We start from the raw sequence: 56,430 nt of genomic DNA on the forward strand, positions 1-56,430 counted from the left end.
GAGCCGGAAAGGACCTACGGTCATGACGACGACAGTCTCCCCGGAACTTTTGCCTACCGGTCAGTCTCTCGACGTGGCCCGTGTCGAAGGGGAGCGCGCGTATGCCCTCGACCGGGCGCACGTGTTCCACTCGTGGTCTGCGCAGGAGCAGATCACCCCGATGACGATCCTCGCGTCCGAGGGTTCGTATGTGTGGGACGGTGCCGGGAACCGCATGCTCGACTTCTCGTCCCAGCTCGTCAACACGAACATCGGGCACCAGCACCCCAAAGTCGTTGCCGCCATCCAGGACCAGGCCGCGAAGCTGTGCACCATCGCACCGCAGTACGTGAACGACGCCCGCTCCGAGGCCGCGCGACTTATCGCCGAGCGGACCCCGGGTGACCTGAACAAGGTGTTCTTCACCAACGGCGGCGCCGACGCCAACGAGCATGCGGTGCGCATGGCTCGGCTGCACACCGGCCGCTACAAGGTGCTGTCGCGGTACCGCTCGTACCACGGCGGCACGGACACCGCGATCAACCTCACCGGGGATCCGCGCCGGTGGCCCAACGACTACGGCAACAGCGGAGTCGTCCACTTCCACGGACCGTTCCTGTACCGGTCGCAGTTCCACTCGGAGAACGAGCAGCAGGAAACCGAGCGCGCGCTCGAGCACCTCGACCAGCTGATCCGCCTCGAGGGGCCGGACTCGATTGCAGCGATCGTGCTTGAATCGGTTCCCGGGACCGCGGGGATCATGGTGCCCCCGCCCGGTTACATGGCCGGTGTGCGCGAAATCTGCGACCGCTACGGCATCGTGTTCATCGCCGACGAGGTGATGTCCGGTTTCGGCCGGACCGGAAAGTGGTTCGCGATCGACCATTTCGGTGTCGTTCCCGACCTGATCACGTTCGCGAAGGGGGTCAACTCCGGGTACGTCCCGCTCGGTGGTGTCGCGATCAGCGAGAAGATCGCGGCGACGTTCGCCAACCGGCCGTACCCCGGCGGGCTTACCTATTCGGGACATCCGCTTGCCACTGCAGCCGCCGTCGCGACGATCAACGCGATGGAGGACGAGGGGATCGTCGAGAACGCGGCCCGGATCGGCAGCGAGATCCTCGGTCCCGGACTGCGTGGCCTGGCCGACCGGCACCCGTCGATCGGTGAAGTCCGCGGAGTCGGCGTGTTCTGGGCGATCGAACTCGTCGCCGACCGTGCCACGAAGGAACCGCTCGCTCCGTACGGCACCTCCAGTCCGGCGATGAACGAGGTGATCGCGGCGTGCAAGGCAGGAGGATTGCTGCCGTTTGCCAACTTCAATCGCATTCACGCCGTGCCTCCGTGCACCGTCACCGAGGCCGAGGCCCGCGAAGGACTCGCGATCCTCGACACGGTTCTCGACATCGCGGATGCGCACCGCAACTCCTGACACACCCCGTCTGCCGGCACACGCGTGTCTCGACACTCGATCCGTCCCGCGGTCAATGGCGCCCGCGGGGCGGATCTTTCTCGTTTTCCACGACAACACACGGCGCCCGGATCTCAACGGAGAGAATCTATGAGCTCGACCACGTCCACGCTCGCACTGTCCCTGCCGGAAGGCTATGTCGAAGAACAGGATCGGCCGCCGGCTCCATCGTCGGGGGAGCCCGGAGATGCGCCCGTGAGTACTTATTAACGTCGGGCGGTTAATAAGTACTCACGGGCGCGAAGCGCACGACGACGCCGGGGCGGAGCAGGGCGGGGGGAGTGCGTTCGGCATCCCAGATCGGTTCGTCGGTGGTGCCGATGAGTTGCCACCCGCCGGGCGAGCTGCGGGGATAGATTCCCGTGAACTCCCCGCCCAGAGCCACGGTCCCGGCGGAGACCGAGGTCCGAGGCGTCGACCGGCGCGGCACGTGCAGTTCGGGTGCGCCGCCGGTGAGGTAGCCGAAACCAGGTGCGAAGCCGCAGAACGCCACCGTCCACGGAGTTCCGGTGTGTGCGGCGACGACGCCGTCGACACCGAGACCGGTCAGCTCGGCCACGTCCTCCAAGTCGGGACCGTCGTAGCGCACGTCTATCCGGATCTCATCGGGCGCATCCTCGGCGACCGTCGCCTCCGATTCCGTGGTCCGCACCCACTTGGCGACGCGGTCACGGCTGGTCGCGCCGTGGTCGAACCGCACCAGGATGGTGCGCGCCGCCGGAATCACCTCCACGACCCCGGGTGGCCGAGAGCCGTCCAGCGCACGAAAATGCGCGAGCACGGTGCCGAGATCCTCGAACTCGGCGAGGACCGCGCTTTCTCCGACGTCGAGGATGCGCATCACACGAACGGCTCCACCGTGATGCCCTCGGTGTCGAGCAACGACCGGATGGCGGTGGCCATCTCGACGGCTGCGGGCGTATCGCCGTGGACGCAGACGGATTCGGCGGTGACCGCGAGGACCGTGCCGTCGACCGCTTCGAGGGTGTGATCGACGACGAGCCTGAGGACCCGTTCGGCCACCACCGCGGGATCGTGCAGGACGGCCCCGTCCGTCGTGCGCGGCACCAGTGTCCCCTCGGGTGTGTACGCGCGGTCGGCGAACGCCTCGGTGACCGTCCGCAGTCCGGCCTTCTCGGCCTCCTCGAGGAACGCCGAACCGGGCAGGCCGAGGACGGGCAGCGACTCGTCGTACGCGCTGACCGCCGCGACCACCGCGCGGGCCTGCTCGCGGTGGTGGACGATCGCGTTGTACAGCGCGCCGTGCGGTTTCACGTACGCCACCGCCGAGCCGGAAACCTGGGCGAGACCGTCGAGGGCGCCGATCTGATAGACGACGTCGGCCGTCAGGTCGCGTGGGGCGATGTCGATGAACCGGCGTCCGAACCCGGCGAGGTCGTGGTAGCCCACCTGGGCGCCGATCCGGACCGTCAGCTCGGACGCCGCCGAACAGGTGGCCGACAGGGTGGCGGGATCGCCCGCATGAAAACCGCAGGCCACGTTGGCGCTGGTCACGAGCTTCAGCATCGCCAGGTCGTCGCCGAGGGTCCAGGCGCCGTAGCTCTCGCCGAGGTCGCTGTTCAGATCGATTGCCGGCACATATTCGATACTAGGGTTCCGAGTGCCGTCTTGTAGATTCTCTCGCGGGGGCGGGCGGAACCGGTGAGGGTCCTGCTGCGTCAGAACAATTGACCGTGCGTGGTGACTGCGCCATCGGAGGGGGAAACGTGACCGACCCGGCATACATCAAGGATCCCGAGAACTTTCACTCGGACCAGTGGGATCACGCGAGGATTGCCAGCGCCGTCGCCGGCATGAATGTCGAGCACGTCAGCGGCATCGCACGAGCCTGGACCGAACTGGGGACGACGACCCACGATGCGATCGTCGAGTTCAGCGACGCGATCAAGAAGGCGATCAACGAGAGTTGGCACGGTGCTGCCGCATCGGCGGCCTACGGAGAGACCGAGCGGTACTCGACCTCCGCGCCGCAGGCGCAGGAACAACTTCACGGAGTGGCGGACGCGCTGACGCCGCTGGCGGAGACGGTGGCGTCGCTTCGGTCGCAGGTTCCCGAAACCATCGGCACCGGACTGTGGGACAAGTTGACGCCCTGGGACACGGACACCGAGGACGAGTACTACCGGCGCGACGGCGAAGCGCGCGAGAAGATGGCCACGATCTACAACCCCGGACTCGCGACCTCGGACGGCAACGTCCCGTCGTTCACGAAGCCGGAGAGCATCGTCGACGTTCCTTCGGGTCCGGGCGGGCCCGGTGTCGACTACGCGAGCGGCACCCCGAGTTCGAGCGATCGCTTCGGCGGACTGAACACCGGGCAGCCGAATACCGGCGTCGTTCCCGTCAGCGACCCGTCCGCCGAGCCTGGTGTGGACGGCGCACCCGCTGCGGACGGCACGCAGGAGAATGCAGCAACCGCGCCGTCGGCTGCCACTACACCGGCGACGACGGCCCCGGCCTCGGTGACGGGGGATCAGGCACAGAGCCGGTCGGGCGTGCCTTCCAGCGCCGATACATCCTCGGGTGCCGGCTCGCGATCCGCAGGTGTGGGTGGGGGTTCCGGTGGCGGCGGACTGGGAGTCGGCGGACTCGGCGGTGGTGTCGGCGCCGGGAATCAGCAGGGGGCCGTGGCCCGGCCCGGCACCGCACCCGGGGTCGCGGGGGGCAACGCCGGAGGTCGCGCGGGTGCCGGAATGCGGGGTACCGGCCCGATGGGTGGGGGAATGATGGGCGGCGGAGGAGCCGGCAGGGGTGGCGGCGAGGACAAGGAACACAAGACGCCCGACTACCTGATCACCCTCGACAACGGTAACGAGTTGATCGGCAAACTGCCCCTCGTCTCACCGCCGGTGATCGGCGCATGAACATGCGCAATTGGCGGCTGCGTCCCGAACTGTTCGACGCACTGTGGGCCGGCACCGGGCAGGATCGCACCCCGTACCCGCTCCGGATCGTGAGCGCGCACCCCGGGCTCAATGCATATGTCGCCGAGCAGAACCGGATACGCGAAGCCTTCGCTGGAGCCGAGCACGACGATGTGAGGTCGGCGTTGGACGTGCTCGCCGAACCCGAGGTGTATGTCGAGGTCTCAGGTGCAACCGCCGACGAGACCCCGATCCGCATCATCGGTGCGCAACACCGGCAATGGGTGGTGATCGCTTCGCAACTCCCCGGCCGGGCACCGCAGATCGGTGGCGACGTGGTGATCGGCGCCGGTGCGGCCGGGCGACTGGGCGCCCAACTGATCGGGCTGATTCCACAGAACGCCGCCGGCCGGCGCCGGTTCCAGCGGCGGGACGCGGAGGACGCCCACTTCTCCCAGGGAATCCTGCAGGAGGTCAACCGGGTGGCCCCCGCCCCGCGACTCGAATCTGCCGTGCAGAAGGGATACGCGGGCCGCGGGAAGATCCGGGTCTTCCGCGGCCCCCGCTACGGCAGCGGCAGGGACGTCGGCGTCATGCAATGGATCGACATCGCCGGCGACGGACGCTACGTGATCGGACCGCACGATCCCGCCTCCGCGCACCCGGCAGGCCCCGAACAGCTCGTATCGTCGCTCGACACCCTGATCAGGGTCGGTACCACTCCCCGAGCAGGGTCGGTTGGTGCCCGCGGTTGGTAGATTGCCACGCGCCGGGCGATTGCACAGGTGGGGACACAGCAGGACACACGGAGGGGACACCGACATGGCGGGGCCAGAAGCACCGGAAGCCGGATGGAAGGCTTTCACCGAGAACGTCGTCGGGGGAGGCAGGCTCGAACTCGACCCCGCAGGCATAGAGCAGTGCATCAAGCTGTGCGATGACCACGCGCGGCGCATGGGGGAACTCGCAAACCGGGCGCGCCACGAACTGCGCGCAACGGACTTGGGTATCGGTGAGAAAGACATCGAGTCCGCGCGGGAGTTGGCGCGCAAATTCGACGAGAAAGCAATCGGGGGAGGTGGCATCGGCATAGCGAACACTGCGGTCGGATTGCTCACCGCGCATCAGTCGTACGTGAAGGATATGAAATCGATGTTCGAAGCAGTTCTCGCCAGCTATACCGCGCAGGATGATGCCATCGCTGCAAGCCTCGGAACCGCAGGATCTGAGCTGTGAATACTCGCGTCCGGCGCTTCGCATTGCCGTTCGTAATTGCCATGGGCGTATTGGTCGCTGGTGGCTGTGCGGAGCCGGTCGGCGGACAGGCGGACGAGACGCCAGTTCCTGAGATCACATTCCATCCGTGCGACGGATTCTCCTCGGAAGCCCTCGCGGCTGTCCGCCTGGATGCCCGGCCACCCGACCGCATGCCGGATCGCGACAATCCCCAGAACTTCGGCTGCGGATTTCAGTCGCAAGATTCGTATTCAGGGATCGTCGTTTCGGCAATCGGTGAAGCGCCCGACAGCGTGAGGAGCGACGACCGCTTCGACGTCCTGAGTGAGACCGAGATCGGCGGGCGGCGTGCTCTGGTGTCGGATTTCCGCGGCGGTAGTGCGTGCACGGTGTCGGTGGCGATCGAGCCGGGGATTCTCGAGTTCATGATCGGGTACAGCGAGTTGGAGGATTTCACAACAGTCGACGCGGCGTGCGATCAGGCGACGAGGGTGGCGACGACGTTGGCGCCTTATTTCCCCGACCACTTGTAGGGCGGCTCAGTGCGTGTGTGCGTGGGTGGGGGTGATGCGTCCGGCGTTCTTGCGCCGTGAGGATCCGCTGAGCCGGCACACGAGGTAGATGACGAACGAGATCGTGGTGACGAAGCTCGATACGGGCACTCCGGGTGCGAGGGACAGCAGGATGCCGCCGACGGCGGCAAGTTCGGCGAATACGATCGACAGGATCGTGGCCTTCAGTGGGCTGGCGGTGACGTAGGCGGCGGCCGCGGCGGGGGTGATGAGCAGCGCCATCACCAGCAGGGCCCCGACGATCTGGACGCCGAGGGCGGCTGTGATGCCGACGAGGACGGCGAACACGATCGACAGTGCACGCACCGGGACGCCGCGGGCCTCGGCGACGTCGGGGTCGGTGCTCGCGAAGAGGAGGGGGCGGTAGATCAGGCCGAGGACCCCGATGACCAGCACGGCGCAGAGCAGCAGCAGCTGGAGGCCGCTGTCTCCGGGTGCCACGATCTGGCCGATCAGCAGGGAGAAGCTGGTGCCGGTGCGCCCTTGGTACGACCAGATGAACAGCACCGACAGACCGAGCCCGAATGCCATGATCACGCCGATCACGGAGTCGCGGTCGCGGGCCTTCGCGCCGAGCAGCCCGAACAGGACCGCTGCGACCACCGACCCGGCGATGGCGCCGGCCCCGACGCTGACGCCGATGAGCAGGGCCGCCGACGCGCCGGTCAGCGACAGCTCGCTCGTGCCGTGCACGGCGAACGACATCTGCCTGCTCACGATCAGCGGTCCGATCGCTCCTGCCAGCAGGCCGAGGATGGCGCCGGCGATCAACGCTTGCTGGACGAAGTCGTACTGCAGGAGGTCGACGGTGGCCGAGACGTCGAACATGCGTGACATCGCGTCGGTGAATTTGTTGCTCATGCGTGCCCCTCGTCCGTGTGGTGCACACCTTCACCGGGGCGGAGGCCGCCCGCGCTGCCGAGCGCGTCGATGGCGTCGCCGGTGCCGATCACGACGAGGCGGCCGCGTACGTGCAGCACCTCGACGTCGGTGCGGTACAGCTCGGACAGCACCTCCGACGTCATGACCTCTTCGGGTTTGCCGATGCGGAACTGTCCGTCGACGAGGTAGAGCACGCGGTCGACGAGGGGGAGGATCGGGTTGATCTCGTGGGTGACGAACAGCACCGCGGTGTCGTGGGTGCGGCGCCGCCGGTCGATGAGTCCCGACACGAGATTCTGGTTGGCCAGGTCGAGGCTGAGCAGCGGTTCGTCGCACAGCAGGATCTGGGGGTTGCCGACGAGGGCCTGCGCGATACGCAGTCGTTGCTGCTCACCGCCGGACATGGAACCGATCGGGGCGTCCGCGTAGTTCTGGGCGCCGACTTCGGCGACGGCCGCGTCGACGATGGCCCGGCGCCGGCCTCGCCGGAGGATGCCGGTTCCCCACTGGTGGCCGTCGACGCCGAGCCCGACGAGGTCGCGGCCCCGCAGCGGCAGCCCGTCGTCGAGTGACTTCTGCTGGGGGATGTACCCGACGTGCGAATTGCCCTTCCGCGCCGGGGATCCGGCGATGCGCGCGGTGCCGGAGCTGAGGGCGAGCTGGCCGAGCAGCACCTTCAGCAGCGACGTCTTGCCCGACCCGTTGGGTCCGAGGACGGCGACGAATTCGCCGGGTTCCACGGTGAGGTCGAGGTTCTGCCAGAGTGTGCGTTCGCCGAAGGACAGTCGCGCCCCCGTCAATTCCAGTGCGGGGACGTGACCGTTGCCGGCGTTCTTCGAAGTGGGTTCTGTCACAAGCCGATCAGTTCTATTGCAGAGCCGCAGCAAGCGACTCGGCGGTGTTGGTCTGCCACTGAATGTAGTCCAGGCCTTCGGGCAGGGTTTCGGTCACCTCGACGACGGGGATGCCCGCCGACTCGGCCGTGGCCCGCACGTCCTGGGTGACCCGGTCCTGCGTCTGCACGTTGTAGACGAGGGCCTGCACCTGCTTGTCGGTGAGCAGCTGTCGCGTCGCGGCGATGGCGGCGGGTGCGGGGTCGTTGCCGTTCTCGATGGCGCTCGTGAAGTCGGGCGGGGTGACGTCCTTCAGGCCCGCGGACTGCAGCAGGTAGTAGGCGATCGGTTCGGTCTGGGCGACAGGTGCGTCTTTGTGCGCTGCCGCGATGCCGTCGGTGATCGCGGAGATCTGCTCGAGCTGGCCGTGGAAGGTGGCGGCGTTGGCCTGGTAGGCGTCGGCGTTGTCGGGGTCGAGTTGGCCGAGCTTGTCCGCGATGGACTGCGCGGTGGCGTCGACGGTGTCGACGTCGAACCACACGTGTTCGTTCACGTCGCCGTGGTCGTGGCCCTCGGGCGAGTCACCGCCGTCCGAGTGCTCGTCCTCGCCCGCGTGCGCGCCGCCCTCGAGGAGGTCGAACGCGTTGACCGTGAGCTGGTCGCTGTTGCCGGTGCCGATGATGTCGTCGACGAAGTGGTCGTACCCGCCGCCGTTGTACACGATAAGGGAGGCGTCGGTGAGCTCGGCGGCGTCGGTGGGGCTCGCCTCGAACGAGTGCGGGTCGGACGACGGTTCGGTGATGATCGAGGTGACGTCCACCTTGTCGCCGGCGACGGCCTGCGCGACGCTGCCCCACACGTTCGTCGACGCGACGACCGTCAGTGTGCCGTCGCCGGTCGTGTCGGAGCCGCATGCGGTGAGGGTGAGGGCCGCGGCGAACGACAGCCCGACGGCCGCCGTGGCGGCACGAAAACCTGAGGAAGCGCGCACAGAAAACTCCTGACCGAAGACGAACGCTAAACGCTATTGGAAACCGTTACCGTTGCACTTTAGCGGATAGGTCCTGGTAGTGCACTTTCGGTGCAGCCCCGACGCGCCCGAACGCGGGCCAGGTACTAACGTCCCCCTATGCCCAGGTCTCGACAGCCTCGTCGCCAAGCCACGCTGGCGTCGCTCGCGGCCGAGCTCAATATTTCGCGAACGACCGTGTCCAACGCTTACAACCGGCCGGATCAACTCTCCGCGGAACTGCGCGACCGGGTGCTGCAGGCGGCGAAGCGCCGCGGCTACCCCGGCCCCGACCCGGTGGCCCGATCCCTGCGCACCCGCAAGGCCGGTGCCGTCGGACTGCTGCTCACCGAGGCCCTCAGCTACTCCTTTCGCGACCCCGCCGCGATGAGCTTTCTGTCCGGACTGGCCGAGTCGTGCGAGGCCGCCGGGCAGGGTCTGCTTCTGATTCCGGCGGGCCCGGGTCGGGAGGAGGCGGACGCCGCCGCGGTCGTGCAGCAGGCGGGCGTCGACGGGTTCGTCGTGTACTCGGTGGCGGACGACGACCCGTACCTCGCGGCGGTGTGCGAGCGTCACCTGCCGATGGTCGTGTGCGATCAGCCCCGGGAGATCCCGGGTGCGTCGCTCGTCGGCATCGACGACCGCGGCGCGATGCGGGGCCTCGCCGACTATCTGATCGGGCTCGGCCACCGCGACATCGGCGTGCTGAGCATGAGGCTGGGGCGTGACCGCTCGGACGGGGTCGCCGATGCCGAGCGTTTGCGGTCACCGAACTTCCACGTCCAGCGCGAACGCATCGAGGGAGTGCGCGACGCCATGTCCGACGCCGGCCTGGAGCCTCGGACGCTGACCGTCGTCGAGCGGTTCGAGCACACCGGCAAGTCGGGGCACGCCGCTGCCGCGCAGGCACTCGGCGTGAATCCGCGGATCACCGCACTCGTGTGCACCACCGACGTCCTCGCGCTCGGCGCGCTGGACTGGGCGCGCTGGCAGGGCATCGACGTGCCCGGCAGGCTGTCGATCACCGGATTCGACGGAGTCGACGACGCACTGCGCGAGGGGCTGACCACCGTCCGGCAACCCCAGGAGGAGAAGGGTCGCCGGGCAGGCGCCCTGCTCATGTCCCCGTCGCACTCCGGCGTCGCGACCGTCGAGATGCTCGAGACCGAACTGCTGCGGGGTTCGACGGCCGGGCCCGTCAAGCGCTGACCCGGCCCTCCCATACGCGCTAGGCCAGGAGCTGAGCGCAGCGCAGCAGTCCCAGGTGGCTGTACGCCTGGGGGTGGTTGCCCAGCGACCGCTCGGCCACGGGGTCGTACTCCTCGCTGAGCAGTCCGGTCGGCCCGGCGGCGTCGACCAGTTGCGCGAACAACGCCTCCGCCTGCGACCGCTGACCGATCAGCAGGTACGCCTCGACCAGCCACGCAGCGCAGAGGTGGAACCCACCCTCGGTGCCGGGCAGTCCGTCGTCGTGGTGGTACCGGTACACGGTCGAACCGCTGCGCAATTCCGCCTCGGTGGCCGTGACGGTGGCGGCGAACTTCTCGTCGGACGGGTCGATCAGCCCCGACAGCCCGATGTACAGGGTGGCGGCGTCGAGGTCGGTGCCGTCGTAGGCGGCGGTGAACGAGCGGACCTCGTCCTTCCAGCCCTTCTCGCGCACCTCCTCGGCGATCTTGTCGCGCAACGGCGTCCAGCCGGGCTCGACGTCGCGGCCGAAGTGCTCGGCCAACGCCACCGCGCGGTCGACGGTGACCCAGCCCATCACCTTGGAGTACACGTGGTGACGCGGGTTGTCGCGGATCTCCCAGATGCCGTGATCGGGTTCGAACCAGCGACGTTCGACGGCCTCGACCATCGCGCAGACCAGTTCCCAGTCGCGGTCGTTGAGCGCCACCTCGACGCCCTGCTTCTCGCGGGCGTGGGACAGGTCGTGGATGAGCTCGACGATGGGTCCGAACACGTCGAGTTGCACCTGCTGGTTGGCCGCGTTACCGATGCGCACCGGCCGCGAGCCAGCATAGCCGGGCAGCGAGTCGATGACGGCCTCGGGCGGCAGACCGCCACCGTGCAGCGTGTAGAGGGGGTGCAGGCGTTCGGGGCCGGGCAGCGTCTCGAGGACGTCGTGCACCCAGTCGAGGTAGCCCTCGGCCTCGCTGAGGGAACCGAGACTGACGAGCGCGGACGCGGTGAGCGCCGCGTCACGCAGCCAGCAGTAGCGGTAGTCCCAGTTGCGGACGCCGCCGATTTCCTCGGGCAGCGAGGTGGTGGCGGCTGCCATGATCGCTCCGGAGTCGACGTGCACCAGGCCGCGGAGGGTGAGCGCGGAGCGCTTCATCAGGTCGGGTTTGAGCGTGGGCAGGGTGAGGCTCTTCGCCCAGTCCGACCAGTACGATTCGGCCAGTGCGCGGCGCTCCTCCTCGGGCGTCTCCGACGGTCCGAGTTCTTCGGTGCCGCACCGCAATTCCAGGACGACATCGCCGCCGGACGGGTCGACGACAGCATGCGCGGTCTGCTGGTTGCCGTCGGACGTGACGTTCCACTGCACGCCGGGGGAGCGCAGCACGATCGGCTCGTTGGTGCCGTGCACCCGCAGTCCCTCGGAGACCGCCTCGAGGATGACCTGGCCCTGCCCGAACTCGGGCCGCGGTGCGAACGTCACGACGGCGGCGGCCTGCCCGCTGATCACCCGGGTCAGGTCGGTGCGGCCCTGGCGGACGTCGTGCGGCAGGTAGTCGGTGACGGACAGGCTGGCCCACCGTGTCTGCACGGTCATGGTGCTGTCGATGTACCGCTGGCTCAGCGGCAGCGCACTCCGGTGCGGGCCGACGCTGAAGTGGCCGGCTTCCGGTCCGCCGAGCAGATGCGCGAACACGGACGCCGAGTCGGGTTCGGGATGACACAGCCAGGTGAGGGTCGCGTCGGGGGTGACGAGGGCGACGGTCCGCGGGCTGGCGAGCATGGTGAGGCGCTCGATCGGCGGGGCGTGTGCCCCGGACAGCCAGGTGCGGCGCTCGTCGAGCAGGAACGCGAGGGCCGTGGCCACGTCTTCGGTGGTCGACACCCGGAATTCGGCGAGGCTTTCGCCGGGGCCCACCTTCACGCCGAGGTCGGGGCCCTGGAGGCGGGCGAACGCCTTCTCGTCGGTGACGTCGTCGCCGACGAAGACGGCTGCCGTCGCACCGTCCTGGTGGCGGATCAGGTCGAGTGCGTGGCCCTTGTCGGTGGCGACGACGGCCAGTTCGATGACGGACTTGCCCTCGGTTACCTGCACGCCCACCCGCTGTCCGGCGTCGGCGCGCACCGCGGCCAGGGCCAGGGCGCCTTCCTCCGCATCGGCGTTGCGGACGTGGAGGGCGACGCTCGCCGGCTTCGCTTCCACCGACGTGCCGGCGTGCAGCGTGGCGATCCGGGTGAGTTCCTCGGTGATCTCACCGAGAAGTTTCTTGGCGTCGGCGTCGATCGCATGGATGAACCCGATGTCGAATTCCGAGCCGTGGCTGCCGACCAGTTGAACCTCGGCGGGCAGCCGTGACAGCGCGGCGAGGTCCTTGAGTGCTCGGCCCGAGATCACGGCCGCCGTCGTTCCGGCGAGGCTGGCCAGGGCGCGGAGAGCGCGCACCGATTCGGCGTGGGGGAACGCCTTCTCGGGGTCGGAGACGATGGGGGCCATCGTGCCGTCGTAATCGGAAGCGACGAGCAGGCGAGGGGTCCGCGCAACCCGCGAGAGGGCACGACGAAGTTCGATGGGCAGATCATGGGCGCTCACATGTTCAAATCTAGGGGATGTGACGGCTGTGAGCGCGTTGTCGGTCGGGGCTGTGCCCCGATCGCGTCCTATTCGGGTCTGCGGCTTCCGTCACCGAGCAGCAGTTCGACGGTGAGTTCGAGGCGATTCGCGACATCGGTCGCGGACGAGCGGCGGGTGAGCCAGGCCACCAGGTTCGACAGCCACACGTCGGAGATGACGCGGGCGACGGCCAACTGGTCTTCGGTGGGCTCGGTGTCCGTCATCGCGCGGGCGAACAGACGGTCCATCAGCTTGCCCACCTGATCGACCTCGGCGGCGGCGGACGCGTCGGCGAACATGAAGGCGCGCGTCATGGCCTCGGTCAGCAGTGGATCGCGCTGCATGGCCCGGGTGATCTGGCTGAGGATCAGCTGCATCCGCTCGAGCGGGTTCCGGCCCGGCGGGTTCTTTCCCCGCGAGTCGATCCGCTCGAACTCGCGGGCGAGCGCCGACACCAGCAGGTGCACCTTGGACGGGAAGTAGCGGTACAGCGTCCCCACGGCGACGTCGGCGCGTTCGGCGACGGCCCGCATCTGCACGGCTTCGTATCCGCCCTTGGAGGCCAGGGCCAGGGTCGCGTCGAGGATCCGCTTGCGCCGTTCCTTCTGCGCGTTGGAACTGAGATCGTCCTCGCCCAGCGTCGCCGCAGCGACCGTCGTGGACCGTGATCGAGAGCTGGTCGTCATTACCTGTTTTCCTTCGCGCCTTGACTCATGGCCAGGTGTCATATTAGAACACGTTCTAGACGAATGTGTCATTCAGGAGAGGCGGATACCCGTTGTGACAATCGCCACCACCAAGGAACAGAGGGCTGCAGCGGGTTCGATCCAGGCTTGGGCGCGGTCCACGGACCCGCTGGTCACAGTACGGCAAGGACCAGCAGATTCGTGGCGGACGTCGTGGCAGTCCTTCGCCTCGCTCGGAATTTTCTCGGTCGCCGTGCCCGACGCGGTCGGTGGGTCGGGAGCGGAGATCGTCGATCTCGCCGCGATGCTCGAACAGGCCGCGACCGAACTCGTCCCGGGTCCTGTTCTCTCGACCGCTCTCGCCGCGCTCGTCGTCGGCCGCAGCTCCGGCGCCGCCGCGAAACGGTGGTCCGAGGACCTGGCCGACGGCGCGATGCCGTGCGCGGTGGCCCTCGGCAGCAACTCCCCGGTGAACGCGACCCTCGGGGCCGACGGCGGGCTGACGCTCACCGGCGATGCGGGCTTCGCGATCGGCGGGGACACGGGGGTGTCCGTGCTGCTGCCTGCCGACGCGGGTGACGGCGTCGTGTGGTGTCTGGTCGACGGCGAATCCGACGGCCTGCACATCACGGTCGCCGACACGATCGACAAGAGCCGCCCGCTCGCGCGGGTGCGGTGCGATCGTGTGGCGGTCGCGGCCGACCGGGTGCTCGCGGGGGTGCCGGACGGGCTCGTGCCCGACCTCGCCGCGACCCTCGCCGCGGCGGAGGCGTCCGGGATCGCGGCCTGGTGTCTGCGAACGGCGGTGGAGTACGCCAAGATTCGCGAGCAGTTCGGCAAACCGATCGGATCGTTCCAGGCGATCAAGCATCTGTGCGCGGAGATGCTGTGCCGCGTCGAACAGTCCGGTGCGGCGGCGTGGGATGCGGCCGTGGCGGCGGAGGACGCGTGGGAGGCGGACGGCGGCGAGCTGCCGATCGCGGCCGCGGTCGCGGCGTCGATCACGCTCGACGCTGCCGTCGAGACCGCCAAGGACTGCATCCAGGTGCTCGGCGGGATCGGCTTCACCTGGGAACACGACGCGCACTTCTACTTGCGCCGCGCGACGTCGCTGCGGCAGCTGCTCGGCGGCTCCGCTCGCTGGCGGGCGCGGGTCACGGAACTGACGAGGGCAGGCGTTCGCAGACACCTGTCGATCGACCTGACGGGGCTCGACGACGAGCGGGCGCAGATTCGCGCCGAGATCGCCGAGCTGGTGGCGCGCCCGGAGTCGGAGCGGCGTGCGGCTCTCGCGGAATCGGGCTACCTGGCACCGCACTGGCCCGCGCCCTACGGGCGGGGTGCGCGGGCCGCGGAGCAGATCCTGATCGAGGAGGAACTGGCGGCCGCCGGGGTCGGCAGACCCGACCTCGTGATCGGCTGGTGGGCCGTTCCGACGATCCTCGAGCACGGCAGCGCCGAGCAGATCGAGCGTTTCGCGACCCCGACGCTGCGCGGCGAGATCATCTGGTGCCAGCTGTTCAGCGAACCCGGCGCCGGCTCCGACCTCGCGGCGCTCCGGACGTCCGCGGAGAAGGTGGACGGCGGGTGGCGGCTGAACGGTCAGAAGGTGTGGACGTCGAGGGCGCAGGAAGCGGACTGGGCGATCTGCCTGGCCCGCACCGACCGGGACGCGCCCAAGCACAAGGGCATCAGCTACTTCCTCGTCGACATGACGAGCCCCGGCATCACCATCTCGCCGCTGCGCGAGATCACCGGCGACGCCCTGTTCAACGAGGTGTATCTCGAGGACGTGTTCGTGCCGGACGAGCTGGTGGTCGGGAATCTCGGCGACGGCTGGAAACTGGCCCGCACCACGCTGGCGAACGAGCGGGTGGCGATGGGTGGAGGCTCCTCGCTCGGTGCGGCGATGGAGGAACTGCTCGCGCTCGCGGGGGACGGCGACCCGGTGACCGACGACCAGCTCGGGCATCTCATCGGCAACGCGCTCGTCGGCTCGCAGCTCGAACTGCGCACCACCCTCCGGCAGCTGGACGGTCAGGATCCCGGACCCGAATCGAGTGTCCGCAAGCTGGTCGGTGTCCGCCAGCGGCAGGCGGTCGCGGAATTCGCGATGGAACTCGGTGGCGCGGACGGCTGGGTGGAGGGTCCGCTGGCGCGAGAGTTCCTCAACACGCGGTGCCTGTCCATCGCGGGCGGAACGACGCAGATCCTCCTGACGGTCGCGGCCGAACGGATTCTCGGGCTGCCGCGGGGCTGAGCCGCGTCGCGATGGTCTTTCGCGAGGTCCGGGATGGTGATACAACTAGAACACGTTCTAAATTGAAAGTGGGATTGTCAGCGTGGACTTCACTCGAGACGAAACCCAGGAGGCCGTGGCCCAGGTCGCGGCCGGACTGCTGGCCCGCGACCTCGACGGCGACGCCCTCTGGGCCGCTTTCGCCGACGCCGACCTGCTGACCCTCGCACTGCCGGAACGTCTCGGCGGCGAAGGGCTCTCGGTCACCGACGTCGGTGCGCTGCTCACCGAGGTCGGGCGGAAGGCGGCGCAGGTCCCGGCCCTCGCAACGCTCGGATTCGGTGTGCTGCCCATCGTCGCGCTGGGCGACGACGCGCAACAGGACGCACTGCTCACCGGTCTCGTCGACGGCCGCACGTTCACCGCGGCGCTCGCCGAACCCGGGGCGCAGTTCCCGGCACGCCCCTCGGTGACCGCGGTCGCGGACGGTGACGGCTACTCCGTCACCGGGCATGTGCTCGCGGTTCCGTTCGCCGAGCGGGCGCACCGGATCCTCGTGCCCACGGACACCGGGGTGGTGCTGGTGGACCCGGGCGCGGCCGGCGTCACGCTCACACCGACACCCTCGGCGTCGGGGAGCCCCGAATTCGCGATCGCATTCGACGGCGCGCGGGGCGAACTGCTCGCGGCCGGCGACGACGGCGTGCAGACGCTGTACCGCATCGCCCTGGCGTCGATCGGGGCGGTCGCGGACGGCCTGCTGTCGGGCGCAACGGTTCTGGCAGGAGAGCACCTCGCGACGCGCCACCAGTTCGGTAAGCCGCTCGCCACGTTCCAGGCCGTGTCGCAGCAGATCGCCGACGTCTACGTCACGTCCCGCACCCTCCACGTGTCGGCGCTCGCGGCGTCGTGGCGCGTGTCCGAAGGCCTGGACGCTCAGGACGATCTGGACGTGATGGCGTACTGGATCGCCGCCGAAGTGCCTGCCGCCATGCAGGTTCTGCACCACTTGCACGGCGGGATCGGCGTCGACGTCACGTACCCGCTGCATCGCTACTACTCGACCGCCAAAGACCTGGCCCGCCTCGTGGGCGGCGCCTCGTACCGACTCGACCTCGTGGGGGCCCGGTGTTCATCGATCTGACCGACGAGCAGCGTGAGCTGCAAGCGGAACTGAGGCGCTACTTCTCCGGGCTGATCTCGCCGGCCGAGGCCGAGGTGATGCGCACGGAGCGCCACGGCAGCACCTACCGCGAGGTCATCCGCCGGATGGGCAAGGACGGCTGGCTCGGTGTGGGCTGGCCGGTGGAGTTCGGGGGCCGCGGTTTCGGCGAGATCGAGCAGCAGATCTTCGTCAACGAGGCGACCCGTGCCGACGTGCCGCTGCCCGCGGTCACGTTGCAGACGGTGGGTCCGACGCTGCAGAAGTACGGGACCGAGGAGCAGAAGCGCAAATTCCTGCCTGCGATCCTGGCCGGCGAGGTGCACTTCGCGATCGGCTACACCGAACCGGACGCGGGCACCGACCTCGCGGCGCTGCGGACCACGGCCGCGCGCGTGGGTGACGAGTACATCGTCAACGGGCAGAAGATCTTCACCACCGGCGGTCACGACGCCGACTACCTGTGGCTCGCCGTCCGCACGGGCTCGGCGGATTCGCGTCACCGCGGCATCTCCATCCTGATCATGGACACCAAGGACCCGGGCTACAGCTGGACGCCGATCATCACGTGCGACGGTGCGCATCACGTCAACGCCACCTACTACTCCGACGTCCGGGTTCCCGCGGACATGCTGGTCGGTGAGGAGAATCAGGGCTGGCGACTGATCACCACCCAGCTCAACCACGAACGCGTCATGCTCGGACCGGCAGGCCGGGTGGGAGGTCTCTACGACCGCATCCGCAACTGGGCGGTCGCGCACGAACTGCTCGACGAGCCGGACGTACGTCGCGCGCTCGGCGAAATCCACGCGACGTTCCGCCTCAACGAACTACTCAACTGGCAGGTGGCGTCGAGTGAGGCGGACGCCGTCGACATCGCCGACGCGTCCGCGACGAAAGTGTTCGCCACCGAACGTATTCAGCGCATCGGCCGGCTCGTCGAAGAGATCGTCGGACGCTACGGCGACCCGTCCGAGCCGGAGACCGCCGACCTCATGAGGTGGCTCGACATGCAGGTGAAGCGCAACCTCGTCATCACGTTCGGTGGCGGTGTCAACGAGGTGATGCGCGAGCTGATCGCGACAGCCGGTCTGAAACTTCCCCGAGTCCCGCGATAGGAGCGCCGCGCGAAATGAGTTCCGAACAGATTCTCGCTGCCGCAGAAGAGGTCCGGTCGGCGGGCCCGAGCGCTCCCCGCCCCGGGCGGGACCCGATCAACCTGCCGATGATCCGCAACTGGGTGGAGGCGATCGGCGACAGGAATCCGATCTACGTCGACGAGGCGGCGGCGCGGGCAGCGGGACACGACGCCATCGTGGCCCCGCCCGCGATGGCGCAGGTGTGGACGATGCAGGGGCTGAACGCGGTTCGGCAACCCGACGACCCGCTCGGGCGCATGACGACGATCCTCGACGAGGCCGGGTTCACGTCCGTCGTCGCCACCAACTGCGATCAGATCTACCACCGCTACCTGAAGGTCGGCGAGGAGGTCACCATCACCACGACCCTCGAGGAACTCGTGGGTCCGAAGAAGACGGGCCTCGGTGAGGGGTGGTTCTTCACCACCCGCAGCCTGTGGCGGGTCGCGAACGGCGACGGCACCGGCGAGGTCGTGGCCGAGATGCTGTTCCGCATCCTGAAGTTCGCCCCGAAACCCGCTGAACCGATGGCACCTTCGGCGAACGGTCGGGGCGCGTCCTTCGACGACCTGGACCCCGCCAAGTTGATGCGGCCCAGCGCCTCGCAGGACACCCAGTTCTTCTGGGACGGGGTTGCCGCGCACGAGTTGCGGATCCAGCAGCGGGAGGACGGATCGCTGCAGCACCCGCCGGTGCCCGCGCTGTGGAAGGACAAGGCGGAGACGACGGACTACGTCGTCGCGTCGGGCCGCGGGACGGTGTTCAGTTACGTGGTCCACCACGCGCCAAAGGTCCCGGGACGCTCGCTGCCGTTCGTGGTGGCGCTGGTCGAACTGGAGGAAGGCGTCCGCATGCTCGGTGAGCTGCGCGGTGTCGACCCCGCCGAGGTGACGGTCGGGATGCCGGTGGAGGCGATCTACCTCGACTTCCCGGGCGACGACGAGACGGGCGGCACGCCGTGGACCCTGTACGCGTGGCAGCGCGGAGCGAAGGAGCAGTCATGACGTCCACACTCGATGTCGCGGTGGGAACGACGCTTCCGGAATTGACCGTGACTGGCGACCCGACGTTCGTCGTTTCGGCCGCGCTCGCGACGCGCGATTTCCAGGACGTCCACCACGACCGCGACCTGGCGCAGCAACGCGGGTCGAAGGACATCTTCGTCAACATCCTCACCGACACGGGTCTGGTGCAGCGGTTCGTCACCGACTGGGCGGGACCGAACGCGGTGATCAAGTCGATCGCGTTGCGCCTCGGGGTTCCGTGGTACGCCTACGACACCCTCACCCTGAGCGGCACGGTGGCGGCGGTGGACGACGGCGTCGTCACGCTGGACGTCGTCGGGAAGAACGGTCTCGGCGACCACATCACGTCGAAGGTGACCCTCGTCCTGGACGGACGCACGAACGGAGCGGGTGCATGAGCGGGTTGTCGGGCAAGGCTGTCATCGCCGGGATCGGCGCCACCGACTTCTCGAAGAACTCGGGCCGGAGCGAATTGCGGCTGGCGGCAGAGGCGGTCACCGCGGCGCTGGACGACGCCGGACTGACCCCCGCGGACGTGGACGGCCTGACGTCCTTCACGATGGACACCAACACCGAAGCGGCCGTGGCCCGTTCGGTCGGCATTCCGGACCTGAAGTTCTTCAGCCGCATCCACTACGGCGGGGGCGCGGCGTGCGCCACCGTGCAGCAGGCGGCGATGGCCGTGGCCACCGGTGTCGCCGACGTGGTGGTGGCGTACCGGGCGTTCAACGAGCGGTCGGGGATGCGGTTCGGGCAGGTGAACTCCGGTCTGGTGCAGCAGGTGAACTCGTCGGGCACCGACAACGCGTTCTCCTACCCGCACGGCCTGTCGACGCCGGCGGCGTTCGTCGCGATGGTCGCCCAGCGGTATATGCACGAATACGGCGCTACGAGCGAGGATTTCGGACGGGTCGCGGTCACCGACCGCAAGCACGCCGCCACCAATCCGAACGCCTTCTTCTACGGCAAGCCGATCACCCTCGAGGACCACCAGAACTCCCGGTTCATCGCCGAGCCTCTGCACCTGCTCGACTGCTGCCAGGAGTCCGACGGCGGCATCGCGATCGTCGTCACGTCACCGGAGCGGGCGAAGGATCTGAAGCAGAAACCGGCCGTGATCGCCGCGGCAGCTCAGGGGAGCGGCAGCGACCAGTACATCATGACCAGCTACTACCGCCCGGAGCTCGCGGGTCTGCCCGAGATGGAGTTGGTCGGGAGGCAGCTGTGGGATCAGGCCGGACTCGGACCGCAGGACATGGATCTGGCCGTCCTCTACGACCACTTCACACCATACGTATTGATGCAGCTCGAAGAACTCGGCTTCTGCGGCCGCGGTGAGGCCAAGGACTTCATCGCCGACGGTGCCATCGACCTCGACGGCAGTCTGCCGCTCAACACCCACGGAGGCCAGCTCGGCGAGGCCTACATCCACGGGATGAACGGCATCGCCGAGGGTGTGCGTCAGATCCGCGGCACGTCCGTGAACCAGGTCTCCGGCGTGCAGAACGTCCTCGTCACCGCCGGGACCGGTGTGCCTACGTCAGGGTTGGTGCTGACGGCCTGAGTCCGGCCCGAGTCTGTCTGCGCGCAATGTGTTTCGCGACATACCCGGCATCCCTGCCCACCCCGCCGGTGAGCATCGAGGCGAACGCCTGCAGGAACGGCAGCCCCACGAAATACAGTCCCGGATGGTCCGGCGACACTCCGCGGGACTGTTCGGGCCACCCGTCCGATCCGGTGACGGGGATCTGGATCCACGACGTGTCCTTGCGGAACCCGGTGCACCAGATGACGTTGCGGACGTCGAGTGCGGTGCCGTCGTCGAGGACCGGTCTGCCGTCGTGGACGCCGGTGACCTTCGCGGGGAAGTGCTCCACACGGGCGGCGGCCAGGTCGGCTCGCTTGACCCGCAGGAGTGGTCCGCCCCCCGAGCGGACGTGGGTGCGCATCTTCCGGCCGACGGGTGTGCGTTCCGTCAGAACGTGATTGGCCATGAACCACATGATCGGGATCGCGATGTGGGCGAGGCGTCCCTCGAGGTCGAACGGCACCTCCCCGCGGACCGGCCCGCAGATCGTGGTGCGATGCGAACGGGAGACTTCCAGCGCGATGTCCGCGCCGGAGTGGCTGCACCCGACCACCAGCACCGGCCCGTCCTGCAGTTGGGACGGATTGCGGTAGTCGCTCGAATGCAGTTGCCGGATCCGGGGATCGAGACGCTCCGCCAGATCCGGAAGGACCGGGGACTGCCACGTTCCGGAGGCGACGACGACATTGTCGGCCTCGAATCGGTCCGTCCCCGCCGTGACGACGTAACGGTCGCCGACACGGGACAGGCCGTCGACGGTGGTGCCGGTCCGGATCGGCAGCGCGAATCGCTCCGCGTAGGCCTCGAAGTAGTCGGCCACCTCGTCCTTACCAGGCCAGGACCAACCCCGGGCGGGAATTCCCCAGCCGGGCAGACCGTCGTACCGGGCGGGACTGTAGAGCCGGAGCGAGTCGAACCGCTCCCGCCACACGTCCCCGACGCGGTCGTGAGCGTCGAGGATCACGAACCGCTGCCCGCATCTTGTGAGGTGGTAACCGGTGGCGAGGCCGGCCTGTCCGGCACCGATCACGATCGTGTCGAAGCGTTCTGTGGACATCGTGTGCCTTCTTCCCTCGGGTGATCGGTGGTCATGCTCAACGCTATGACCGGGCCGATCTCGGCGCGTCGGGAGAATGGCGCAGATACGTACGACCGTATGGGTACTTTCATGCAGACGGCTCGACGAGGTGATGCTCGTACGCATAGGCGGTGGCCGCGGACCTCGACGAGATGCCCAGCTTGACGAAGATGTTGCTCAGGTGCCGTGCGACCGTCTTCTCACTGAGGAACAGTTCCGTCGCCACCGCGCGGTTGCTCTTGCCCGCGGCCACGAGGCGGAGCACACACACTTCACGCGGGGTCAGCGGCGTGGCGGCCGCCGGGTCGGGGCGGAACTCTGCCCGGAGGCGTTCGAGGTCCGGGAGGGCACCCAGTTGCCGGTAGGTGGCGGACGCGAGGTCGTGCTCCATCTGCGCGGTGTCGTCGTCACCCAGGTCGCGGCACACCAGCGCGACCGACTCCCGGACCCGCGCGCACTCGTAGGGCGCGCCGATGTCCTGCCAGCGCCGCCACGCGTCGCGCAGAACGGTCAGTGCGTCGCTGCCCCGTCCTTCGGCGTGCAGCATCGATCCCGACGCCTGCGCGGACAGTGCGCACAGGTAGGGGATCGCGAACCGTGTTGCGATCGAGTCGAGTTCGTCGGCGGCGGTGCGAGCCGCCGAGACGTCGCCGGCGGCGAGCAGGATGTCCACGCAGGCGGGCAGCAGCCTGGCGCGTTCCACGGCGCCGGTGGACTCGTCCACCGCACAGCGGATCGAGGCGACCGCGCTGCCGAACCGCCCCTGCGCCATCCGCAGCAGCGCGAGCCCGGGCTGCGGTCGCCTGCCCCAGCGGTTCGCCTCCAGGAACAACTTCTCGGCCTGGGCGACCTCGCCGCGCAAGCGGTGGAGGTCGGCCATCACGTAGGCGGCGGACCCGGCCGCGGCGTGCGAGGCGAGCCGCTCGTGTGCCCGCCGCGCCGAGTCCATCGCCGTGGGCCAATCGCCCTGCAGTTGCAGGATCTCGGCGCGGTGGACGAGGCACTGACCGCGGTACGGGACGAGGTCGGGTTGCGAAGAGCACCACTCCTCCAGCGCCACAGTCCATTCCCTGGACCGGCGGAGATCGCAGATGTTCTGGCACTGCTCGATCACGGCGCAGTACACGATCCCCGCCACCACCGGGGACACCTCGTCGGACGTCACCCCGACCATCGCCTCGTCGAACGCGGACACCGCGTCGGCAACGTCCCCCAGCAGGACGAGCGAATGGCCGGTGCCCAGCACCCCGAGCGTCGTCAGATCCGGGTCGGCGAACCGGGTGCCCGCCTCCGTGATCGCACGGAAGATGTCGTGGGCGGCCTTGCCGTCGCCGGCGTCGATCCGTTGCAGTCCCTGCGGCACCAGCAGGTAGCCCCGCTCGGCGCAATCGACGCCCGCGGTGTCCAGCAGTCGCTGGGCCTTGCCCAGCCAGCCGCCGCCGCGCGCCTGCTCGCCCCGCATGATCAGGACGAACGAGAGCCAGAACGCGCACCGCGCGGAGCGCACCGGTCGACCCACGCGGGCCCACTCGTGCACCGCCCGTTCCCACCATTCGGTGCTGGCGTCGTCCTCACCGAGCAGGTAGGCGGCGGTGGCGACCAGTTCGAGGTCGTCACCGGACAGTGGGGTCTGCCGGTCGGCGCCCGACAGTCGTGCGTAGGTGTCGCGCCAGTCTCGTCGCTCGAAGGCCGCACGGCCCGTCCGGAGTTCCGACGTCGCGTCGGACATCACTGTCTCCTGCCGAAGATCTGCGCGCTGACCTGCTCGGATTTTCAGACTACCGCCGCACCGGGCCCGCCGGGAACGTCGAATATTCCTCGCAACCTGTCGGTGCCTCGAGTCACACTGGGGTTCACACGCCAACGGATGGGAACTTCTGATGGTCGATGCGATAACGGCAGAGGGTCTGGTCAAGAAGTACGGCAAGGTCACAGCGCTGGACGGGGTCGACCTCGCGGTCCCGTCGGGAACGGTGATGGCACTGCTCGGCCCGAACGGCGCAGGCAAGACGACGGCGGTGCGGGTCTTCACCACCCTTCTCGTCCCGGACGCCGGCCGGGCGGAGGTGGCCGGTCTCGACGTCGTCCACGATGCGCGGGTGCTCCGATCCCGGATCGGCGCGTCCGGGCAGTATGCGGCGGTCGACGAGTACCTCACCGGTTTCGAGAACCTCGAGATGGTCGGGCGGCTCTACCACCTCGGGGGCAAACGCAGCAAGGCGCGCGCCCGTGAACTGCTCGAACAGTTCGATCTGGTCGAGGCGGGAGATCGTCCCGTGAAGGGCTACTCGGGTGGCATGCGCCGGCGTCTCGACCTCGCGGGAGCGCTCGTGGCCGAGCCGGAAGTGTTGTTCCTGGACGAACCGACCACCGGGCTCGACCCCCGCGCCCGGCTGGCCCTCTGGGACGTCATCGACAATCTCGTCGCCAGGGGCACCACGCTTCTCCTGACCACCCAGTACATGGAAGAGGCCGAGCGCCTCGCCGACCAGATCGCGGTGATCGACCACGGTTCGGTCATCGCCCGCGGAACCGCCGACGAATTGAAGGACCGTGTGGGTGGTGAGCGCATCGAGCTGAGCGTCCGGGAGGGCATCGAGCTCTCCGTCGTGCGCGACGAACTGGCCCCGCTCGCCGCAGGCGACATTCTCGTCGAAGAAAACGTCCGCCGGGTGACGGTGCCGGTGACCGGCGGTGCGGACGCCCTCGTCGAGGCGCTGGGCCGCCTCTCCACTCGAGGAGTGAAGGTGTTCGACGTCGGCCTGCGCAGACCGACCCTGGACGACGTCTTCCTCACCCTGACCGGACACGAAGCCGAAGAGGAGCACATCTCATGAGCGCCCCACAGACGGCGTCCGTGCACACCGCACTCGCGGACGGGCTCACGATCGCCAAGCGCAACATGATCAAGATCAAGCGCGTCCCCGACCTCATCGTGTTCACCACGTTGTCACCGATCATGTTCGTGCTGCTGTTCGCGTACGTGTTCGGTAGTGCCATCCAGGTTCCCGGGATGTCCTACCGCGAATTCCTGATCGCCGGGATCTTCACGCAGACAGTCATCTTCGGGGCCACGTGGACGGGTCTCGGGATGGTCGAGGATCTGCAGAAGGGGATCATCGACCGGTTCCGGTCGCTGCCGATGGCCCCGTCCGCCGTGCTCCTCGGCCGCACCTCCACCGATGTCCTGATCAACATCGTCAGCCTCGTCGTGATGTCGCTGACCGGCCTGATCATCGGGTGGCGCATCCACTCGAGCCTCGGCGAAGCGCTGCTCGGCTACCTGCTCCTGCTGTTGTTCGCCTACGCGCTGTCCTGGGTGATGGCGGTGGTCGGCCTGTGGATCCGGACACCGGAGGTGTTCAACAACGCCAGCTTCATCGTCATTTTCCCGCTCTCGTTCATCGCGAACACGTTCGTCGAGACCACCAACCTGCCCGGACCGCTGAAGGTGATCGCGGAATGGAATCCGGTGTCCGCGGTGACGCAGGCCGTGCGGGAACTGTTCGGAAACACCAACCCGGCCATGACCGTTCCCGACGCGTGGCCGTTGCAGCACCCGATCATCGCCTCCCTGGCATGGTCGGCGGTGCTGCTGGTGATCTTCGTGCCGTTCGCGATCCGGCGGTACAAGAAGGCGGTCAGCCGCTGAAGGTGCCGGACCAACGGGACGCCCGTTGCGTCAGATCGAACGAGCGTCCGGTTCGTCCCGGGGGCTAGCGGAGTTCGCGCGGCGAATCGACGTCGCGGCCCGACCCCAGGTCGGAGCAGTCGACGGCCTCGGCGCCGTGTGCCCCGAGGTATTTCCGTGCACCGGAGTCCCCGGTGAGGCTGCGCCGCAACGGAAGCCAGTGGTCGCGGCCGATCAGCACGGGGTGACCCGGGCGTCCGGAGTAGTGGGCCTGACGGAGCGCCGAGCGGGCGTCGCCGGGCGGCACCGACGCCACCCGACGGACGGCGTCGACACCGAGGTCGGGGAGATCGACCAGGGTGATGACGACGGCATCGACGTCGTCGAACGTCGCCGCGACCTCCAGCCCCCGGCGCAGGGAGGCCGACAGCCCCGACTTCCAGTCTTCCGCGATCCCGACGGTGACGGGGACGCCGGCCGGCAGTAGGTCCTCTGCCTCGTCGGCGCTGGCCCCGAGCACCACGACGGTCGGCCCGCATCCGGCCTCCGACAGCACTCGCACGCCGCGCGCGAGCCACGGTTCTCCGTCCGCGCCGACGACGAGTGCCTTGGGCATGCCCATGCGCGAACCGGCCCCGGCGGCGAGCAGCACGCCCCCGATCGTCATCGTGGTCTCACCTGTCGTCGCAGCATGCGTTCAACTTACTTTTCCTTGGCGAAGTTCGCGTTGACGCGCTGGTAGAGGTAGTCCTCGGCGGTGATGTCGGGGTACTTGCCCGCGGGTCCGGAGATGACGACGTCGCGGTTGGCCTGGGCGAAGAACGCGAGGCTGTAGCGGGCGCCGTGGTCGCCGTCCGGTCCGGGGCTCTTGACGCGGTGGAAGTTGGACGGCAACCGGTCGTCGCTCCACCGCATCAGCATGTCGCCGATGTTGCAGGTGATCGCGTCCTCGGACGGCTCGATGGGCGTCCACTCCTGGGTGTCCATCTCCTTGCCCGGCAGCACCTGCAGACCGCCCTGGCCTTCTTGCTGGAACAGCAGGGTGAGGCAGTCGAAATCGGTGTGGGCGCCGGCGCGCCACAGGCCGAGGTCGCTCCGAAGGTGCTCCGGGATGGCGAAGTAGTGCAGCATCCGCAGGGTGCTCTGGTAGCTGTCCACCGACGGGTCATGGGCCTCGGCGAAGAAGTCGCGCTCGAACCCGAGCTTGTCGGCGAAGCACGACAGCAGTCGCATCGCCACGTCCCAACACTGCGCCTCGAACCCGAGCATCGTGTCGCGGAAACCGGCCAACTCCTCCTCGGTGGGCCACAGGTCGCCCATGTGCGGACGGGTGATCTGGTACGACTCCTTCTCATCCGGGACGCCGATGGACGGGCGCACCTGGGTTTTGCTCTCCCACCCGGAGTTGAAGCCCCTCTTCAGCGGGTACTGCGCCTTCACGGCCGAATCGAGGGCGAAGAACTGCTCGGACATCGCGAACGCCCTGCGCACGTCGGCGACGTCGATGCCGTGGTTGTAGACCTGGAAGAAGCCGACGTCGACCGCCGCGTTCCACAGCTGTTCGGTGATGTCCGAGCGTCGAGCATCGAAGTCCGAGAGGTCGATTCGTCGGATCTCGCGGTCGGTGGTCTCCGTCCCGAGCCCACCCATGCGGGATTCCTTGGCGAGTTCGTTCAGCGCGTGGCTGCCGGTCATCGTATCCCTCCATCCTCGATTACATGCAATCTTGCGTGTTTGACCCACTATTGCTCGCAAACGTGACGGGTGACGACTTCGATGTGACGTATGCGTTAAATGCATGAGCGGCACATAAGTAGAATCGACGGCCGGGCCTCTCGAAGAAATTACATGCAATCGATACCTCGCACCCCCGTCGGGGCGTGCACCGTAGACTGGCCGGTGGCCTCGATACGCCAACAGTCGGAACGGACGGACACATGGTGGATCCGAACAGAGTCGGCGAACCTGCCCGGCAGGAGTTCGCGCAGCAGTGGGGCGGCTCCGGCAGCGTCGTCGACATCGACGGTCCCGTCCACTGGGTCGAATACGGTGCCGACCCCGGATCGCTTCCGGTGGTCATGGTTCACGGCCTCGGCGGCTCGCATCTCAACTGGGTCCGGATCGCACCGGTCCTCGCGGAGCGCACCCGGGTGCTCACCGTGGATCTCCCCGGATTCGGGCTCAGTCCGTCCGGGCATCGCCGGACGGGGGTCGGCGCCAACGCCAAGGTGCTGCATCGCTTCCTCCGGGACGTCGTCGGTGGTCCCGTGATTTTGATGGGCAACTCGATGGGCGGCATGATCTCGCTGTTCGAGGCGGCGGCGCACCCCGAGACGGTTTCGGCGCTGGTTCTCGTCGACCCCGCACTCCCTGTCGCGCAACGGATCCCGGACCCCCGGATCGCCGCGCAGTTTGCGATGTACTTCACGCCGTTCGTGGGGGAGCGGTTCCTGCAGTACTCGAGCAGGAAGTTGACGGACCGGCAGTTGGTCGCGCGGATGATCGACCTGTGCTTCGCCGAGCCGAGCCGGGCGTCGGAAGATTCCCTCGACGCCGCAGCGGCTCTCGCGGGATACCGGCGCGGGCTGCCGTCCGAGGATGCTGCGTTCCTTCAGGCCAGCCGGTCGCTGATGCGGGTCCTGGCTCGCCCGCGCCGATACCTCGACACCATGCAGTCGATCGCGCAACCCGTTCTCCTGCTCCACGGCGACCGTGACCGGCTGGTTCCGGTCGCGGCGGCGCGCAAGGTGGCGACGGCAAACCCGCGGTGGGACAGCGTGATTCTCGCGAACGTGGGGCACACCCCGCAGCTCGAGGTTCCCGACACGATGCTCGACCACGTGCACGCGTGGGTCGACCGGCACGGACTGATCGACGCCTAGGCTTCGGCCGACCCGCCGGACCCGGCGATCGACTGCGCCAGCGCGCGGAACAGGTGGGTGAGTTCGGGTCTCGTCGCCGTTCCGCTCCGGACGACCCCGCACACCGGGATGCGCAGCCGGTCGTGCGCCTCGCGCAGGAAGCTCAGCCCGCGGCGGGGAGTCGCGTCGGCCGTGTCGGCGTACAGCACCGTCCACGACCGCGGGGTCGTGAGGACATCGAGGGTGGCGGTGTGGTCGCTGGGGATCGACGGTCCGAGCATGACCCGCTGCCCGACCTGCCGAAACGCGTCCTCGACGACGGTGTGGATCAGGATCTGACTGCTGCGTGGCGGGAGCAGCAGGGGGTACGGCGCCAGTTCGCTCAGGTCGACGGTCGAGACCCCCGCCAGCGGGTGTTTGCTCGACGTCACGATCACCAGGTCCTCGAGCCCGAATTCCACCGTTTCGAGCCCGGGCCGGTCGACGCCGCCGCGAATGAGCGCGAGATCGGCGTCCCCCGACGCGACCGCGGTCATCCGGTCGGTGAAGTCCTTGATGACGAATTCGATGTCGAGCTGCGGGAAGTCTTCGCGGACAGTGGATATCGCCTCGAGGCTCTGGGTTGCGAAGCTCATGCTCGCGCTGATGCGGAGCCGGTTGCGGGGATCGAGTCCCACCGACAGCGCGCGGGCCTCGAGGCCCATCATCTCGGCCGCGATGGGCATCAGCCGTTCGCCTGCCGCGGTCAGCCGCGTGGCGCGCGTCGACCGCTCCAGGAGGGTGGTGCCCAACTCGTGTTCGAGCTTCGCGATCTGGTGGCTGATCGCCGACTGGGAGATGAAGCAGCGTTGCGCCGCCCGCGAGAAACTGCCCTCCTCGCCGACCGCGAGGAAGTAGCGAAGCTGTCGGAACTCCATGACCTGAGGTTACGTCCTTCCGTGAAGACTTATGAGCAATCGAGATAACACAATTTCGATTTCCCCAGCTTACTGGCGATTAACAATGGCCGATCCCTAATGTGGAGCTCATACGCGGCGCTAAGTAGACGCCAGAAGCAGTAGGAGGTTTTCGGTGGATCGCACACAGGTCGTCATCGTGGGATCGGGATTCGGCGCCCTCGCGGCGGCGAAGAAGCTCGGCAAGGCAGGCACGCCGTTCGTGCTGATTTCCGAGACCACCGAGCATCTGTTCCAGCCCCTTCTGTACCAGGTCGCAACCGGTGTCATCTCGCCCGGCGAGATCGCCCCGTCCATCCGCGCGATCCTCGCCAAATACCCCAGCGGTGACGTCCGGCTCGGCCGCGTCGTCGACGTCGACCCGGACAAGAAGCAGGTCGTCTACGAGGCCGGCGGGGTGAGCCACACGATCGGTTACGACAGCCTGATCGCCGCGACGGGCGCCCGGCAGGCCTACTTCGGCCACGACGAGTTCGCCGAGGTCACGTACGCGCTCAAGACCGTCGCCGACGCCGACCGGCTGCGCCGCCAGATCGTCCGCTGCTTCGAGGAGGCGCACACCACCTCCGACCCGGAGCGTCGCCGCGACCTGCTGCACTTCATCGTGATCGGTGCCGGTCCGACCGGTGTCGAACTGGCAGGTCAGATCAAGGAACTGGCGGGCCGCTACTTCGAGAAGTCGCTCCGCGACATCACGTCCGAAGACGTCACCGTCACCCTCGTCGAGGGTGCGAACGAGACGCTGCCGGTCTTCGGCGGCAAGCTCAGCAAGTACACGCAGGACTCGCTGGAGAAGGCGGGTGTCGAGGTGGTGCTCGGCACGATGGTCACCGACATCGACGAACACGGTGCCACGCTGTCGTCGCCGAGCGCCGGTTTCGAGAAGCGCCTCACGGCCGACACGATCATCTGGTCGGCCGGCATCCAGGCCAACGACTTCGCCGCCGTGCTGGCGGACCGGACCGGCTGTGAGACCGGCCGCGGCGGGCGCCTGCTGGTCGACGAGGACCTCACGGTGGGCCGCTACGACGACGTCTTCGCAATCGGCGACATGGCCTCGCTGAACAACCTGCCCGCCCAGTCGCCGTTCGCGATGCAGGGTGGACGGCACGTCGCGGCCATCATCACCGGGAAACGCGCCCTCGGAACGCCGTTCACGTACCGCGACAAGGGCAGCATGGCGATCATCAACCGGTTCCGTGCGATCACCCGCGTCGGCAAGGTCGAGCTGACCGGTGTACTCGCCTGGTTCCTGTGGCTCGCCGTGCACCTCGTCTACCTGGTCGGATTCCGCAACCGGTACGTCGCGGTGATGTCGTGGTGCGGTTCGTTCCTCGGACACCGCCGCCCGCACTTCCACTACGCCCAGGAGATCGACCCCGCCGAACTGACCGAGCAGCGAGAGGGTGCCGCGGCCTAACATCGGTCGATGACCGTCACCAGCGCTGGAGTACTCCTGTATCGCACCGACGATGCGGGAGTGCTCCAGTTGTGGCTCGTGCACATGGGCGGCCCGTTCTGGGCGCGCAAGGACGAGGCCGCGTGGTCGATCCCCAAGGGGGAATACGCCGAGGGCGAGGATCCCTACGCGGCCGCGCTGCGCGAATTCGAGGAAGAGATCGGCGCGCCGCCGCCTGCCGTCGAGTACGAGTTACTCGGCGAATTCCGGCAGCCCTCACGCAAGCTGATCACCGTCTATGCGGCGGAGGTGAGCGAGGACGTCACGTTCGTCGAGAGCAACACGTTCGAGCTGGAGTGGCCGCCGCGGTCGGGGAAGTTTCAGCAGTTCCCCGAGGTCGACGACGCCCGCTGGTTCCCGGCGAGCGTCGCCGAGACGAAGCTGGTCAAGGGGCAGCGTCCGCTCATTAGAGCGTTGCGCGAGCGCCTCGCCCCGTGAGTACTTATTAACCGCGGGACGTTAATAAGTACTCACGGGCGCGGGAGCGCACGCCAGACGGCGGCCGGGGTCATCGGGATCCGACGAAGCCGGGCACCGGTGGCGTCCGCGATCGCGTTGGCCAGGGCGGGGGCGACCGGGTTGTACGGGGACTCGCTCATCGACTTGGCGCCGTGCGGGCCAAGTTCGTCGTAGGTGTCCGCGAAGTAGACCTCGGTGTCCGGCACGTCTACGAGCTGCGGGATGTGGTAATTCCGGAGCTGCGGGTTGAGCACCGTCCCGGCGCCGTCGAGGAGGATCTCCTCGTACAGTGCGCTGCCGATCGCCTGCGCGACACCGCCCTCGACCTGCCCACGGCACTGCTGCGGGTTGAGGACCGTGCCGGCATCCGCCGCCTGGATGGACTGCAGGATTCGGACCTCCCCGGTGACGGTGTCGACCGCCACCCGGAACGCGTGCACGTTGAAGACCACCGAGCGGGGGGTGCCGTCGTGCCTGCCCTCGGCGCGGATCGGTCCCTCGGGCACCAGCTTGTCGAGTTCGACGACCCGTCCGGCGACCTCGACCGCGTCGGGTGTCAGCGCGCAGTCGGCGTCCTCGGCGGCACCCGCGACGCGGCGGGCGACCTCGAACAGCTGTTCCCGCAATCGGGTTCCCGCAAGATGTACCGCCTTCCCCGCGACCACCGTGCCTGCCGAACCGAATGCGCCGGTGTCGTGCCCGGCGACGTCGGTGTCGGATTGCAGCACGGTGATCCGGTCGGCGGTGGTGCCCAGCGCGGACGCGGCGAGCTGGGCGTGCACGGTGGTGGTGCCGTTGCCGAACTCCGCGGTGCCCACCCGAAGTTCGTACCGGCCGCCCTCGACGAGGGTGCAGGACACGTCCGCGAAGTGCCCCCGCGGCGGAATGGTCGCGATCATGGACGCCGCCATGCCCTCACCGACCCGCCACTGCGGGCCGTCCGGCGGGCGCACGTCGTTGCCGCGGCGCAGTGCGGCCTCCGCCAGGTCGAGGCACTGGTCGAGTCCGTAGCTGCCGTATGTGAGGTCGCCGTGCTCCACCTCGAAGTCGACGAAGTCGTCACCCGGAACGACCACGTTGCGGCGGCGCAGTTCGAACGGATCGATGCCCAGCTGCGTCGCCAGCTGATCGAGCGCGGATTCCACCGCGAAGATGACCTGGCCCAGACCGTAGCCGCGGAAGGCCCCGGATGGCAGGTTGTTGGTGTAGACGGCCTGGGCGTCCACCCGCTTGTTCGGCGACCGGTACAGCGCAACGGATTCGCTGCAGCCGTGGAACATCACGCCCACCGAATGGTTTCCGTACGCCCCGGCGTCCGAGAGCACGTCGACGGCGAGCGCGGTCAGCTTTCCGTCGCCGTCGGCGCCGACCTTCACCGACACCCGCATGGGATGCCGGCACGGGGCGATCGTGAACTGGTCGGAGCGGGTGAACTCGTACTGCACCGGTCTGCCGGTGCGCAGAACGGCGAGAGCGACGAGATCCTCCACCAGCATTTCCTGCTTGGCGCCGAAGCCACCCCCGATGCGGGCGGTGAACACCCGGACCTGTGAGCGGTCGAGCGAGAACAGGTGGGCGAGTTCGTCGCGGACGAGGAAGGGCACCTGGGTACTGCTGCGGAGGGTGAGCCGCCCGTCGGAGTCGAGCCAGCCGATGGCCGAGTGGGTTTCGAGATGCGCGTGCTGCACGCGTTGCGTCTGCCACGTGCCCTCCACCACGGCACCCGTGTCCCGCGCCACCGCGAGTCCGCCGCCGAGGTCGCCGACTTCGCCGTGAACCTCGGCCACCAGGTTCCGGGACGGGTCCGCGATCCGGGAATCGGCGCCCTTGTCACCGTGCAGCAGGGGGGCACCGGGGCGGCGTGCCAGGTCGGGATCGAAGACCGGTTCCAGCACCTCGTACTCCACGTCGATCAGTTCCACTGCGCGCCGGGCGATGTCGACGGAATCCGCGACGACGGCCGCGACGCGCTGCCCCCGGAACCGGAGGATCGTGTCGAACACGTAGGTGTCGTCGGGGTCGTCGGTGCGGAACTCGTGGCGGGCCGTGGAGAAGGCGACGTCGGGACTGTCGCGGTGGGTGAGCACCGCGTGGACGCCGGGCAGCGTCTCCGCGGCGGACGTGTCGAGTCGGGTGATGCGGGCGTGCGCGTGCGGGCTGCCGAGGATCTGGAGGTGGGTCAGCCCCTCGACGGCCAGGTCGAGGGTGTAGGGCTCGGCGCCGCACACCACCCGGGCGGCGGCAGGCGCGGGAATGGAGCGGCCGAACGACTCACCGGCACTGTCTGATTCGGTGGTGCACACGCCGCCGACGGCGTCGCGAATGGCGCGATAGCCGGTGCAGCGGCACAGATTCCCCTTCAGTGAGCGCGGCAGGTCGGCGTGTTGTTCGGAGTCGAGCGCGGACGCGGTCACGACGATCCCGGGTGTGCAGAACCCGCACTGGAAGCCGGCCGCATCGACGAACTGCTGCTGCACGGGATGGAGTCGATCGGGACCGCCGAGACCGGCCGCCGTGGTCACCTCGCGGTTCTCGGCGCGATGAGCCGGCACCACACACGAGTGCACCGGAGCGCCGTCGAGCAGTACGGAACAGGCGCCGCAATCGCCGGCGTCGCAGCCCTTCTTGACCGCGAACCGCTGCTGTTCCCGCAGGAAGGTGCGCAGGCACTGACCGGGCCGTGGGTCGGCATCCACCGACTGTCCGTCGACCGTCAATTTCATTCCAGCTCCCTCCTGATCTCCTCGGCGAGCACTCCCGTGACGTGCCGACGCCAGTCCGCGGCGCCGTGCGCGTCGGTCAGGTAGTCGTCGGGGGAGATCCGTTCCGACAGAGACTCGCTCAACACGTCGGGGCCGGGAACGGCGGGGAAGCGGAGGACGAACGGGCGGACGGTCGACGCGGTGACGGTCAGCGCGAAACCGTCCGCGTCGACACGCCCGGCCAGCAGGGCGCCGGACCGTCCGAGCGGCGAGTACGCGATCTTGCGCAGCGACGTGCGGCCCCGCAATGCGGTGGCGGGAAGGTGGATGCTGCGGATCAGGTCACCGGCTCCGAGCACTGTGCGACCGGCATCGGTGACGAATCGGTCGACCGGGACTCGGCGTTCACCCCCGTCGGCGGTCCAGAGCAGGAGTTCGGCGTCGAGGGCGCAGCACAGCGTGATCATGGCCCCGGCCGGGAGCGCGAGGGCGAGGTTGCCGCCGACGGTCGCGGTGTGCCAGATCTTCCACGACGCGACGAGGGACTCGGCGCACGGCCGGAACAGGCTCGTCGCCGTCCACTCGGCGGGAAGCGGTGCGTTGCAGATATTCTCGATGGTGCAGGTCGCGGCGAGCTCGAGTCCGTCGTCATGGACGGTGATCGCAGGCCAGTCGAGGGTGGTCAGGTCCACCAGCCGGGTGATCGTCGGCTGCGGTTCCGAGTACAGCCAGGTGCCGCCCGCCAGGAACGCCGCTCCGGGTTCCGGGGCGGGCAGGTCGTCACGGCTGCGTGGGGCCGAGAGCTCCGTCACGAACGACAGATCCATCGACTCACCCCGCCTTGCGCACCAGAGCCCGGTGGGCCTGCTCGACCTCCGCGGCGACGTTCTCCTCGTTCACGGTGATCACTCTCCCACGCTCGACGACCGCTCGCCCGTTCACCAGAAGCAACTCGAGCGGCGGTGTGACTCCGAGCACCAGCGCGGCCACCGGATCGGTGATGCCGGAATGTGCGAGGGTGTCGACCCGCCACAGTGCGAGATCGGCCAGTTTGCCGGGCTCGAGGGAGCCCAGTTCGTCCTCCCTGCCCAGGACCCGGGCCCCGCCGCGCGTGGCGAGTTCGAGGGCGGTGCGCACCGTCATCTCGCCCGGGCCGCCGCGGGCCCGCGCGAACAGCACGGCGTGCCGGGCCTCCTCGAGCATGTTGCATGCCTCGTTGCTGGCGGCGCCGTCGACGCCGAGCCCCAGCGGAACCCCCGCCACGTGGAGGTCCTTGGCGCGGGCGATCCCGGCGCCGAGGCGCGCATTGGACGTGGGGCAGTGGGCTGCCCCGGTTCCGGTGCCCGCCATCGCTGCGATCGCGACGTCGTCCAGGTGGACGGCATGCGCGTACCAGACGTCGGGGCCCACCCAGCCGAGTTGCTCCATATATTGCACCGGGGTGCAGCCGAACCGCTCGTGGCAGAAGTCGTGCTCGTCAAGGGTTTCCGCGAGATGGGTGTGAAGCCGCACGCCTGCGGAACGGGCGAGGGCCGCGGCCTCTGTCAGGAGGTCGCCGGTGACGGAGAACGGGGAGCAGGGCGCCACCGCGATCCTCAGCATCGAGTCGGGAGCCGGGTCGTGCCAGCGGTCGATGACGTCCTGGGTGCCCTTCAGGACGTCCTCGAGACGCTCCACCACCGAATCCGGTGGCAGTCCGCCCTGACTGTGGCCGAGGTCCATCGACCCTCGGCTGGGGTGGAACCGGAGCCCGACGGTCTGCGCTGCCTCGATCTCGGCGCCGAAGACGTCGCCGCCGTCGCGCGGCACGACGTAGTGGTGGTCCGTCGTGGTCGTGCATCCGTGCTTCGCCAGCCAGGCGAGACCTCCGGTGGCCGCGGTCCGGACGGCGTCGGCGTCGATGCCCGCCCAGATCGGGTACAGGGTGGTCAGCCAGCCGAACAGGGTGTCGTCGGCGGCGAGCCCGCGGGTGATCCACTGGTACAGGTGATGGTGCGTGTTCACCAGCCCGGGGGTGAGCAGGCAACCCCGTCCGTCGACCACCCGAGCGCCGTCGATCACCGGCGCGGGACCGGCACCGACGTCGACGATGCGGTTGCCCCGCACGACGACGTAACCGTCCGGGTACTCGGTGCCCGCCACGTCGACGGTGGCGACGTGCGCACCGGAGACGACGACGGTGGCCGGGCCGGCGGACATCAGCTGAGCCAACCCGCGTACGCCGCCCACGCGGGTCCGGCGTCCGGAGCGTCGGACCGCTGCACCGTCGCCTGGATCAGGCCGTACGGGCGGTCGGCGGCGTGGAATACCTCGTTGTCGTTCTCCACCCCGAAGCGGGCGAGATCGTGGGCGAAGTGGTGCTTGTTGGGCGCGGACAGGCGCACTTCCGCGAGCACGGGGTAGCGCTCGAGGATCGCCTTGCCGATCTCGTACAGCGTCTGCTGCAGGGCGAGCGAGTGGACGGTCGCGAACGTCGCGACGATCTGCTCCTTGATGCCGGCGTAGACACCGTTCCAGTCGACGTCGGTGGTGACGAACCGCCATTGCACGACAAGCGAAGTCGCCATCACCCGGTCGTGGGTCTCCTCGAGAATCGTGTACTCGTCCTTCAGGAATCCGAAGAACTCGCTGCCCGTGGACTTGAGGATCACCAGATCCTTCAGCCCGCCGACCACCCACGTACCGTCGGCGTCGACGGTGATCGCCGCGGTGCGCACCTCCTCACCCTTGCGCACCCAGGTGTGGTCGTGCTCCGCTCCGTCGACCACCGCGCGCTGCCAGGCGTACTCCTCGATCTCGATGCGGGCGCCCTCGACCGGGGCCACGTCGTCCACGAAATGTCGTGCCAGCGTCAGCCCGTACTCCTCGATGGAGTCGAGGCCCTTCTCCTTCGCGTAGGAGTACGCCGTCTGCTTCTGGGTGTCGGTGGGCAGCACCGAACTCTGGTCGCCGGCGAGATGCGCCGCCGAGAAGTCGCCGCGCAGGCAGGTCGACACGCTCACGTCCCGGATCTCGTGCCGGGGGGTGTCGCGGTAGATCCGCACGATGCGGTTCTCGGCTTTGCCGTACTGGTTGTCGCCCAGGACGATGGCGCCGGTGAGGTCGGTCATTGTTCAGCTCCCGCGGTAGGTGGAATAGGCGAAGGGGGACAACAGCAACGGGACGTGGTAACCGCGCTGCGGGTCGTCGAGGACGAACGTGACGCACACCTCCGGGTAGAACGTCTCCTGGCCGCGGGCGGCGAAGTACTCGCCGGTCTCGAAGACCAGCGAATAGGTGGCCGCAATGAGACCCTCCGGCGCGATCTCGGCGATGCGGCCGTCCGCATCGGTCGCCGCGCTCGCGATGACGTCGCCCTCAGATGACAGCAGACGGACGTGCATCCCGGCCGCGGGTGTGCCGTCGGTGGCGTCGAGCACGTGGGTGCTGAGGATCTTGGACATCAGTGTGCCGTGTCTCCGATCTCGCCGAGAAGGCGTTCGAGGCGTATCCGGTTGATGGCGGCCAGTTCGGTCCGCAGGATTTTGCGCTCCGTGGCGCTGTCGTTGCCGAGGCGGTCGCGCAGCACGTCCAGCAGTTCGTGCGCCGACCGACCGGACGCGCACACCAGGTAGACGTGCCCGAACTTCTGCTCGTACTCCTCGTTCCCGGCCCGCAGGCGCGCGCGGACGTCGTCGTCGGCGGCGGCGACCGCCGACTGTTCGCGAGCGGACGACGGGTTGTCCGCCCGGTCGCCGATCCTCGGGTGGCCGGCCAGGGCCGCGTCGATCTCGGACTCCGTCAGGTCGCCGAGCACGTTTTCGGCGGCGGTGTACACCGCGTCGGCGGACGGAAACGGACGGCCGACGGCCATCCGCTGCGCCCACACCGTCGATGAGCAGCACTGCACGAGCAGATCGACGGCCCGCGCGTCGCTCAGTGCGTTGAACGCGATCAGGCCGGGCGGTTCGGTCATGAGGGCTCCTCTCTCGTGCGCCTTTTCGGTACCTCTGGCTACCACTATGGCGCACCGGTGGCGGTCAATTCGGCGATAAGCCCTGCTTCGTCGACCCTGGTGCTGTGTCCGTCCCGGATCAGGACTTCGCCGTCGACCAGCACGGTGTCGACGATCTGCCGGCTCCCGGTGGTCAACAGTGTCGCGCCCGGGTCGCGGACGGGCAGGCAACCGAAGTCGCGCTCGAAGCGGATCAGGGTCAGGTCGGCCGTGCCGCCGACGGCCACACCGTTCGGGCGGGACGCGAAACCGAGATTCTCGTTCGCGCCGTTCGTCGCGAGGTCCATCATGGCGTCGAATCCGAACAGGTCGGCCGTCTTGCGATGCGCCCGCTGCACGTAGGCGCCCATGCGCAGCGTTTCGAGCATGTCCTGGGTGTCGTTGCTGGCGGCGCCGTCGACGCCGAGCCCGACCGCGATGCCCGCCTCGAGCATCTCCGGGACGGGGGCGACGCCGCTGCCGAGACGCATGTTGCTCATCGGGTTGTACGAGACGGCCACACCGCGGCGGGCCAGCACCGCGCGCCCGTGGGCGTCGAGTTCGCAGCAGTGCACAGCGAGCAACCGGTCCCACAGGAACCCGTTCGTGTCGAGGTAGTCGACCGCGCCCGCGCCGACGTGTTCGCGGCACATCACGTCGTCGGTGGGGGTCTCCAGCAGGTGGATCGACACGGTCATGTCGCGTTCGCCCGCGAACTGCCGCACCGCCGCCATCCCCTCCGGTGTCAGCGACCGGGGGTTGGGGACGGCCAGACCGACCGTGACGCGTGTGCCGTCGGCCTGCTTGACCAGCTGGTCGGTGTGCTCGAGCACCCCGGGCAGCGGCTGCAGGAGGCGCGGGTCGACGCCCCACTTGCGCGTTGTGTCCGCGCGGTCCGCCACTCCGCGGCCGAGGAGTGCCCGCACGCCGGTGTCTTCCAGGGCGCGCAGCACCGCGTCGTGCACGTCCGGAGACGGATGCGGCCACATGTGCTCGACCAGCGTCGTGGTGCCGCTGCGCAGGGCGTCGAGGCTCGCGGCGACCGCGGCCAGGTAGGCCCGATCCGGGGTGATGACCGCGGATTCCGCACCCACGGTCTGCAGCCAGCTGAGCAGCGGCTGCCCCTCGCCGATGCCACGCATCAACGACTGCTGCAGGTGGGTGTGGGTGTTGACGAATCCGGGGATCAGGTACGCCCCGGCACCGTCGACCGCCGTGGCCCCCGACGGTGCCGGAGCGGTCGGGCGGATCTCGGTGATCAGACCGTCGGCGATCAGGACGTCGCGGTGCGGCAGCCAGCGGCCCTTCGCGTAGACGGTGACATCGGAAATCAGATCGGGATGCATCCGCATCCTCCATGGGTTCTCGGGAGTGCGGCTGGTTCGCGCCCGCCGGACACGGGTAGGTCTCGGGCCGACGCAGGCGCAGAAGTCGACGAGTGCCGCGAGCAGGGCCTCGCGCGCCGACAGTTGCGGGGCGTGATCGCTGTCCAACGTCACCACCCGCGCGCCCGGCACCCGGTCCTGCATCGCACGCTGCGTCACGAGCGGCACCGAACGGTCGAGCGTCGCCTCCACGTACAGGCGGGGGACGGAGCCGAACCGCTCCGGCGTCCACACCGGGGCCATGAGACGTGCAGTCTCGAGTTGCGGCAGCAGCTTTCGAGCAGCAGTGATCGCATCACCGGCCGACGATTCGTGAAAGAACACGGCGGCCGCGGCTTCCGGCGGCACGATGGTCCCGGATCCGTCGGGGGTCGACTGCAGCCAGGCCGAGATCCCGACCGGTTCCGGTAGGCGCAGGTCTGCGCAGAGGTCGCCGAAGTTGCTTCCCGACGGCAGCATCATTCCGGCGACGTACGCCACACCCGAGATCCGGTGCGGAAGGCGCTCGGCCACCTGGGTGGTCACGATGCCGCCTCCGGAGTGACCGACCACGAACACGGGCCCGTCCAGCGAAACGATGTGCGCCACGACGACATCCGTCACTGCGTCCAGATCGGTTCGCGCACCGTCCGGCCAGTTTCCCACGCCGGGAAGGTCGAGTGCGTGCGGCTCGTACCCGCTGTCGCGCAACGGCTCCAGAATTGTGTCCCACACCCAGCTGCCCGCCCAGGCGCCGTGGATCAATACGACGTGCCCACGGGTCACCGGGCGGCCGCCCGGTCCGCCGCGGCGAGGACCCGCTCGGCCTCCCGTCCCGCGGCCGTGTTCTTCTTGCCGTGACGCGAACCCGCCAGTTTCGCCTTGATGTGCTCACGGACCGTCACCGGTGCGTATCCGTCGTCGGAGTGTTCGCACAGTCCCGGCAGGGTCGCGATCACCGCGTCGACGTTGCCGTCGTGGAAGAACGCCGCCGATCGCCGGCGCTTGATCGTTCCGTCGACGACGGGCGGAGTCACCCGGTGCAGCGTCGACATCCACCGGTCGTTCGTGAGCCGGGCGGTGAGGTCGCCCAGGTTGACGAGCAGTGCGCCCTCCGCGGGGCTCACATCGTGCCAGCGCTCGTCGCGCCCGAGCACCTGCAGGCCTGCCACGCGATCGGCCCACAGCACGGTGACCAGTCCGAAGTCGGTGTGCTCACCCATGCCGGTCAGCTCGCCGTCGAGGGTGACGCCGCCCTCCGGCAGCGCGTAGTTGTTCATGCGGAGGACGTCGATGGAATGGTCGGTCAGGGCGGTGAAGAAGCCCGGATCGAGCCCGAGGGCGTCGGCGAAGATCCGTGTCAGGGTGCGGGCGACGCGCTCGCCGTGCGCGTAGTAGGCCTGCACGCTGTCCGTGAAGGAGGGCACCTCCGGCCACACGTTCAGTCCGTAGTCGTCCTCGGACAGGTCCAGCTCCGGGAACGACCGGGCCTCCGTTCCGACGTTGTAGGCCTCGAAGAAGTCGTTCATCCGGGTGGCCGATTCGACGCCCAGGCTGAGGCTGAGCGACTCGCTCTTCGGCGGACTGTACCCGCGGTTGGCGCCCTCCACGCGATACGTCTTCTTCGTCTCCAGGGGCAGCGCGAAGAAGTCGTCGACGGCGCCGGCGAGTCCCTCGATCACCGGTTCGGGGATGCCGTGACCGAGGATCTGGATGAATCCGACAGTGGCGCAGGCCGAGTCGATTTCGCGCGCCACCCGGGCGCGTTCCGTGTCGGACCCGCCGGTCACGTACGGGGAGATGTCGATGACGTGGACGTCGAACGGCTCAGGCACGGGCGGCAACATGCGGCTCCTCGGAGGTCGGGGGAACGGGGTCGGTTGCGATGACGGGTGCGGAGGCGGCGCGGGCGGCGGCGCCGATCCGGGTGTGGTTGAACAGCAGGTTCAGGGAGAACGCGGAGATGGCGGCGAGTGTGATGCCGCTGCCGAGCAGGATCTGGGCGGACGAGTTGAAGTGCTCGAACATGCCCTCGGCGAACTCGGGGAGCAGGCCGATGCCCACCGACACCGCGACGATGGTGGTGTTGATCCGGTCGCTGAGATCCACCTTGCGGAGCGTGTTCATCCCCACCACCGCGACCGTCGAGAACAGGATGATGCCGACACCGCCGACGACCGGCGCGGGCAGGGCCGCGACGACGGTACCCATCTTCGGGATCAGTCCGAGGACGATCAGGATCGCACCGCTGGTGGCCGTCACGTACCGGCTGTGGACGCGGGTGGTGGCGACGGCTCCGACGTTCTGCGTGAAGATCGTGTCGACGAACGCGTTGAAGATGCCGCCGAGTACGCCGGACAGTGCATCGCCGACGAGGCCGCGGGCCACGTCGCCCTTGGCGAGGGGCTTTCCGGTGATCTCGCCGAGAGCCAGCATGCTCGCCGTCGACTCCGCGAACACCACGGCCATCACGATGCTCATCGCCACCACCGCCGTGATCGGGAACTCCGGTGCCCCGAAGTGGAACGGAGCGGTGATGCCGAACCAGGGGCTGCCGGAGACGCCGCCCAGGTCGATCAGGCCCATCGGAATCGCGACGAGCGTGCCGATCGCGAGGGCGAGGAGCACGCCGAGCTGGGTCCAGATCCCGCGGCCGAGGCAGAGGAAGGCGATCGCGACGAGCACGACCACACCGGCGAGCATGATGTTGCCGGGATCCGCGAAACCGTCTGCCGTCGGATCGTTTCCGACGATGAGGCCGGCGGCGACGCCGATCAGGGAGATGCCGACGACGGTGAGGACGACCCCGGTGACCAGCGGTGGGAAGAACCGGATCAGCCGCGCGAAGGGTACGGCGAGGGCGAGTCCGACGAGGCCGCCTGCGAGCATCGAGCCGTACACCGCCTGAAGCCCGTATTCCTTGGCGATGAGGATCATCGGAGTCAGCCCGGCGAACGTGGCACCACAGACGATCGGTAACCGTGCGCCGGCCAGCTTACCCACCCCGAGGCTCTGGATCATCGTGATGATGCCGGCGATCAGAAGGTCGGCGCTGATCAGCAACGCGACGGTGGACTTGTCGAGTCCTACTGCGGCACCGAAGACCAACGGGACGGTGATGCAGCCGGTGTACATGATGAGCACGTGCTGCAGACCGAAGGCCGCTTGCCGCACCAAGGGCAGGCGCTGGTCGACTGCGTGGAAGGACATGGGTCGATCTCCGTCCGAGTGAAGGGAGCGTTCGAGTTCACGTTCTATTGAGCACGCCAATCTTTTCTCAGCAGGGTCAATTTCGTTTCGTCCGTGTTATCAGTCGCGGTTTCCGCGAAACACGGTGCTAGCGTTCGCCTCATGGACGAGGATCAACGCACGCTGGCCGTCGCCATCGGCACGGCGATCAGGTCGGCCCGGCGTGACGCGGGACTGACCCTGCGCGACGTGGCGGCCAAAACGGGACTGTCGCAGCCGTTCCTGAGTCAGGCGGAGAACGGCCACTCGGTGCCGAGCGTCATGAATCTGCACCGGGTGGCCCGGGTGCTGGGAACCACGGCGCACGCCCTGCTCGAACAGGGTGCGCGCACGCCCACCAGCCTCGTGCGCGGCCGGGAGGGCAGGCGATTCGCGTTGTCGGACGGCGCCGTGCTGCGGTTCTGCTCCACGGGCGTGCGCGCGATGGAGCCGAACGAAGTGACGGCGCAACCGGGTTCGCAGGCCGGCGAACACACCGAACACGCAGGCGAGGAGTTCATCTACATCATCGACGGCAGCATTCGGGTGGAGGTCGGCGTCGAGGAGAGTTACGTGCTCGACCGGGGAGACACGCTGTACTACCCGGCCACCGTGCCGCACCGGTGGTTCAACGACGCCGCGGAACCGGCGCGGTTCCTCATCACGAGCACCCCGCCGTCCTTCTGACCGTCAGCGGCCGAAACCCTCCAGCAGTCCGGTGTACTTCTTGGGCAGGGGAGCCGCGAATTCTCCGTGCGCGCCGGTCCGCAATCCGAGCGTCACGAGGGACTGCACCATGAGGGTGGCCGCCGCCACGCCGTCGACGACCGGCACCCCGAGTTCCGCCGAGATGACGGCGCACAGGTCCGCCATGCCCGCGCACCCCAGCACGATCGCGTCCGAACCGTCCTCGTCGAGGGCGACCCGGCAGGCCTCGGTGATCACCTTCACCGCATCCGGGTCGCGGTCGAGGTCGAGCACGGCGATCTCGCACGCGTGCACCCCGAGGCAGAACCGTTGCATGCCATACCGTTCGGCCAGTTCCCAGGCCCGGCCCTGGGTACGTTCCAGGGTCGTGACGACGCTGAAGCCACGGCCGAGGAAGCTCGCGGCGTGCATGGCCGCCTCGGCGATCCCGAGCACGGGCCCGGAGGCCAGTTCGCGTGCCGCGTCGAGGCCCGGGTCGCCGAAGCAGGCGATCACGTAGCCGTCCACCCCGGCCTCCTCGCCGCGCGCGATCTCCTCGAGAAGCCCGGGGACACTGAGTGCTTCGTCGTAGTGACTCTCGATCGAAGCGGGACCCATCTGCGGGCTCACCGCCTCGACGAGCGTCCCCGGCCCCGCGACGGAGCGGGCGCAGTCGCCGATCTTGTCGGTCATCGACTGGGTGGTGTTGGGATTGATGATCTTGATGTGCACGTTCGTCGACCTATGCTTCGATCGGGGCTGTGCGATGGGCACGACGGGCACCGGCGGACAATCCGAGGTAGCAGACGAATCCGACACCCATGCCCAGGAACCACGAGTACTGGGCCGCACCCGCCATGCCCCATACGTCGAGTCCGAACGGCTGGGCCTTGAGGATCACGGGAATCATCGCGACCAGGGCGCCGACGACGGTGGAGATGATCGCAGCGGGGTTGTAACCCTTCTTGTACCAGTATGTTCCGCCCTCGGACATGGTGAACATGTCGTCCAGGATCACTCGCTGCCTGCGCACCAGGTAGTAGTCCGCGATGAGGATTCCGAACAGCGGTCCGATGAACGCCCCCAGCGTCTCGAGCGTGTAGTGGATCACCTCGGGATTGTTGTACAGGTTCCACGGTGTGATCAGGACGGATCCGACGGCGGCGATCATTCCGCCCGTACGCCAGCTGATGCGCTGCGGGCTGACGTGCGAGAAGTCGAATGCCGGGGAGACGAAGTTGGCGACGATGTTGATACCGATGGTGGCGACGATGAAGGTGAGGAGGCCGAGGACGACGGCGAACAGGTTGTCCATCTGCGCGACCGTCTCGACGGGGTCGGTGATCAGGCGGCCGTACACGGGCAGGGTCGCGGAGGCGGTGACGACGGTGAGGATCGAGAAGAACAGGAAGTTCACCGGGAGGCCGAGGAAGTTGCCGCGTTTGACCGCGCCGAACGTCTTGCCGTACCGGGAGAAGTCGCCGAAGTTGAGCATCGGGCCCGAGAAGTACGACACGACAAGGGCGATCGCGCCCAGCACCACGGGCACAGCCGACCAGCCGGTGTAGTTCACCTCGCCGAGGTTCAGGCTGATGTTCGACCATCCGGCCTCGCTGATCAGGTAGATCGCGAGCATCAGCATCACCACGTAGACCGCGGGGCCGCAGAAGTCGATGAACTTGCGGATGCTCTCCATGCCACGCCAGAAGACCAGCGCCTGCAGCACCCACATCGTCATGAACCCGGCCCAGCCGAGCGCCGACAGTCCGAGGAATCCGTGCTCGTGCACGTCCGCCCAGGGCGCCAGACCCGGCCAGATCTTCAGGCCGAGGATCACGAACGCGTGCGACGCCAGGTACGTCTGGATTCCGTACCAGGCCACCGCGATGAGGCCGCGGATGATGGCCGGGACGTTGGCGCCGAGAACACCGAAGGCGCTGCGGCACATGACCGGGTAGGGGACGCCGGTGACCTGGCTGGGTTTGGCCACCAGGTTCGCGAACACGTTGACGATCGCGATGCCGACCACCAGCGCGACGAGGACCTGCCAGCTGGTCAGTCCGAGCGCGAACAGGCTGCCCGCGGTGACGTAGCCGCCGACGCTGTGCACGTCGGACATCCAGAACGCGAAGATGTTGTACGACGACCACGACTGCGTCTTCAGCGGCGCGAGATCGTCGTTGGTGAGTCTCGGGTGATAGCCGGGCTTGATCAACCCGGCGCCGGCCAGGTGTGCACCGGGGACGGTTTCCCCCTCGTTGGAGGGTGCTGTCTGAGTCATCGTTTCGCTCCCTGGTGCAGTACGGACACGACTGCGTCGACGTAAGGGTGCCTCGGTGAAAAGCACACCACCGAAGTGCTGGGAGCAAAAGTAGTTTTCGGATATTTCCTGGTTGTGACGGCGAAGATATATTCTCGCCGGCGCACGGTCCGAGCCGAGAATATATCTTGCCGGACGGCCTACCCGGGCGTGTCCCGGAAGATTCCGGTGTCCGTGGGGAGGGCGGCGATCACCGTGTCGAGTTGTTCGTTGTGCCGGTCGGTGGCCGCCTTCAACGCCGCGGCGTCGCGGGCGAGGAACGCCGCCAGCATGTCCCGGTGCCCGAGGTGAAGTTGCAGCCGCGCCGGCGTCCCCACCTGCGACATCGGCTGCACGGGCTCGGTGATGTTCCACGCCGACTCGAACATGTGCAGCAGTCGCTGCATCCGGCACGGCGATGCCAGGGCGAGGTGGAAGTTGCGGCTCTCCCGGTGGTACGCGGTCAGGTCGTCCTCGAGAACCGAGCGGTCGAGTGCCGCGTACGTGGCCCTGGCCCGTGCGTCGTCGGCCTCGTCGGCGAGGGTGATCGCCACGGAGTGCGCCGCCGACTCGAGGACACCCCGCACCAGGTAGAGCTCCTCGAGTTCGTCGACGGTCAGCCGGGCGACCGTGTACCCGGCGTTGGCCCGGTGGTCGACGAGCCCCTCGCCGATCAGCGTCTTCAGCGACTCCCGGATCGGGATGCGGCTGACGCCGAAGTGCTCGGCCACCTCGTCCACCGGGATCGGGGTGCCCGGCGGGGCCCCGCCGCTGAGGATCACCCGGCGCAACTCCTCCAGGATCACGGTCTGCGAGCTGCCGGGATCCCGGTTGGCCAGGTTCGTGACCAGCACCGATGGTCGTCGCGGGGGCATCGGGTCGTCCTCAGGCGGGGTGTACGGCGCGCCAGTGGCGGGCGATGTCGATGCGCCGGGCGACCCACACGTCGTCGTGGGACTGCACGTGATCGAGGAACCGCTCCAGCGCCGCGGTGCGGGCGGGCCGTCCGACGATGCGGCAGTGCAGACCCACGGACAGCATCTTCGGCGCCCCGGCCGTTCCCTCCGCGTACAGGACGTCGAAGGCGTCCCGCAGGTGCGCGAAGAACTGCTCGCCGCTCGGGAAACCGCCGGGCGACGCGAACCGCATGTCGTTGGTGTCGAGGGTGTACGGCACCACCAGGTGGTCGACGAGGCCCTGTCCGGGGGCGTCGACCTTCACCCAGTAGGGGAGGTCGTCGGCGTACGAATCGGAGTCGTACTCGAAGCCGCCGTGCTCGACGACCAGCTGCCGGGTGAGCGGGGAGTCGCGGCCGGTGTACCAGCCGAGCGGGGCCTCGCCGGTGAGGTCGCGCAGGATCTCCACCGCCTCGGCCAGGTCCTTGCGTTCGGTGTCCTCGTCGGAGAGCTGGTACGACTTCCACCACAGACCGTGGCAGGCGATCTCGTGACCGAGTTCGCGAAAGGCGCTGACGGCCTCCGGGTTCCGCTGCATCGCCTTGGCGACCGCGAAGATCGTGAGCGGTAGCCCTCGTCGCTCGAAGGCCCGGAGCACGCGCCACAGTCCGGCGCGGGATCCGTATTCGTAGATCGATTCCATGCTCATGTGCCGGTTCGGGAACGGTTGGGCCCCGACCATCTCGGACAGGAACGTCTCCGATGCCTCGTCGCCGTGGAGCACGTTGTTCTCGGCGCCCTCCTCGTAGTTGAGGACGAACTGGACGGCGATCTTCGCGCCGCCCGGCCACTGCGGATCGGGTGGGTGCTGCCCGTATCCGACCAGGTCACGGGGGTAGCTGGAGTCGAAAGCGTGGGTCATGATTCCAAGCCTGCCCGACCCGCCTCGGTCAGGGAACCCCACAGGCGCAACCGCGCCGTGCCGCCGTCCCGGTCGCGGACGCTCGCCCCGCCCGGCGGCGGACTGTGGAAGCTGGGCGCGGTCAAGGTGTTCGGGGTCACGGGTGCGGCTACCTCCTGATCGGGCGTGCGGCAAGTGTAGGGCGTCGACGGGGGTGCTGCGGGCGGTCCTCGTGCGCGGGAAGGTGCTCAGCTCCCCGGAACCACCGCCCGGGTGAGGAGGTCGCGCAGTGTGCCCCCCGTGCATCCGGGGGCCTGCGCGCGGACCGCGTCCTCGTCGAACGCGCCGCACGCCAGTCCCCGCAGGATCACCGTCGCGAGCGCCTGGGCGGTGGCCGGTTCGTCCATCACCCCGCCGCCCTGGCGGTCGAGGTAGGCCTGCACCCGGGTGGCGGCGGCGGGCAGCGCGGCGCGGTAGAAGTCGAACGTCGCGAGCCAGCGGGTGATCAGATGCCCGGGATGCATGTCCCACCCCTGGTAGTACCCGCGTTCGAGCGAACGGGTGACGAGCCGGTAGTGCCGGGCCAGCGCGGCGTGGATCTCCTCGTCGCTGCCCTGCGGGATGACCTGGGTGGATCCGTCGCACACCCACACCCCGGTCTGGGCCGCCGCCACCAGCATCACGGACTTGGCGTGGTCGGCCGCCGGATGCTCGAGCGACTGGAACCGTGACGCGATTCCGCAGGCCGCGCTGTAGTCGTAAGTGCCGTAGTGCAATCCGGTGCAGCGTCCGTCCGCGAGGTGGATGGCCTTCGCGACGGTCACGGTGCCGTCCGGTCCGAGCACGGCCTGGGGGCTCTCGATCTGCAACTCGAAGCGCAGCGACCTGTCGGGGAGCCCGTACGCGCGCTCGAGTTCCTCGCACAACGCGACGACGGCGGTGACCTGCTGGGCCGCACGCAGTTTCGGCACCGTGAACACGAAGCCGTCGGGAACCCCACCCGCGCCTTCGAGGGCGAGTTCGAGCGTCCGGATCCCGCGGCGGCGCTCGTGCGGGGCCAGGCCCTTCGCGCGGATGCCCAGCGACCGCGGGCCGGACGGGTCCGAGGAGAGCAGTCGCAGCGTGCGTCCCGCCTCCAGCGCGGCAGCGTCCTCGACGTCGTCGCTCCGCCAGCCGAAGCCGTCCTCGAAATCGATCCGCAGATCCATGATCGGACGGTGCTCGAGCATCGCGCGGACGTCGGGAAGCGCACCGGTCGTTCCGATTTCGGACAGCGCCTCCGTGTGCCTGTCCAGCAGTTCGACAGCCTGCTCACCCCACACCCTCGGGGTGTCGGGTCCGGCGTCCGCCGCACTCACGTAGACGGTGTGGACGGGCTGCGGTTGCCGCCGATCACCCGGAAAGGCGTCCGCAAGGTCGGTGTCGACGGGGTCGAGGAGTGCGTCGACGCGGTCGAAACCGCTGTCCGGAAGACGGCTGAGGTACTGGGGGTTCACGCCACGATCTTGGCAGAAACGCGGGATTCTCGTCGTCCACACCCCGCCGGGTGGTCTTCGTTCAGGCCGTCGCACCGCGCAGATACGACTCGACGGCGCGGGCCAGCTGCCGCACGCTGCGATCGGTCCCTGGCTCGATGCCGTCGAGTGACCGGGCTCCCACGAAACGGTCGAAGACCAGGCCTTCGACGACGCTGACGAAGTCCGCGCCCGCGTTCTCGGGGTCGGCGACGCCGAGGGCGTCGAACAATTCGGTGGCGCGGGCACGGGAGAACAGGCACGTCGCGAGGAGTGCGTGCAGGTCGGCGTCACCGGACAGTTCGACGGACAGCGCGTGCCGCGCAACGACGTCGTCGTGACGGGTGTGCAGCAGCCGGTCCAGCGACCGGGCCACGCCCTCGGCGACGGAGGCGAGGTCGAGTGGCGGGGCCGCCGTGGTCGCGAATTCCTGCCGCGAGCGGTCGGCGAGCCGGCGCACGGCGGATTCGATCAGGGCTCGCCGGGTGCGGAAGTAGTAGGACGTGGACCCGCCCGGGAGATCCAGTGCACGGTCGACGGCCCGATGCGTCAGCGCGCGCATGCCCTCCCGCGCGATGATCGTGATCGCCGCGTCGGCTATCTGCTCACGCCGCTCGGGCACGGTGTCTGCCTCCTCACATCGGCTTGTCGCCCGAGACTCTACATTCGTAGTGTTCCCTCTGTGGATGTAGAGGTTCTGTTGGACGACGCGCAGCGCGCGGCCGCGGCCGTCCTGCACGAGACCGCCGAGGGGCTGGAGCAGGGGAGGCTCGGAGTTCGCGGCGTGTACCTGTGGGGACCCGTCGGACGTGGCAAGACGTGGTTGACGGACCGCTTCTACGGGTCGGCGGAGGTCCCGAAGCGGCGCGTGCACTTCCACTCGTTCTTCCGCCGGCTCCACGCCGACGCGCACACGCTAGGTTCCATCGACCTCGCGATCGGTGCGGCACTCGGGGACGTCCGGCTGCTGTGCTTCGACGAGTTCCACCTGCACGACGTCGGGGACGCGATGCTGGTCGCGCGACTGCTGAAGGTCCTGTTCACCCGCGGGATCACGCTGGTGGCCACGTCGAACTATCCACCGGAGGGGCTGCTGCCGAATCCGCTGTTCCATCACCTGTTCGCGCCGTCGATCGCCGTGCTGGAACAGAATCTGACCGTCGTGCGGGTGGCCGGACCCGTCGACTACCGCACCGTGGCCACGGCGGACGGCGGGTTCGCTGCCGGACGTTTCGTCCGAGCTTCCGACACCGAGCCTCCGGCACTGTCCGAGCGCGTCGCCCTGACCGTCGGGACCCGCACGGTGACGGCCTCCGCGGTGCGGGACCGCGCGGTCTGGTTCGAGTTCGCGGTGCTGTGCGGCACCCCGACCGCACCCGCCGACTATCTCGAACTGTCGGAGCGGTTCGGATGCTGGGCGATCACCGGTGTGCCCCGACTGCGGGAGGCGGGCGCGGAGACCGTGCGGCGGTTCGCGAACGTCGTCGACGTGCTGTACGACCGGGGGACCGCGTTGACGCTGGTTGCCGAAGCGTCGTGGGACGACGTGTTCGCCGGACTCGACGGCACCCTCGACGTCGACCGGCTGGTGAGCAGGCTGTCGACGCTGAGCCGGTGACCACCGAGGCAGACCCGTGCGTGGGTCGGCCCCGGTGAATCGATCAGACGTACCGGCTGTACGCGGGGAGGTCCAGCTGGCCGTTCCCGGACAATCCGATGACCACGACCTCCGGTTCGGTGACGGTGCGGGCGTGCGCGATGGCCGCGGCCACTCCGTGCGTCGATTCCGGCGCGGGGATGATGCCCTCGGCGCGGGCGAAGAGCAGGCCCGCGGCGAGTGCGTCGTCCTGTTCGATCGCGGTCGCCTCCATCAGTCCGAGGGCGACGGCGTGCGAGACCATCGGCGACATGCCGTGGTACCGCAGGCCACCCGCGTGGATGGCGGGCGGAACGAAATCGTTGCCCAGCGTGTACATCTTCAACAGAGGCGTCAGGCCGGCGACGTCGCCGAAGTCGTAGCGGTATTCGCCCTGCGTCAGCGACGGGCACGCCGCAGGCTCGCAGGCGACGAGACGGGTGGTGGTGCCCTCGCGCAGATTGCGACCCAGGAACGGGAAGGCCAGGCCCGCGAGATTGGAACCACCGCCGGCGCAACCGAATACCGTGTGCGCGACAGGCTCACCCGCCTCCTCCAGCTGGACCATCGCTTCCTGGCCGATCACGGTCTGGTGGAGCATGACGTGGTTGAGGACGCTGCCCAGCGAGTAGTGCGCGTCGGGGTTGTTGGCGGCCACCTCGACGGCCTCGCTGATCGCCATGCCCAGCGAACCGGTGGTGTCGGGATGCTCGGCCAGGATCGCCCGCCCGGCTTCGGTGAGGTCGGACGGAGACGGATGACAGATGCCGCCGTAGGCCTCCATCTGGAGTCGGCGGTACGGCTTGGCGTCGAACGAGGCGCGAACCTGCCAGACCTCCACCTCGAGGCCGAGCAGGGCGCCGGCGAACGACAGCGACGCGCCCCACTGGCCCGCACCGGTCTCGGTGGTGAGCTTGGTGGTCCCCTCGAGCGCGTTGTAATAGGCCTGTGCCACAGCCGTGTTCGGCTTGTGCGATCCGACCGGGCTGACACCCTCGTATTTGTAGTAGATCCGTGCCGGTGTGCCGAGCACTCGCTCGAGCCGGTGTGCGCGCACCAGCGGCGACGGGCGCCACATGCCGTAGATCTCGCGGACCGTTTCGGGGATCTCGATGTACCGTTCCGTCGCGACCTCCTGTTCGATCAGGCTCGCGGGGAACAGCGGTGCCAGGTCCTCCGGTCCCAGTGGCTCACGTGTGCCGGGATGCAGGTGCGGCGGAACGGGTTCCGGAAGATCGGCGGCAAGGTTGTACCAGTGCGTGGGTACGGCCGAGGGAACCGAAACCCCCAGAGGTTCCAGCGATCGAGCCAGTTCGGCTCCGGTTACCGGGGACGTGGTCAAGTAACTCTCCTTCGTGGATGGATACGTCCCGAACATGCTGCGCTGTCCGCCGCCGCGAACGGGTGATTTTCCCGGCCCGCGCGTGTCACGATGGAGGGGCAACTCGGGAGTGAGGATGCCGGACCGTCGCGTGCGAAGCAGGGTCGTCCACACGGTCGCCCTGCTGGCGGCCGTCGTGACGGTCACCCTTGCGGTCCGGGTGGTCCCCGCGCCCGACACCCCCGCGACACCGTCGGAGCCGGGCGCAGGTGCGACGCGCGCCCTGGTCATCCTCTCGGCGATCGCCGTCGTCGTCGCGGCGGTGGCGCTGGCGTCCGCCCTTCGCAGCGGCCGGCCGCGGGTCGCCCCCGACCCACCACCGGCAGGGCTCACCGGAAACACCGGCTCCTCGGTCTCGCGTCGGCACATTCTCGGATGGGCGGCGTTCGCCTCGCTCCTCGTGGCCGCGGCGTTCCTCCTCGGGTCCGTCGGTGGAGACGAACCACTCGACCGTCAACCGTCGCCGGCGAGCCCGGCCGCCGACGACGGGGCCGGCCGAACCGACGAGGCCGTGCCCACCGAGACTCGTCCGCCGCCCGACCTGGTGGACGGGACCCGCGAGGATCTGACGGAATTGTGGACCGCTGCAGCGATTGCCGGTCCGATACTGGTGACCGTGCTGATCCTCGGCGCCGTGGCCCGGCGCCCCCTCCGGGCCCGGGTGGGCGCCTGGACCGCGGCGAGTTCCCCCGACGGTCCGGCTGCCTCGCAGTCGCTGGCCCGCGCAGCGGAGGAAGGTCTCGCCGCGGTCGTGGCCCCGAGTCTGCCGCCGCGCGAGGCCATCATCGCCAGTTACGCCGCCATGGAAGATGCCCTGCGCGAGGCGCCGGGCGCCGAACCGCGGGAGTCGGACACCCCGTCCGAAGTGCTGGCTCGCGCAGTGCAACTCGGAGCGCTGCGCTTCGAGGCGGCGGCGCCGCTGGTGCGGCTGTTCTCCGAGGCACGGTTCAGCCTGCATCCGATGGGTGAACAGCACCGTGACGAGGCCGCCGATCTGCTCCGGCGTGTGCTCGACGACCTGGGGAGCGACGCGTGCTCGCCGTCGCGGTAGCCGGTGTCGGGGCCGTGCTGGCCGTGGAGGTCCCGCTGGTGGCCGCCGGCCGGTACAGTGCGGCCGTGCTGGTCGCGGGAGCGGTGACCGCGCTGGTGCTCTTCGAGATTCGACGACGCATGGCACCCGTGGACGTCGACGACCAGCCGCCGGGAATGGAGGCGGAACGGGCCGAGGCGACGGCCCGATGGATGGCGCGGACGGAATCATTGATCAGCTGGGCGGACGGTACGCGCGGCGACTGGGATCACCATCTGCGTCCGCTCCTGGCGCGTGAGTTCCAGCAGTCCACCGGACGGCGGCAGGGACTCGACGCCGCCGACACCGCAGCCGCGGGTGAGGTGTTCTTCGGCGACTTGTGGCAGTGGGTCGATCCCGAGTGCGTGCAGCGCTCCGACAGGGCAGCACCCGGTCCGGGCCGGGACGTGCTCGACCGGATCCTGCAACGGCTGGAGCAGCTGTGACGATGCCTGCCGAGGTCACCACCGCGCGCGCCCACGCGGTGCTGGCGGAGGTCGAACGGGCGGTGGTCGGCAAGCACGACGAACTCACGTCGATCCTGCTCGCGGTACTCGCCGGCGGGCACGTGCTCATCGAGGATCTGCCCGGGCTCGGAAAGACTTTGGTGGCACGATCGTTCGCTGCCGCGCTCGGGCTCGACTTCACGCGGGTCCAGTTCACCCCTGACCTGCTGCCCGCCGACCTGCTCGGCGCCACCATCTACGACATGCCGTCGGGTCGCTTCGAATTTCGTCCGGGCCCGATCTTCACCAACCTGCTTCTCGCCGACGAGATCAACCGCACCCCGCCCAAGACCCAGGCCGCGCTGCTCGAGGCGATGGCGGAGGGGCAGGTCAGCGTCGACGGCACCACCCGGATCCTGCCGCGTCCGTTCATCGTGCTCGCCACCGACAATCCCATCGAGTACGAGGGCACCTACCCGCTGCCCGAGGCGCAGCTGGACCGGTTCGCGCTCCGCCTACGACTGGGGTACCTCACCGAGACCGACGAGCACGAGATGCTGCGCCGGCGGCTCGACCGGGGATCCGCCGCCGTCGTCGTCGAGCAGGTGGTCGATGCGGCCGACCTCCTGGCGATGCGCGAATCGCTCGAGCAGGTCAGTGTTCACCACGACGTCCTCGGGTATGTCGTCGCGCTCGCGAACGCCACCCGGCATCACCCGCAGGTCGAGGTCGGGGCCAGCCCCCGCGCGGAACTCGACCTCGTACAGCTGGCACGGGCGCGCGCCCTGCTCTCGGGCCGCGACTTCGTCATTCCCGAGGACATCAAAGCCCTGGCCGTTCCCGCTGTCGCGCACCGCATCAGCCTGCGACCGGAGATGTGGGTGCGCCGCATCCGCAGCGACGACGTCCTCGCGGAACTGCTGCGCCGTCTCCCCGCGCCGAGGGCCCGATGACGGAGCACCAGTTGACGTGGCGGGCATCGCCGGCAGCCCTCGCACTGACGACCTGCGCCGCCGTGGCACTGACGGCAGGTGTCGTGGGGCGGTGGTGGGAACTGATCGTGTTCGCCGCCCCGATGCTGGGAGCGCTCGGCACGGTGACGTGGTTGCCCCGTCCCGCCACCGGCGTCCGCGTCGAGGCGTCGGCGCGCACGCTGCGGTGTTTCGAATCCGAGTCCGTGCACTTCTCGGTGGACGTGACGGCGTGCGGTGGTGCGGCGGAACTCGAGGTGGCACCGGCGCCGTCCGACGGCTACACGGTCGAGCAGGTCGGCGACGGCGACTACGTGGTGTCGGCGGACCGGTGGGGCCGGTACGAACCCGCACTGACGGTCACGGCACGTGCCGGCGGCCTGCTCACCGCCTCCCTCCCGGTTCCCGTCACGGAACTGCGGGTGTTCCCGTTGGCGCCGCCCATGCCGACTCCGTTGCCCCACGCCACACTTCCGGACCGCATCGGCGCGCACCGCACCCGCCGATTCGGCTCGGGCGTCGAGTTCGGGGACATCCGGCCGCACGCGCCGGGGGATCCGTTGCGCAGCGTCAACTGGCCGGTGAGCGCCCGGCGCGGCCGGTTGCACGTCACCGAACGGATCATGGACCGCGCCGCGGACGTCGTGGCCGTCCTCGACACCACCCCGCAGGCGCCGGGCCCGGCGTCGGAGAGCCTGCACCGGACCGTGCGCGGCGCGACACAGGTGGTGCAGACGGCCCTGCAGCGCGGCGACCGGGCCGGGGTCGTCGTCCACGGGCTCCGGCTGCGATGGCTCGGCGCCGACATCGGACGCAGGCAGTTCTACCGAATCCTCGACACGGTGCTCGACTCCGACGCCGGCGCCGCCGAAGGCACACTCGTCCCGCGGGTCGCGTTGCCGCCGAGGGCCGTGGTCATCGCGTTCTCCACCATGCTGGACACCAACTTCGCGCTGTCGCTGCTGGAGCTGAGGCGGCGCGGTCACGTCGTCGTGGCCGTCGACGTGCTCCGCGGCCCGCCGTTCGAGTACGAACTCGATCCGATGACCGGCAGGATGTGGCGGCTCGAGCGGCGGAACATGTACCGGAACATGGGCGTTCTCGGGGTCCCGGTGGTGGCGTGGGACGACGATTCCGCACTGGATCTGGCGCTGGCCCTCGCCGATCGTGCCCGCCGGCCGTCGGGGGCACTCCGATGAGATGGATTGCGGTGGTCGTGGTGCAGGCGGCGCTCGTCGCCCTCGTCCTGGGCAACGCGTCCGCGTTCGCGGCGGCCGCCGCGGGTGTCGGGGCGACGGGACTGCTGCTCGTCGCGTACACCGGTCTCGCACCGGGAATCTCGACGCTGCTGGTGGGCGCGGTCGTCACCGGCGCCGCGGCGTCTCTGGCAGCGGCACTGCCGGACGGGCCGGCATGGGTGTCCCTGCTCGGGCCGGTTGCGGCGGTGGTGCTGTTCCTCGTCGCGGTGTGGCCGTACGTCGCCAGGCGCACGCCCACGACCGAGGATCAGAACCGGCCGATGCTGTAGATGTGGAACTGCGACAGCGGCGCCAGACCCACGGGCACGCCGCGCCCGTACGCATTGAAGACCTGACCGAAGCCGGCGTAGATACCGATGTGCGACGCGTCCGGGTTGAGCACCACGATGTCGCCGGGAGCCAGTGCCCACAGCGGAATGGGTGCGCCGACCTCGGCCTGCTCCCACGTGGTGCGTGGCAGATTCACGCCCGCCTGCCGGAATGCCCACTGCACCAGCCCCGAGCAGTCCCACGCGTCCGGACCCGTCCCACCCCACAGATAGGGCTTGCCCGTCTGGGTCGTCGCGGCCGCGAGCGCGGCCAGCCCGGTCGGGGTGGGAATGGGTGTCGGGAGAACGGACGAACCCATCGAACTGCCGCCGGTGCTGCCGCTGTCGGAACTGCCCGCCACCGGTGCGGCGTTCGCGGGAAGAGCAACGAGGGCGGTCGCACAGAACGCGAGAGCACCGGCAACGGCAGCGCGTCGCACGGGACGGAGATGTCTGCGCTGGGACACGAGGTCCCCCCTTTTGTTCGCTACTGCTCTTGGAGAGCCGTGGAACCGCCCCGACCATCGGTTGACACGTCTCGATGAGGTCACGGAAAGCGTACAAAGTGTTGCGGCATCATGCCTGATAATTGCGAATATCCGTCCGAACTGGGCGGATTCGGTCAAATTTCGGTAACTGTCACCCCTGGGCCAGGGTCAGCACCACGTCTGCCAGGGCCGGAGCATGATCGCGCTCGGGAACCGTGGCCGAGATGAGGAGCCGGCCCTCGTCCCGCCAGATCCGCGTGTGCAGCGTCTCGCCGGGAAAAACCACCCCCGCGAACCGGACTCGGAACCCCGCGACCTGCGACGCGTCCGAGTCGAGCACCGCGTCCACGGCCGCTTTGCACACCATC

55 protein-coding genes and 1 pseudogene (1 of these 56 only partly in view) are annotated in these 56,430 nt (G+C 68.8%); 24 read left to right on the forward strand and 32 right to left on the reverse strand.

The window, feature by feature from the left end; genetic code table 11:
- The first annotated feature begins 22 nt into the window (after positions 1-22).
- A complete protein-coding gene (locus G9373_RS19910; protein WP_167116448.1) occupies positions 23-1,411 on the forward strand; it encodes an aspartate aminotransferase family protein in 1,389 nt (462 codons plus the stop codon).
- Positions 1,412-1,670: 259 nt separating this feature from the next.
- Here G9373_RS19910 and G9373_RS19915 read toward each other — a convergent pair whose 3' ends face one another.
- Both G9373_RS19915 and G9373_RS19920 read right to left on the reverse strand, forming a co-directional pair.
- The gene (locus tag G9373_RS19915) at positions 1,671-2,291 is read right to left on the reverse strand and encodes an allophanate hydrolase subunit 1 (RefSeq protein ID WP_005265166.1); all 621 of its coding nucleotides are present in this window, start codon (positions 2,289-2,291) and stop codon (positions 1,671-1,673) included.
- Complete coding sequence (locus G9373_RS19920) at positions 2,291-3,049, reverse strand: 5-oxoprolinase subunit PxpA (RefSeq protein ID WP_005574154.1); 759 nt, start codon at positions 3,047-3,049, stop codon at positions 2,291-2,293. Before G9373_RS19920 ends, G9373_RS19915 begins: the two co-directional genes overlap by 1 nt.
- Before the next feature lie 128 nt (positions 3,050-3,177).
- Here G9373_RS19920 and G9373_RS19925 point away from each other — a divergent pair, with 128 nt between their 5' ends.
- The 4 genes from G9373_RS19925 to G9373_RS19940 all read left to right on the forward strand — a co-directional run bounded on the left by G9373_RS19925 (position 3,178) and on the right by G9373_RS19940 (position 6,104).
- Complete coding sequence (locus G9373_RS19925; protein WP_167116451.1) at positions 3,178-4,335, forward strand: hypothetical protein; 1,158 nt, start codon at positions 3,178-3,180, stop codon at positions 4,333-4,335.
- A complete protein-coding gene (locus G9373_RS19930; RefSeq protein ID WP_120659826.1) occupies positions 4,332-5,093 on the forward strand; it encodes an ESX secretion-associated protein EspG in 762 nt (253 codons plus the stop codon). Before G9373_RS19925 ends, G9373_RS19930 begins: the two co-directional genes overlap by 4 nt.
- 64 nt (positions 5,094-5,157) lie before the next feature.
- On the forward strand, positions 5,158-5,571 hold the full coding sequence (locus G9373_RS19935; RefSeq protein ID WP_005566096.1) for a hypothetical protein: 414 nt from the start codon (positions 5,158-5,160) through the stop codon (positions 5,569-5,571).
- Positions 5,568-6,104 carry a DUF3558 domain-containing protein gene (locus G9373_RS19940; protein ID WP_005566095.1) on the forward strand — a complete coding sequence of 179 codons (537 nt, stop codon included), beginning with the start codon at positions 5,568-5,570 and terminating at the stop codon, positions 6,102-6,104. Before G9373_RS19935 ends, G9373_RS19940 begins: the two co-directional genes overlap by 4 nt.
- Positions 6,105-6,110: 6 nt before the next feature.
- Here G9373_RS19940 and G9373_RS19945 read toward each other — a convergent pair whose 3' ends face one another.
- From G9373_RS19945 to G9373_RS19955, 3 genes are read right to left on the reverse strand one after another with little or no spacing between them, the layout of a single operon-like run.
- Positions 6,111-7,004: a metal ABC transporter permease gene (locus G9373_RS19945; RefSeq protein ID WP_005265172.1), complete on the reverse strand. Its 894-nt coding sequence runs from the start codon at positions 7,002-7,004 to the stop codon at positions 6,111-6,113.
- Positions 7,001-7,879, reverse strand: coding sequence for an ATP-binding cassette domain-containing protein (locus G9373_RS19950; protein ID WP_005265173.1), 879 nt, complete (start codon positions 7,877-7,879; stop codon positions 7,001-7,003). The genes G9373_RS19945 and G9373_RS19950 overlap by 4 nt, the downstream gene beginning before the upstream one ends.
- Before the next feature lie 13 nt (positions 7,880-7,892).
- Positions 7,893-8,849, reverse strand: a complete 957-nt coding sequence (locus tag G9373_RS19955) for a zinc ABC transporter substrate-binding protein (RefSeq protein WP_005566092.1) — start codon at positions 8,847-8,849, stop codon at positions 7,893-7,895.
- 138 nt (positions 8,850-8,987) lie between these two features.
- Between G9373_RS19955 and G9373_RS19960 the strand changes: the two genes are divergently transcribed.
- Positions 8,988-10,076, forward strand: a complete 1,089-nt coding sequence (locus G9373_RS19960; protein WP_167116454.1) for a substrate-binding domain-containing protein — start codon at positions 8,988-8,990, stop codon at positions 10,074-10,076.
- 19 nt (positions 10,077-10,095) lie between these two features.
- Here the strand turns inward: G9373_RS19960 and otsB are convergent, their stop codons facing one another.
- Both otsB and kstR read right to left on the reverse strand, forming a co-directional pair.
- On the reverse strand, positions 10,096-12,636 hold the full coding sequence (gene otsB, locus G9373_RS19965; RefSeq protein ID WP_005566091.1) for a trehalose-phosphatase: 2,541 nt from the start codon (positions 12,634-12,636) through the stop codon (positions 10,096-10,098).
- 68 nt (positions 12,637-12,704) lie between these two features.
- A complete protein-coding gene (kstR, locus tag G9373_RS19970) occupies positions 12,705-13,343 on the reverse strand; it encodes a cholesterol catabolism transcriptional regulator KstR (RefSeq protein ID WP_005566090.1) in 639 nt (212 codons plus the stop codon).
- Positions 13,344-13,437: 94 nt separating this feature from the next.
- Between kstR and G9373_RS19975 the strand changes: the two genes are divergently transcribed.
- From G9373_RS19975 to G9373_RS20000, 6 genes are all read left to right on the forward strand, one after another.
- Complete coding sequence (locus tag G9373_RS19975; protein ID WP_167116458.1) at positions 13,438-15,603, forward strand: acyl-CoA dehydrogenase; 2,166 nt, start codon at positions 13,438-13,440, stop codon at positions 15,601-15,603.
- 82 nt (positions 15,604-15,685) lie between these two features.
- A complete protein-coding gene (locus G9373_RS19980; protein WP_133986015.1) occupies positions 15,686-16,726 on the forward strand; it encodes an acyl-CoA dehydrogenase family protein in 1,041 nt (346 codons plus the stop codon).
- Positions 16,711-17,862 carry an acyl-CoA dehydrogenase family protein gene (locus G9373_RS19985; protein WP_005566085.1) on the forward strand — a complete coding sequence of 384 codons (1,152 nt, stop codon included), beginning with the start codon at positions 16,711-16,713 and terminating at the stop codon, positions 17,860-17,862. Before G9373_RS19980 ends, G9373_RS19985 begins: the two co-directional genes overlap by 16 nt.
- 14 nt (positions 17,863-17,876) lie before the next feature.
- On the forward strand, positions 17,877-18,887 hold the full coding sequence (locus tag G9373_RS19990; RefSeq protein ID WP_005566083.1) for a bifunctional MaoC family dehydratase N-terminal/OB-fold nucleic acid binding domain-containing protein: 1,011 nt from the start codon (positions 17,877-17,879) through the stop codon (positions 18,885-18,887).
- The gene (locus tag G9373_RS19995) at positions 18,884-19,306 is read left to right on the forward strand and encodes a MaoC family dehydratase (protein WP_005566081.1); all 423 of its coding nucleotides are present in this window, start codon (positions 18,884-18,886) and stop codon (positions 19,304-19,306) included. The genes G9373_RS19990 and G9373_RS19995 overlap by 4 nt, the downstream gene beginning before the upstream one ends.
- Positions 19,303-20,472 carry a lipid-transfer protein gene (locus G9373_RS20000; RefSeq protein ID WP_005244861.1) on the forward strand — a complete coding sequence of 390 codons (1,170 nt, stop codon included), beginning with the start codon at positions 19,303-19,305 and terminating at the stop codon, positions 20,470-20,472. The genes G9373_RS19995 and G9373_RS20000 overlap by 4 nt, the downstream gene beginning before the upstream one ends.
- Here G9373_RS20000 and G9373_RS20005 read toward each other — a convergent pair.
- The gene (locus G9373_RS20005) at positions 20,444-21,553 is read right to left on the reverse strand and encodes an NAD(P)-binding domain-containing protein (protein ID WP_167116461.1); all 1,110 of its coding nucleotides are present in this window, start codon (positions 21,551-21,553) and stop codon (positions 20,444-20,446) included. The genes G9373_RS20000 and G9373_RS20005 overlap by 29 nt on opposite strands.
- 109 nt (positions 21,554-21,662) lie before the next feature.
- Positions 21,663-23,303 (reverse strand): helix-turn-helix transcriptional regulator, encoded by a 1,641-nt coding sequence (locus G9373_RS20010; RefSeq protein WP_005566075.1) that lies wholly within the window; start codon positions 23,301-23,303, stop codon positions 21,663-21,665.
- A 151-nt stretch (positions 23,304-23,454) separates the two neighbouring features.
- Here G9373_RS20010 and G9373_RS20015 point away from each other — a divergent pair, with 151 nt between their 5' ends.
- Both G9373_RS20015 and G9373_RS20020 read left to right on the forward strand, forming a co-directional pair.
- The gene (locus G9373_RS20015; protein ID WP_005566074.1) at positions 23,455-24,411 is read left to right on the forward strand and encodes a daunorubicin resistance protein DrrA family ABC transporter ATP-binding protein; all 957 of its coding nucleotides are present in this window, start codon (positions 23,455-23,457) and stop codon (positions 24,409-24,411) included.
- Entirely contained in the window at positions 24,408-25,226 is an 819-nt protein-coding gene (locus tag G9373_RS20020; protein ID WP_005244857.1) for an ABC transporter permease, read from the forward strand. The genes G9373_RS20015 and G9373_RS20020 overlap by 4 nt, the downstream gene beginning before the upstream one ends.
- Before the next feature lie 64 nt (positions 25,227-25,290).
- Here G9373_RS20020 and G9373_RS20025 read toward each other — a convergent pair whose 3' ends face one another.
- Together G9373_RS20025 and G9373_RS20030 are read right to left on the reverse strand one after the other, a co-directional pair.
- Complete coding sequence (locus tag G9373_RS20025) at positions 25,291-25,872, reverse strand: nucleotidyltransferase family protein (RefSeq protein WP_005566073.1); 582 nt, start codon at positions 25,870-25,872, stop codon at positions 25,291-25,293.
- A 35-nt stretch (positions 25,873-25,907) separates the two neighbouring features.
- A complete protein-coding gene (locus tag G9373_RS20030; protein ID WP_120659817.1) occupies positions 25,908-26,900 on the reverse strand; it encodes a 2OG-Fe(II) oxygenase family protein in 993 nt (330 codons plus the stop codon).
- 242 nt (positions 26,901-27,142) lie between these two features.
- Here G9373_RS20030 and G9373_RS20035 point away from each other — a divergent pair, with 242 nt between their 5' ends.
- On the forward strand, positions 27,143-28,087 hold the full coding sequence (locus G9373_RS20035; protein ID WP_167116464.1) for an alpha/beta hydrolase: 945 nt from the start codon (positions 27,143-27,145) through the stop codon (positions 28,085-28,087).
- Here the strand turns inward: G9373_RS20035 and G9373_RS20040 are convergent.
- Positions 28,084-28,983, reverse strand: a complete 900-nt coding sequence (locus G9373_RS20040) for a LysR family transcriptional regulator (protein ID WP_005244852.1) — start codon at positions 28,981-28,983, stop codon at positions 28,084-28,086. The genes G9373_RS20035 and G9373_RS20040 overlap by 4 nt on opposite strands.
- Positions 28,984-29,137: 154 nt before the next feature.
- Between G9373_RS20040 and G9373_RS20045 the strand changes: the two genes are divergently transcribed.
- A complete protein-coding gene (locus tag G9373_RS20045) occupies positions 29,138-30,442 on the forward strand; it encodes an NAD(P)/FAD-dependent oxidoreductase (RefSeq protein ID WP_005566068.1) in 1,305 nt (434 codons plus the stop codon).
- A gap of 9 nt (positions 30,443-30,451) precedes the next feature.
- Positions 30,452-30,919 (forward strand): NUDIX domain-containing protein, encoded by a 468-nt coding sequence (locus G9373_RS20050; RefSeq protein WP_167116467.1) that lies wholly within the window; start codon positions 30,452-30,454, stop codon positions 30,917-30,919.
- A gap of 32 nt (positions 30,920-30,951) precedes the next feature.
- On the opposite strand, the gene G9373_RS20055 is transcribed toward G9373_RS20050, so the two are convergent.
- The 10 genes and pseudogenes from G9373_RS20055 to G9373_RS20100 all read right to left on the reverse strand — a co-directional run bounded on the left by G9373_RS20055 (position 30,952) and on the right by G9373_RS20100 (position 42,189).
- Positions 30,952-33,663 carry a molybdopterin cofactor-binding domain-containing protein gene (locus tag G9373_RS20055; protein ID WP_167116470.1) on the reverse strand — a complete coding sequence of 904 codons (2,712 nt, stop codon included), beginning with the start codon at positions 33,661-33,663 and terminating at the stop codon, positions 30,952-30,954.
- The gene (locus G9373_RS20060) at positions 33,660-34,469 is read right to left on the reverse strand and encodes an FAD binding domain-containing protein (protein WP_167116474.1); all 810 of its coding nucleotides are present in this window, start codon (positions 34,467-34,469) and stop codon (positions 33,660-33,662) included. Before G9373_RS20060 ends, G9373_RS20055 begins: the two co-directional genes overlap by 4 nt.
- A 4-nt stretch (positions 34,470-34,473) precedes the next feature.
- A complete protein-coding gene (locus G9373_RS20065; RefSeq protein ID WP_167116477.1) occupies positions 34,474-35,841 on the reverse strand; it encodes an 8-oxoguanine deaminase in 1,368 nt (455 codons plus the stop codon).
- Positions 35,841-36,752 (reverse strand): factor-independent urate hydroxylase, encoded by a 912-nt coding sequence (gene pucL, locus G9373_RS20070; RefSeq protein WP_120659813.1) that lies wholly within the window; start codon positions 36,750-36,752, stop codon positions 35,841-35,843. Before pucL ends, G9373_RS20065 begins: the two co-directional genes overlap by 1 nt.
- A 3-nt stretch (positions 36,753-36,755) precedes the next feature.
- Positions 36,756-37,085: a hydroxyisourate hydrolase gene (uraH, locus tag G9373_RS20075; RefSeq protein WP_120659812.1), complete on the reverse strand. Its 330-nt coding sequence runs from the start codon at positions 37,083-37,085 to the stop codon at positions 36,756-36,758.
- On the reverse strand, positions 37,085-37,597 hold the full coding sequence (gene uraD / locus G9373_RS20080; protein ID WP_120659811.1) for a 2-oxo-4-hydroxy-4-carboxy-5-ureidoimidazoline decarboxylase: 513 nt from the start codon (positions 37,595-37,597) through the stop codon (positions 37,085-37,087). The genes uraH and uraD overlap by 1 nt, the downstream gene beginning before the upstream one ends.
- Positions 37,598-37,641: 44 nt before the next feature.
- Complete coding sequence (locus G9373_RS20085) at positions 37,642-38,961, reverse strand: amidohydrolase family protein (RefSeq protein WP_120661337.1); 1,320 nt, start codon at positions 38,959-38,961, stop codon at positions 37,642-37,644.
- Positions 38,962-39,036: 75 nt separating this feature from the next.
- A pseudogene (locus G9373_RS20090) lies at positions 39,037-39,765 on the reverse strand (alpha/beta fold hydrolase); the annotation flags it as partial.
- The gene (locus G9373_RS20095) at positions 39,762-40,826 is read right to left on the reverse strand and encodes a 2-oxoglutarate and iron-dependent oxygenase domain-containing protein (RefSeq protein ID WP_120659810.1); all 1,065 of its coding nucleotides are present in this window, start codon (positions 40,824-40,826) and stop codon (positions 39,762-39,764) included. The gene G9373_RS20095 and the pseudogene G9373_RS20090, both read right to left, overlap by 4 nt.
- Positions 40,807-42,189, reverse strand: a complete 1,383-nt coding sequence (locus G9373_RS20100) for a nucleobase:cation symporter-2 family protein (protein ID WP_005567127.1) — start codon at positions 42,187-42,189, stop codon at positions 40,807-40,809. The genes G9373_RS20095 and G9373_RS20100 overlap by 20 nt, the downstream gene beginning before the upstream one ends.
- Positions 42,190-42,330: 141 nt before the next feature.
- On the opposite strand from G9373_RS20100, the gene G9373_RS20105 reads away from it, so the two are divergent.
- Positions 42,331-42,894: a cupin domain-containing protein gene (locus tag G9373_RS20105; RefSeq protein WP_120659809.1), complete on the forward strand. Its 564-nt coding sequence runs from the start codon at positions 42,331-42,333 to the stop codon at positions 42,892-42,894.
- A 3-nt stretch (positions 42,895-42,897) separates the two neighbouring features.
- Here the strand turns inward: G9373_RS20105 and G9373_RS20110 are convergent, their stop codons facing one another.
- The 7 genes from G9373_RS20110 to G9373_RS20140 form a co-directional block, all read right to left on the reverse strand.
- A complete protein-coding gene (locus G9373_RS20110; protein ID WP_133986028.1) occupies positions 42,898-43,626 on the reverse strand; it encodes an aspartate/glutamate racemase family protein in 729 nt (242 codons plus the stop codon).
- Between the two features lie 10 nt (positions 43,627-43,636).
- A complete protein-coding gene (locus tag G9373_RS20115) occupies positions 43,637-45,175 on the reverse strand; it encodes an NCS1 family nucleobase:cation symporter-1 (RefSeq protein WP_005567132.1) in 1,539 nt (512 codons plus the stop codon).
- 179 nt (positions 45,176-45,354) lie between these two features.
- A complete protein-coding gene (locus G9373_RS20120) occupies positions 45,355-46,068 on the reverse strand; it encodes a GntR family transcriptional regulator (RefSeq protein WP_037206963.1) in 714 nt (237 codons plus the stop codon).
- 10 nt (positions 46,069-46,078) lie between these two features.
- Positions 46,079-47,011, reverse strand: a complete 933-nt coding sequence (puuE, locus tag G9373_RS20125; RefSeq protein ID WP_054248342.1) for an allantoinase PuuE — start codon at positions 47,009-47,011, stop codon at positions 46,079-46,081.
- On the reverse strand, positions 47,008-47,151 hold the full coding sequence (locus tag G9373_RS20130) for a hypothetical protein (protein ID WP_164709618.1): 144 nt from the start codon (positions 47,149-47,151) through the stop codon (positions 47,008-47,010). Before G9373_RS20130 ends, puuE begins: the two co-directional genes overlap by 4 nt.
- Positions 47,152-47,238: 87 nt before the next feature.
- Entirely contained in the window at positions 47,239-48,486 is a 1,248-nt protein-coding gene (locus G9373_RS20135) for an aldolase/citrate lyase family protein (RefSeq protein WP_167116480.1), read from the reverse strand.
- Between the two features lie 61 nt (positions 48,487-48,547).
- Positions 48,548-49,126 (reverse strand): TetR family transcriptional regulator, encoded by a 579-nt coding sequence (locus G9373_RS20140; protein WP_133986031.1) that lies wholly within the window; start codon positions 49,124-49,126, stop codon positions 48,548-48,550.
- A gap of 78 nt (positions 49,127-49,204) precedes the next feature.
- On the opposite strand from G9373_RS20140, the gene zapE reads away from it, so the two are divergent.
- On the forward strand, positions 49,205-50,122 hold the full coding sequence (zapE, locus tag G9373_RS20145; protein ID WP_167116501.1) for a cell division protein ZapE: 918 nt from the start codon (positions 49,205-49,207) through the stop codon (positions 50,120-50,122).
- Between the two features lie 43 nt (positions 50,123-50,165).
- Here the strand turns inward: zapE and G9373_RS20150 are convergent, their stop codons facing one another.
- The gene (locus tag G9373_RS20150; protein ID WP_043790071.1) at positions 50,166-51,482 is read right to left on the reverse strand and encodes a TrpB-like pyridoxal phosphate-dependent enzyme; all 1,317 of its coding nucleotides are present in this window, start codon (positions 51,480-51,482) and stop codon (positions 50,166-50,168) included.
- 115 nt (positions 51,483-51,597) lie between these two features.
- Between G9373_RS20150 and G9373_RS20155 the strand changes: the two genes are divergently transcribed.
- The 5 genes from G9373_RS20155 to G9373_RS20175 are packed head-to-tail and all read left to right on the forward strand — an operon-like array spanning position 51,598 to position 55,535.
- A complete protein-coding gene (locus tag G9373_RS20155; protein WP_167116483.1) occupies positions 51,598-52,572 on the forward strand; it encodes a DUF4129 domain-containing protein in 975 nt (324 codons plus the stop codon).
- The gene (locus G9373_RS20160) at positions 52,554-53,036 is read left to right on the forward strand and encodes a hypothetical protein (protein ID WP_167116486.1); all 483 of its coding nucleotides are present in this window, start codon (positions 52,554-52,556) and stop codon (positions 53,034-53,036) included. Before G9373_RS20155 ends, G9373_RS20160 begins: the two co-directional genes overlap by 19 nt.
- Positions 53,033-53,989 (forward strand): MoxR family ATPase, encoded by a 957-nt coding sequence (locus G9373_RS20165; protein WP_005263839.1) that lies wholly within the window; start codon positions 53,033-53,035, stop codon positions 53,987-53,989. Before G9373_RS20160 ends, G9373_RS20165 begins: the two co-directional genes overlap by 4 nt.
- Entirely contained in the window at positions 53,986-55,206 is a 1,221-nt protein-coding gene (locus tag G9373_RS20170; RefSeq protein ID WP_005563574.1) for a DUF58 domain-containing protein, read from the forward strand. The genes G9373_RS20165 and G9373_RS20170 overlap by 4 nt, the downstream gene beginning before the upstream one ends.
- Positions 55,203-55,535, forward strand: coding sequence for a hypothetical protein (locus G9373_RS20175; RefSeq protein WP_167116489.1), 333 nt, complete (start codon positions 55,203-55,205; stop codon positions 55,533-55,535). The genes G9373_RS20170 and G9373_RS20175 overlap by 4 nt, the downstream gene beginning before the upstream one ends.
- Here the strand turns inward: G9373_RS20175 and G9373_RS20180 are convergent.
- Both G9373_RS20180 and G9373_RS20185 read right to left on the reverse strand, forming a co-directional pair.
- Positions 55,514-56,041, reverse strand: coding sequence for a C40 family peptidase (locus G9373_RS20180; protein ID WP_167116492.1), 528 nt, complete (start codon positions 56,039-56,041; stop codon positions 55,514-55,516). The two genes, G9373_RS20175 and G9373_RS20180, sit on opposite strands and share 22 nt — an antisense overlap.
- A 172-nt stretch (positions 56,042-56,213) precedes the next feature.
- Positions 56,214-56,430, reverse strand: the 3' portion of a protein-coding gene (locus G9373_RS20185; RefSeq protein ID WP_005263850.1) for a MaoC/PaaZ C-terminal domain-containing protein. It continues 650 nt past the right edge of the window; the window shows 217 of its 867 coding nt (coding positions 651-867); the start codon falls outside the window, past its right edge — the gene reads right to left on this strand; its stop codon occupies positions 56,214-56,216.

The sequence above is a fragment of the Rhodococcus sp. A14 genome, assembly GCF_011603105.1.
GTDB classification, from domain to species: Bacteria; Actinomycetota; Actinomycetes; order Mycobacteriales; family Mycobacteriaceae; genus Rhodococcus_F; species Rhodococcus_F opacus.

What these genes read in the sequence shown, in the direction of transcription:
- G9373_RS19910 (WP_167116448.1), top strand. Translation starts at nt 23, where the DNA reads ATGACGACGACAGTCTCCCCGGAACTTTTGCCTACCGGTCAGTCTCTC.
- G9373_RS19915 (WP_005265166.1), bottom strand. Translation starts at nt 2,291, where the DNA reads ATGCGCATCCTCGACGTCGGAGAAAGCGCGGTCCTCGCCGAGTTCGAG.
- G9373_RS19930 (WP_120659826.1), top strand. Translation starts at nt 4,332, where the DNA reads ATGAACATGCGCAATTGGCGGCTGCGTCCCGAACTGTTCGACGCACTG.
- G9373_RS19935 (WP_005566096.1), top strand. Translation starts at nt 5,158, where the DNA reads ATGGCGGGGCCAGAAGCACCGGAAGCCGGATGGAAGGCTTTCACCGAG.
- G9373_RS19945 (WP_005265172.1), bottom strand. Translation starts at nt 7,004, where the DNA reads ATGAGCAACAAATTCACCGACGCGATGTCACGCATGTTCGACGTCTCG.
- G9373_RS19960 (WP_167116454.1), top strand. Translation starts at nt 8,988, where the DNA reads ATGCCCAGGTCTCGACAGCCTCGTCGCCAAGCCACGCTGGCGTCGCTC.
- kstR (WP_005566090.1), bottom strand. Translation starts at nt 13,343, where the DNA reads ATGACGACCAGCTCTCGATCACGGTCCACGACGGTCGCTGCGGCGACG.
- G9373_RS19990 (WP_005566083.1), top strand. Translation starts at nt 17,877, where the DNA reads ATGAGTTCCGAACAGATTCTCGCTGCCGCAGAAGAGGTCCGGTCGGCG.
- G9373_RS19995 (WP_005566081.1), top strand. Translation starts at nt 18,884, where the DNA reads ATGACGTCCACACTCGATGTCGCGGTGGGAACGACGCTTCCGGAATTG.
- G9373_RS20000 (WP_005244861.1), top strand. Translation starts at nt 19,303, where the DNA reads ATGAGCGGGTTGTCGGGCAAGGCTGTCATCGCCGGGATCGGCGCCACC.
- G9373_RS20005 (WP_167116461.1), bottom strand. Translation starts at nt 21,553, where the DNA reads ATGTCCACAGAACGCTTCGACACGATCGTGATCGGTGCCGGACAGGCC.
- G9373_RS20010 (WP_005566075.1), bottom strand. Translation starts at nt 23,303, where the DNA reads ATGTCCGACGCGACGTCGGAACTCCGGACGGGCCGTGCGGCCTTCGAG.
- G9373_RS20015 (WP_005566074.1), top strand. Translation starts at nt 23,455, where the DNA reads ATGGTCGATGCGATAACGGCAGAGGGTCTGGTCAAGAAGTACGGCAAG.
- G9373_RS20020 (WP_005244857.1), top strand. Translation starts at nt 24,408, where the DNA reads ATGAGCGCCCCACAGACGGCGTCCGTGCACACCGCACTCGCGGACGGG.
- G9373_RS20025 (WP_005566073.1), bottom strand. Translation starts at nt 25,872, where the DNA reads ATGACGATCGGGGGCGTGCTGCTCGCCGCCGGGGCCGGTTCGCGCATG.
- G9373_RS20030 (WP_120659817.1), bottom strand. Translation starts at nt 26,900, where the DNA reads ATGACCGGCAGCCACGCGCTGAACGAACTCGCCAAGGAATCCCGCATG.
- G9373_RS20035 (WP_167116464.1), top strand. Translation starts at nt 27,143, where the DNA reads ATGGTGGATCCGAACAGAGTCGGCGAACCTGCCCGGCAGGAGTTCGCG.
- G9373_RS20040 (WP_005244852.1), bottom strand. Translation starts at nt 28,983, where the DNA reads ATGGAGTTCCGACAGCTTCGCTACTTCCTCGCGGTCGGCGAGGAGGGC.
- G9373_RS20050 (WP_167116467.1), top strand. Translation starts at nt 30,452, where the DNA reads ATGACCGTCACCAGCGCTGGAGTACTCCTGTATCGCACCGACGATGCG.
- G9373_RS20055 (WP_167116470.1), bottom strand. Translation starts at nt 33,663, where the DNA reads ATGAAATTGACGGTCGACGGACAGTCGGTGGATGCCGACCCACGGCCC.
- G9373_RS20060 (WP_167116474.1), bottom strand. Translation starts at nt 34,469, where the DNA reads ATGGATCTGTCGTTCGTGACGGAGCTCTCGGCCCCACGCAGCCGTGAC.
- G9373_RS20065 (WP_167116477.1), bottom strand. Translation starts at nt 35,841, where the DNA reads ATGTCCGCCGGCCCGGCCACCGTCGTCGTCTCCGGTGCGCACGTCGCC.
- pucL (WP_120659813.1), bottom strand. Translation starts at nt 36,752, where the DNA reads ATGACCGACCTCACCGGCGCCATCGTCCTGGGCGACAACCAGTACGGC.
- uraH (WP_120659812.1), bottom strand. Translation starts at nt 37,085, where the DNA reads ATGTCCAAGATCCTCAGCACCCACGTGCTCGACGCCACCGACGGCACA.
- uraD (WP_120659811.1), bottom strand. Translation starts at nt 37,597, where the DNA reads ATGACCGAACCGCCCGGCCTGATCGCGTTCAACGCACTGAGCGACGCG.
- G9373_RS20085 (WP_120661337.1), bottom strand. Translation starts at nt 38,961, where the DNA reads ATGCATCCCGATCTGATTTCCGATGTCACCGTCTACGCGAAGGGCCGC.
- G9373_RS20095 (WP_120659810.1), bottom strand. Translation starts at nt 40,826, where the DNA reads ATGTTGCCGCCCGTGCCTGAGCCGTTCGACGTCCACGTCATCGACATC.
- G9373_RS20100 (WP_005567127.1), bottom strand. Translation starts at nt 42,189, where the DNA reads ATGTCCTTCCACGCAGTCGACCAGCGCCTGCCCTTGGTGCGGCAAGCG.
- G9373_RS20105 (WP_120659809.1), top strand. Translation starts at nt 42,331, where the DNA reads ATGGACGAGGATCAACGCACGCTGGCCGTCGCCATCGGCACGGCGATC.
- G9373_RS20115 (WP_005567132.1), bottom strand. Translation starts at nt 45,175, where the DNA reads ATGACTCAGACAGCACCCTCCAACGAGGGGGAAACCGTCCCCGGTGCA.
- G9373_RS20120 (WP_037206963.1), bottom strand. Translation starts at nt 46,068, where the DNA reads ATGCCCCCGCGACGACCATCGGTGCTGGTCACGAACCTGGCCAACCGG.
- puuE (WP_054248342.1), bottom strand. Translation starts at nt 47,011, where the DNA reads ATGACCCACGCTTTCGACTCCAGCTACCCCCGTGACCTGGTCGGATAC.
- G9373_RS20155 (WP_167116483.1), top strand. Translation starts at nt 51,598, where the DNA reads ATGCCGGACCGTCGCGTGCGAAGCAGGGTCGTCCACACGGTCGCCCTG.
- G9373_RS20170 (WP_005563574.1), top strand. Translation starts at nt 53,986, where the DNA reads ATGACGGAGCACCAGTTGACGTGGCGGGCATCGCCGGCAGCCCTCGCA.
- G9373_RS20175 (WP_167116489.1), top strand. Translation starts at nt 55,203, where the DNA reads ATGAGATGGATTGCGGTGGTCGTGGTGCAGGCGGCGCTCGTCGCCCTC.